Below are 57,671 nucleotides of genomic sequence, written 5' to 3' on the forward strand. Positions count from 1 at the left end.
CTTCATGCCCGCTATTGCAGCTTTGGCTATCCATCAAGTCAATGGGTACGCCGGATTCATCCGGCTCCCGGGGACGGGCGACTTCAGTCGCCCGAGCGCGCCTGCACGGCGGACTGAAGTCCGCCTCCCCCAAGTCGGTCTCCCCTGGTTGCCGACTAAAGTCGGCGTACCCGGGGTGTGCGGCCGGAGTTTTGTGTTGGGTTGTCAGGCATGGATATCAGCCGCTGCTGATATAGTGCTCGAGCTGCTCGATGATGAACTTGTGCTCCGAGATGATGGATTTGATCAGATCGCCGATCGAGATGAGGCCGATGACCTTGCCGTCGGCGATGACCGGGAGATGGCGAACGCGCTTGTCCGTCATCAGGGCCATGGCCTCTTCCAGGCTCTGGTCCGGTTGCGTGCAGACCACGCGCTTGGTCATGACGTCGCGCACGAGCGTTTCCTTGGATGTACGCCCCCTCAAGATGACGCTGCGCGCGTAGTCGCGCTCCGAGATCAGACCGATCATACCGCTGTCTTCCATGACCAGGAGCGCGCCGATCTGCTTCTCGGCCATGAGCACGAGTGCGTCGTAGACGCTTGCATCGGGGCCAATCGACCAAACCTGCGAGCCTTTATTGCCGAGCAGTTGTTGAATCGTCTTCATCGTCTCTTCGAGCTCCCTCGGTGGTGGGGAATCGACTCCTGCTGTGTTGTCGGCGTTCCCTGCCCGGACACGGTCGCAGACCGCGACTCGGTTCCTCCGAGGTTAGCAGAGGGCTACCCGATGGTCCTAGTCGGAATCGGTGGCCGAGGCCAAGCCGAACGCTCCGGTCGCACCTGCTCGGGTGCCGAAACCTTCGACATCGAGCGGAGATCCCCCGCTGTTGTCCCAACGAGATCAGACCTATGCGCGAGCAAGCCGTCACCTCGAACGACCGTCCCGGTACGCGTAACCTTGGAGCGCTGCGGCGGCTGCTTGGTTTCACCCGGCCCTACGGCTGGCAGCTCGCGGGGGCGCTGGTGGCGCTTTTTGTCGGGGCCGGCTCGGTACTCGCCTTTGGTCAGGTGATTCGCACCCTGGTGGATTCGGGCCTGACCAGCGGCTCGACCCAGGCGTTGGATCAGGCTTTGATGCTGTTTCTGACCGTCGTCTTGGCGACCGGCATCGCCGTGGGGGTGCGCAGCTATCTGCTCAATTGGATCGGCGAGCGGGTGGTCGCGGATATCCGCAAGAGCGTCTTCGATCGGGTGTTGTCGCTCGATGTCGGCTTCTTCGAGACGACCCGGGTCGGCGAGGTGATCTCGCGGCTCACCAGCGATACCGCCTTGCTGCAGGTCGTCGTCGGCTCGACCCTGGCAATGGTGCTGCGCACCGGCCTCCTGATGATCGGCGGCATCGTCATGCTCGCGATCACCAGCCCCGCCCTGACCGGCCTGGTGCTGCTCGGGGTGCCCTTCGTCATCCTCCCGGCCTGGCTCTTGGGGCATCGGGTGCGCCGTCTCTCGCGCGACAGCCAGGACCGGATCGCCGATGTCGGCGCCTATGTCGACGAGGTGATCCACGGGATTCGCACGGTGCAGGCCTGCTGTCACGAGCCGATCGACCGCGAGCGCTACGGCACGCAGGTGGAATCCGCCTTCGAGGTCGCGGCGCGGCGCTCGCAAACCAGCGCATTGTTGGCCGCGGTGTCGACCCTCCTGACGTTCGGCGCGATCGGGGTCGTGCTGTGGGTCGGCGGCCGGCAGGTCCTGGCGGGCACCATCAGCGGGGGCGAGCTCTCGGCCTTTCTCTTTTACGCCGTGGTCGTCGCGGGATCGGTCGGCTCTCTGAGCGAGCTGATGGGCCAGTTGTTGCGCGGCGCCGGAGCGAGCGAGCGCCTGATGGAGCTATTGGAGTCCGAGCCGAGTATTCGCACGCCGCCCGAGCCAAAGGCGTTGCCGGAGCCGACGCGCGGGCGTGTCGAATTCGATGCGGTGCGCTTCGTCTATCCGGCGCGCCCGGATACCGCCGCGCTCGATCGTCTCGATCTGGTCATCGAGCCCGGCGAGCGCGTGGCGCTGGTCGGCCCCTCCGGCGCCGGCAAATCAACCCTCTTTCAACTGCTGTTGCGCTTCTACGATCCGGTCGCCGGTGCGGTGCGGTTCGACGGCGTGGATCTGCGTGATCTGGCGCCCGCCGAACTGCGCCGGCACATGTCGCTGGTCCCGCAGGATCCCGTCATTTTCGGCGCGAATGCGTGGGAGAACATCCGTTACGGTCTCGTCGAGGCGAGCGATGCGGATGTGCGCCGCGCCGCCGAGGCCGCCCATGCGGCCGAGTTTCTCGACCGTCTGCCGCAGGGTTTCGATACCTTTCTGGGCGAGCGCGGGGTGAGGCTCTCGGGCGGGGAGCGTCAGCGCATCGCCATCGCCCGCACCGTGCTGCGCAATCCCGTCCTCCTTTTGCTTGACGAGGCGACCAGCGCCCTGGATGCCGAGAGCGAGCGGCTGGTGCAGGAGGCATTGGAGCATCTGATGCAGGGCCGCACCAGTATTGTCATCGCCCATCGGCTGGCGACCGTGCGCACGGCCGACCGCATCCTGGTCCTGGATCAGGGTCGGATCGTCGCAAGCGGGCGCCATGAGGAGCTGATGGCCGAGGACGGGCTCTATGCACGGTTGGCCTCGTTGCAGTTCCAGGATGCGGCAGCGGTTCCGGCTCAGGCTCCGCCCGCGTTGCGGCTTGCGCTGCCTTGATGGGGTGGTCGCGTCCCGGTTGATTTTGTCGGGGGCGAGATACCCCACGAGATATTGCTGGAAACAGTACTCAGGCTCGAGCTCGCGCATGCTCTGTTTGTCGGTGGCGCCGACCTCATGGAGGGCCGCCAAGGTTTCGTTCGCCGGCTGCGGTCCGCAGTCGAGTGGACCTCAACACGCCCTGACCATGAGTGCGTGTCCCGTTCCGGCAACGCCCGGTAATTTCCCGACGTAGTCTGCGGCAATAACGCGTAGAAATGCGCGGCGAGTTATCTCAGGTTGACTAGACTAGACCCCACCCGGTCGAGAGATGACGTCGACGAGGTCATCGTGGCTATCAGCACCTGGGTCCATTGTTTCGGCCCGACTCCGGACGGGCCCGAGCAGGACATCAAGCGCACGCTCGCCGAGCGCGGCGTCGAGGTGCGGAGTTTTGACCCATACGCACAGGGCCACTACGGCGTGGTTCTGTTCGGCGAGTTCGATCAGGCAATCTGCGATCTGTTGCGCGACGCGAGCGGCGGCTGCCGGGAGCGAGTGCTCGCCGGCTGTTGCGCCAAGCTCTCGTCGGAACAGACCCGGCGGTTGATGCAGTCCGGTGCCGCGGATGTCTTGAGTTGCCGAGAATGCACCCGCTCTGTGGATGAGATCCTCGCACGGCTGGCGCGCTGGGAAGCGATCGACGGCCTGCTCGCCTCGCCGGAGGTGGAGGCGCAGCTGGTGGGCGCGAGCCCCGCTTGGCGCAGGGTGCTGCGTCAGGTCGTGGAGGTCGCGTATTTCACCGATGCCTCGGTGTTGATCCTGGGCGAGAGCGGCACCGGCAAGGAGGGCGTGGCGCGACTGATCCACGCCCTGGATGCGCACCAAGGCAAGCGAGACCTTGTGGTCTTGGATTGCAGCACCATCGTGCCGGAGCTCTCCGGCAGCGAATTCTTCGGTCATGAGCGCGGTGCCTTCACCGGCGCCGTGGCCGCGCGCGACGGCGCTTTCGCCCAGGCCGACCACGGCACCCTGTTTCTTGACGAGGTCGGCGAGCTGCCGCTGCAACTGCAAAGCCAGTTGCTGCGCGTGATTCAGGAGCAGACCTTCAAGCGCGTCGGCGGCAATGCCTGGCAGCACACCGCTTTTCGCCTGGTCTCGGCGACCAATCGTGACCTCTGGGACCATGTGCAACGGGGTGAATTCCGCGCCGACCTGTATTTTCGCTTAGCCAGCTTCGTCTGCCGGCTGCCGCCGTTGCGAGAGCGACCGGAAGATATTCTGCCGCTGGTCCGGCACTTTCTGCGTATCCAGCGGCCCGGCGGAGAACCCCCGGAGCTCGATCCCAGCGTGCAGGAGTATCTGCTCGGCCGCGACTATCCCGGAAACGTCCGCGACCTGCGTCAGCTGGTCGCCGGGCTGCTCTGTCGCTATCCGGGAAAGGGCCCCATCACCGTCGGCTGCATCCCGTCCGAGGACAGACTCGCGTGGTGCGCGGACGAGGCGCTGTGGTATGAGGGGGTGTTCGAGCTGTCCATCCGCCGCGCCTTGATGCAGGGCGTCGGGCTCAAGGGCATCAGCCGCTCGGCGGAGGAGACCGCCATTCGTCTCGCCGTCGCCGAGGCCGACGGCAACCTGCAGCAAGCGGCCCAACGCCTCGGCGTCACCGACCGCACGCTGCAGATGCGGCGCGCGGCGCGGCGGCAAGAGCCGTGATGAGGACATCAGGCCGCCGCGAACCGCTCGAACCCAGCCCCGATGAGGCGCAGGAAGTTGCCGCCCAGAACCAGGGCCTCATCCGCCGGCGACAGCCCCAGCGCCTTGATCTTGGTCAGCTCGACGCCGGGGTGGAGCCAGGGGCCATCGCTGCCGAACAAGAGCTTGCGCGGCCCGCAATGCTCCACGACCCGCGCCAGCAGATCGAAGAAGCGTACCCCCGAGCTGTCGGTGTACAGGTTGTCGTGGGCCTGGAGCCGATCCAGAAAGGCGGTTTGAGAACGCCAGTTCTCGGCGAAGCTGGAGAGATGGGGGACGATGAACGGCAGGTCGGGAAAGTCCCGCGTCAAGGTGTCGAGGACCCCAAGCTCGGTCTCGACGTCGTAGAGTACCGGCAACGCGAAGGCGCGCGCCGCCTCGCACAGCTCTCGACTGATGCGGGCGTCGTGCCGATGCACCTTTATGCCGACGAATCCATAGCACTCCACCGCGATGCGGATCATGTCAAAGACGCGGCCGCGATCGCGCTCGGTGTGGATATAGGCCAGCCCGAAGAAGCGCCGTCGGTTACTGGCGACCAGGCGCGCAACGGCCCGATTCGCCTGCGCATAGTCGTCGTTGAAGTTTGCGAACAGCGCGCTGTGGGTGATGCCGGCGGCACTGGCGCGTCGCAGATAACGCTCGAATAGCGGCTGCCCCGTCCATGGGTCCCGCAGGCCGAAGCCGGCACCGGCGTGGCAGTGGGAGTCGATGATCATCGTCGGGTGCTCAGAGCCCAAGCACCGCAATGGCGTTGCCGCGGCGCAGCCAGCGTCCGGTTGGCGCCGGCATGCCCATCGTCTCGCCGAACCCCGACAAGTTATGTATGCCCGCAGCTGCAACACGGCATTTTGGGCAATGGCATCCCGGCGCGTGGGGTCGACTGACCTCGCTCCAACTCGAGAGCTCCGAAGCCGGCAAGGTCTCCCATTGGGGATAGGCCGTTTTGGTGAGAGTGAGTGTGGCATCACTGCCGACAGCGGGCGCGGTCTGCGCATGCATACGCACACGATCGAGCAACTGGCGAGGCAGGATGTTCTTGATCCGGACGTTTCCCAGCACCGGTGTGGGGACGAATTTCAGTTGGTCCGCCGGCAATTTCAGATTCGCTCGCCGCAGCAGGCGCGATATGGCCTTCTCGATCTGGATGTCTTTGAACAGGTACCTGGTAATGCGAGCGAGATAGACGCGAAGGTCCTCAAACTCGTCGCTGACGCGTTCTCTGCTTCTAGGCGGCTTGGGTAGAGTGCGAGGTCGGTATACCGAATCTTTACCGAAGCGTTTTGCAAATGCGTGGGTCCTTCCGACCTTTAGGATTGAGCGCCTGCCACCCCGTTGCTTTCCCATCAGGATATAGACCCCGCCCCCCTTCTGCTTTGCCGCTTCATCGACGCTGAAGAGCTTTGCGTTCCCCGAATTGGGCGGTTCGTCGATCCATTTCAGCGTGGCGGTCAACGGCCCCAGCTCCTGCTCGGTTCCGTCGTCGGCATTCGGAGGTCGTTGGGCGCAGGCGACCCTCAATGCCTGCTCCGTATCCGGCCCCAAGATCCCACTCGGCCGCAATGCCTGCTGCCCCTGAAAGCGGCGCAGCGCGCTCCGGGTTTCGGCTGCCATCAGGCCAGTCAGCGGAAGCGACAGGCCGAGGGCCCGGTTGAGGCAGTCCTGCGCCCAGCGCACGCGCTCCGAGCCGACAGGCGGCATCGGATACGGGTCGGTGACCAGCACCCGCGGCGCTCTGTTGATCAACCTGCCCGGACCGCGCCGGGGTGGCTTTGCAGCGGGTCGCGGGCGAGCGCTGCCGGGTCTGAGTTGCCGGCCCGAGGCGTGGGGTCTCGGGCTCGGACGCGGGCGCGGGCGCGGGCGCCGAGTGGGTCGGGTGTTGCGCCGGCCCAACTCATCCTCTGCCCTGCCAAACTCCGGCGCGTTCTCGAACGCGGATTCCTCGAAGCCGAATTCGTCGGACATGGCTTACCTCCACAGGGATTTGGCCGGAGACTGGTCCGGTCGTTGATGGGACATCCTCTCCGTTGGTTGGCGCCTGGTCGGACCGAGCGCCGCCGCCAGCGCGGCCAGGCACGCATCGATCTGCTCGGGCTCGTGACGCGCCGTGATCAGAAAGCCGAGCCGAGGCTCCCCGCGGCCGTGGCCACGCATCGGCACGCTGCGGATGCCCTGATGCCGCAACAGGCGATGCAGCCGCAGGGCATCCATGCCTCGACTGGGCTTAAGCACCTGGACCGGGAAGAGTCCGCCGTCGGCGGCAAGCCCGAGCGCGTCGAGGCCCTGTCGGAACTGCGCGACCCGCTGTGCGAGCCGAAGCCGCAGGGCATCGCCGGCCTCGCCGTTGACGGCCAGCGCGTGCCCGGCGGCACGGATCACGGCCGCCGACGGAGGACTGCAATGCAAGCGGCTGGGGCTGTGCTCACGAAAACGTCGGATCAGCGACGCGCCACCGGACAAGACTGCAACCGGAACGCCGAAGCCCTTGGCCAGGGAGGACCCCAACAGCAGGTCCGACCCGGTCAGAGCCGCCAACCGTGCCGAGCCTCCCCCGCCGTGACCATAGGGTGCCCCCGGACCCGGGGTGGTGCCGAGAACGCCCAAGGCCTGGGTGTCGTCGATGACCAGCAGCCCGCCGTAATGTCTTACCAAGGCAAGATAGTCGGCCAACGGGGCGCTGCGCCCGCAGACCGTGCACAACCCATCCGTCACCACCACCGGGGAGCGCTTCGAGGCCGATGTCCGCTCCAACACTTGGCGCAGGGCGTCGGCGTTGTGGTGCGCAAAGGTATGCAGCGGAATGCCCCTCAAGGCCGCGCGTTCGGCACCCCAGCGGGCGATCGGATAGCTACCGGCATCGCAATAGATGGCCCGGAGCCCCTCTGCCAGCAACTCCCCCAGGTCGAGGAACAGATGCAGCGTGGACGGCAGCAGCACCGCCGCCGCACAGCCCTGCAACCCGGCGAGTTCTGCCGCCACCGCTGCGGCACCGGGTGGTTCTTCCAGGGCCGCCGGCCGGCCCTGGCTGAGACGCTCCCATGGCCGCAGAGCCCCGCTCGGGTGCTGCAGCCCCAGGTAGAGCGCGGAGGTGAAGTCGGCCACCGGGCAGGCCGCTCAGCGCGCTCGTTGCTGCATCGCCAGACGCTTGCGCAGATGCACCGATGGCATGATGTAGTCAACCCGATCCATGCTGCTGAGATCGACGCCGGTCACCGCCCGATAGGCATGGATGTAGGTCTGGATCTGCGCCCGCAGTAGGTCCGCCCAGCCCTTCGCCTCCTCCTCGCTGGTCACGTCGTACCAGTTGTACCAGCGAATGGTGAGCAGGATCTGCTCGCCGAATACGCCGAGGTCGCGGAAGTGGGTGACCACCACATCAGACCAACCCTGCAGGGTCTTCATGGTGTCCACCTGGGGCATCCAGGGCTCCTTGTAGGGGACCATGGCCCGGCTTTGCAGGAAGTCACGCATCTCCGGCCTGGCCATGATCCATTCCTGCATGAGCATCTCGACGCGGGAGGTCCAGGCTAGGTCGCCGAACTGATTGTGGGCGCCCTGGGCCAAGATCAGATTGAGCTCCTGAATCGCATGCAGGATCGGATAGCCGTCGGGGTCCACCGTGGTGTCCTGCTTGGACCGGTAGTAATCCGCGCAGCGGTTGAGCAGATTATGGAAGGCTTCGATGAATTTGGACCGGTTGTCTGCTGGTCGTAGGTCCGCCACTGCCTTCCCGTAGAGGTTGAGCCCATACTGATGCTGGTACTCGTACCCGCGGCGCTTGATGGACAGGCGCCCGCGCTCGTCCTCCACATAACCCCACAGGATGTTGTTCAGCGGCCGCAGCGGGTCGATCTCCATGTGCGCGAGGGGATCGCGCCGACCGGGGGAGTGCAGGTTCTGGAAGCGCCGGCTCACCGCATTCATGGACTGCACCAACATGGCTTCTTCGTGCCAATAGTTCCAGATCAGCTCCATGAAGCAGGGATTCTCGACTCGCGAGCGCAGCAGAACATCGGCGCAAAAGCGCTGGTCCAATAGCTTCTCGGTAATCCCGTACTGCGGAAATGCGGTGGCGATCACGCGCTGAATATAGGGGAGCTTCGGGGTCCCGAGCTGATCCTTGAGATAGTCTTCGAAATACGTCCGCCAATCATCCGAGGAATAGGCCTTGTAATCGCCAAGCTGGGGATTCGTTTGGTAACCCAGTGGCCAATCATTGGATCGGCTGATGGACTGCGCACAGCAGCGGAACAACAGGAACGACTCGGTGGCGGTCTTCAGGAGCTCATAGGCGCCGACACCGTGGTCGGTGAGTTCCTTTGTCAGTCGGGTGAACTTGTTGCCGATCGCGTTTGCGCGACACTCGTCCGTGAGGCCGTTCGGTTGATTGGCGGGCACCGTGCATTCGAATACGCTATCGATGAAGTCCGCGTAGCGGCCGAACTCGATGGATCGGCTGGCATCCAGGAGCCGGACAAAGAAGCTCATCGTGCCGTCGGGCTCGGCGATCCTGCGCTGGTGGGAGACCGTCAACTTTCCGGACAGCGGCAGGGTGGCCTCTTCATCGGCATCTATCGTCATGTTCGACCTCAGGCGGCCCGGACCGCTTGGACCCCCGGCCCGAGACACTGCTGGCGAATCGGCCGGCGCCGACGCCTCAAACGCCGTCGGCGCTCCGGTGACGACAGCGGAGGACGGCTGCATCGGGTCCAATCCCAGCTCCTCGGCAACATCGTGGAACGGCAGCAGGAACTCCATGACCAGTTCCTGGAGGCCGGCTCGGCGCAGTACCCCTTCCGAGACGGTCGGGCGATCGGGCTGGGTGCGGAAGTTCCGATCGAGAACACGGATGGCGAACCCGGCGTCGGTGCGTTCGGCGAAGTCCGCCGTAATCTGGACCCGGTCGTTGACGCGCGGACGGCCACAGTCGCGCTCCTTGCAATCGGTCGTCAGCACGCGAATGCAGTACTCGACATGGAGTCCGAGATCGATACAGGCGTCCGCGGTGCAGCCCGGTTCCACGCGCACGCACGTGCGATTGGTCCGGGAGGGGACATTGGCGAGGATCAGGTAGGCTGCGGCCGGGACCCGGTCGAACTGGATTCGGCCATCGTCGCCAGTCGTCCCCGTCGCCACGGGCGTCCATTGACCGGCATCGAGCGCGGAGCCGTTTTCGAGGCCGTCGGTGCATACACAGTCTTGCTTACCTTGATAGACGCCGACCGGAACATTGAACGCGGGCGTGTCGCCGTCGCGAACCGAGACGACGATGCGGCCCGGCCGCGTGCGATCCGATGTCATTGTGGAAGATTGATGGTCAACCATGATGTCCTCGTGAGCGGATGCTGGTTAGTGGTTGTGGTGGCGATGCCTGGAATGAACGCCGCGCGCAGACCGCGGCGACATCCAGCGTGCTGCGCAGGGCCCAGTGGTTGAGCAGCTTGCCGATCAAGCGGCTCTCGTCCTCGGGGCTGAGTCGGCCGTCATGGCGGGCCTGTCCGAGCACCGCGAAGACCAGGGATGGCGGCGCCCGATACATCCGTGCCGGATGCCTGCGCCAGTGCATGAACAAGCTCTGCAGCCGCGCGGGCTGGCGCTTTTCGATATCCAGGACCTCGATCAGCGAGCGCCCGTGCAGGCAGCGCGGCCGGTGATTGATCAGCAGTGCGACGAAGCCCGGCACATGGTCTTGCAGCCGGACGAGAAGCCCGCGTTGGGCCGGGTCCAGGCCGGTCAGCGGGTAATAGGCATTCCAAAGCGCTTCGACCCGGTCCCATTGCGGATGGGGATAAAGCGCCCGGCCGATGGCGCAGCTCACCTTCACCCTGATCCAAGGCGGCGGATGGGGGTCATTGCCATTGATCCGGAACACGAAGGGCCGCGGGAGTCCCACCACCCCCACCAGCCCTAAGGTCGACGCGATTCCCACCCGGGCCACGGACCAAAAGTCGGCCACGATCTCCGAGATCCAACGCTCCCAGAATTGCCAGGCCACGCGTGTGGGCCCGGCCGCGGCCTGCAATCCCTGCAGGAGCGGGCGTAGCGAGTTGACCAGGTCCAGCAGTGCTGCCGCCTGGTGGCCGACCTCGTGGATCAACGATGAGGCGATGCCGTGACCGATCATCCGCTCGCGCGGCACCCGAATGACCGCCACGGGATTCTCCGCGCCACCCGGTAGCCGGGTGCGGGCGCGTCGAATGGCTGCGCCCATGCCGCGATCCAGATAGCAGATCACCGGCGGCGCCCGGTAATAACCGCCAGGCAGCGCAAGGGCATCGGCGGAGACCACGTCCAGGCCCGAGAGCCAGACCCCGATCTCGTTCTCGCTGCGCTGGGTGATCACGTCGTTGAACAGATCAAACTTATTCAATACGGCGTTGAATCGCAGCCGCAGAAAGACGAACCGGCGATGGGCCTCTTCGGCATCGGCCGCCAGGGCCGCCGGGCTGCGTAGCCAGCGCAAATAGACCTCGGTGCGGGAACGCAACTCGCGGCGGCCCTTTGCCAGCACCAGTTCGATCGCGGTCTGGGTCTCGGGCAGGAGGCTGGCGGCCGGCAGCATGGGCTCCTGCATGGCGAAGGGCTTGACCCGCGCCAGGCGCGTCAGCAGCGCGCGGGCCTCCTGCGCGAGCATCCAGGATGCGTAAGCCGGAATTGCCATGGCCGCCTAGACCCCGTAGAGGATGATGCGGTTGCCGCGCCGCACCCAGCGTCCGGTGCGACCTCCGGCGGGGCCTGATGTCGGGCTTGCGGCCTTGCCTCGGCCCTCCAACGCCGGGCCTTTCAGCAGGCCAGGTGCCAGGCGCCGTGCCGCCTTCTTGGCGGCCATTCGGGCTACGGCCCGGGGATCGCCGGGCGGTGCCTTGGCGGCGTTCTTGGCGGCGTCGGCGGCGAAGCGAACATACTGCTTGGCGATCTCGAAGGCCTCGTCTTCATCGCTCAAGCCCTCGGTCTCCAGCCCGAAGGCGCTCCCGCCCCGGGCGGCGAGGCGGCCGCCAAGCTTGGCGCCGCTGGTGCCGCCGAAATGTCCCCCGACGGCACTGCCGATCACCGGCAGAGCCTTCTTTGCCGCGTCCTTGAGGATGCCGCCGAGGGCCTGCCCAACCGGCGACTTGATCGCCGAGCCGACCGCTTTTGCGGCCTTGCCGAGAAGGTTACCGAGGAAGTAGTCGAGTTCCTCCTCGTCCCTGACCTCCAGGAATTCCGCAGCCAGTTCCATCAACTGCGCCTCGTCGAAGGTCTCGTCGGACTCCTCGGACCATTCCGATTCGGCGAAGTCGAGCTCCTCTTCGGACTCGCCGATGTCCGGCGTGTATTCCAGGTAGTTGCGGTCGATGTCGTGCATGGGGGGCTCCGAGCGCTCAGGCGTTCAACAGCAGGATGTTGCGACCGCGGCGGACCCAGCGTCCGGCCATCGCGCTCGGCGCACCGCGTCGCATCGCGGGACTGCCCCGCGAACCCGTCAGCAACCCCGGCGCGAGTGCCTTGGCGGCCTTGACCGCCGCGTTCTGCGCGGCCACCTTGGGATCCGCGCTGGCCGGTGCGGTGAGGGCCTTCTTCGTGGTGCTGCCGGCGAACTTGACGAACTGCTTCGCGCCTTCGAACTCCATTTCCTCTTGGTCGAGCATCTCCGCCTCGAGCCCGAGGGCCTTACCTGCCGCGCTGGCGACGCCGCTGCCGATCTTGGCCCCGAGCGGCCCGCCCACCCAGGCGCCCAGGGCACCGCCGGCGATGGGCAACGCCTTCTTCGCTGCCGACTTCAGCACGCCGCCGATGGCTTTGCCGACGGGGGAGCGCGCAACCTTGCCGACCGCCTTCGCGGCACGCTTGACCAGGCTGCCGAGGAAGTAATCCAGCTCTTCTTCGCTATCGATACCCATTAGCTCCGCGGTGAGCTGCATCAACTCGTCCTCACTGAAGACGTCCCCGCCTTCGGCTTCCCATTCACTCTCCTCGAACTCGAAGGTCTCGTCTTCGTACTCGTAATCACTTGCCTCGGAGTCGAATTCGAACGCGCTTTCTGGCTGGTACATTCCGGTTTCCTCCAGGTCGATGTGGTCGTGAGAGATGTCGGCGCGCCTTGGCCTGCCGGTCGCGTCACGACGGTTGCGATTGGTCCGCGCCGGAGAACGGCTAGCCGCCACTACCAACGCAATCGATGGGCCGATCTGCACGGACCGCCTTCGTTTCCGCAGATGTTTCGTAACCAACTGATCGTAAAATGGAAATGACGCGATGTTGCAAATGCGGGACACCGGCGGGGGAAACGTCGGCCGAAGCGATCTTCGTCAGCTGCGGACAAATGGCCGAGGAATGCCGAAACCTGCTTCGGCGGGGGAGGGGAAGACCCCTCGCGGGCGGACAGCGGCTGCGCGGTCGATCAGCTTGGCGTCGTCGCAGCCGATCCAGCGCGCGGTTATGACGCTGGCCGGCTCGAAGGTGGCTTCAACGCCGTATTCCTCTCGCAGCCGAAAAGCGGCGGCGTCGAACTGCAGGGCGCCGACTGCGCCAGGAATCAGATCGTTGTTCTTCAGTGGACGGAAGACCACGGGATGTCGTCGTTCGAGCACTTCCCGTTTCCGCCGGCATCCCCCACCGTCAAGACGCGCCATCCTCCTCGTCCGTCTCGACCGTCTTTGCCATCCGCTTGGCAAAATAGTAGATCCGCTTGAGCTTCTCGATGATGTCGATCTCGATCGTGTAGGCGGGGATCCGATTCGGCTCTTCCGCGACGAGGCGTTGTGCTTGATGAATGGCCGCCGAGTCGGCGATATGTTGGATCTCTTGCTTCATGGATGTCACGGTTCGCGCAGCCATTTCGTTGTTCTGCGCAACGGCCTGGACTGCGGCGGCGACCGAGCGCGTCACGACTTGGTGAAAGCCCATGAGGACCTGGCGGGTCGGCACGCTGATGGAGACGCCGGCGTCGATGCGCTCGCGGCCGAGCACGATCAGGTTGGTTTCGACGACGTCGCCGATGTTCTCCAAGTCGTTCACCGCCGCCATGAGGTGCATGAGGGTCGCGGTCTGCTTCTCGGTGAGCGACAGACGACTGATCTTGCCCAAATAGGTGATGATCTGGGCGTGCAGGGTGTCGACGTCGTTGTCCATCAGCTCGATCTCGCGCAGCGTGCGGCGATTGCCGCCGAGGATGGCCGGCATGATGCGCGACATCATCTTGTCAACGAGCTCGCCCATATGCAGGACCTCGAGGCGCACGCGATCGAGCGCCAACGACGGCGTGGAGATCAACTCCTCGTCCAGGTACTTTGCGCGCACCACGAGCGCCTCTGCGCCCGGGGGTTTGTCCGGAACCAGCCACTGTACGAGCCGCGCGAACTGCGTGGTCAGGCCGATAAAGAGGAGCGTATTGGCGATATTGAATAGGGTATGCGCGTTGGCGATCTGCCGGGGGACCTCGGCGGCGAGTCGCGCGGTTCCCGACAGGTCAGGGTGGGCCGGCGAAATCAGCTGCGTAAAGGCCGAAAGTTGTCCGATGAACCCGACCCAGATCAAGACGCCGCAGACGTTGAAGATGACGTGCACCAAGGCGGCGCGCAGCGCATCGCGCGGTTTGCCGATGGCCGCGAGCAGGGCGGTGACGCAGGTCCCGATATTGGCCCCGAGGGCAAGCGCGATCCCGGTGGGGAGATTGATCAGACCTTGGCTCGCCATGACGATCGCGATGCCCATGGTGGCGGCGGAGGATTGAATCAGCCCGGTGAAGACGGCGGCAACGAGGATGCCGATTACCGGATTTTCGAGCCTCCGGACAAAGTCCAGGAAGGGCTCGTAGGTCCGCAACGGCCCCATTGCATCGCTCATGATGCTCATGCCGAAGAACACCAGGCCCAGACCCATGAGGATTCCGCCGTATTGGCGAATCGCCTCCTGTGTGGATGCGAACTGCATCAGGAAGCCGATACCGATCATCAACAGGGCCGCCTCGGTGATCTGAAAGGCGATCAGCTGCGCGGTGACGGTGGAGCCGATGTTGGCGCCCATGATGACGCCCACGGATTGACTCAGGGTCATGAGTCCGGCGCTGATGAAGCCCACCACCAGGACCGTCGTCACGGACGAGGAGTTGATGACGGCCGTGACGAAGGCCCCGGTCAGGGCGCCCATGACGCGGTTGGCGGTCAGCTTGGCCAGGATGTCCTTCATCCGCTCTCCGGCGACCGCCTTGAGCGCCTCGGCCATCTGGTCCATGCCGTAGAGAAAGAGTGCAAGACCGCCGAACAGGCTCATCGCCATCGCCCACCAGTGGATCGCCGGCGTTATCGCCTCGGTGAGCTCGGCGGTCATCGCGGCACCTCGTCGGGAGCGTCCGTCGGCGTGGGCCAGGTTGGCTCACCGGGGCTTGCGAGCGCTCGACTCGGGCTGATTCCGCCACCTGCGGTGCACACGAGCCGGTTGTACACCTCCAGCAGCGGCTCGGCTGGATAGCACAGCGGCAGCAACCGCTTGTGGGCGCGGGTGAGGGTGCCGACCCAGTGCGGATCGGCGCTGAAAACCCGCCGATGCTGCCCGATCTCCTCGGTGTCTCGCGCGCGCTGCCCGGCCGCAGACGCCGGGCGACCGCCGAGCACGCAGACGGCGCTCTCCGCCAGACCGAGGCGTCGGAACATCCGGCTCACCTCGCGTCGGCCGTAGGCGCCGTTCGGGGCATGTTCCGAGGGATGCCGGACCCGAGCGAGGCGGTCGGCCAGCTCCGGATGCCGGTCGATATCCACGAGCGTCTGCCATCCATCGGCCTCGATCGGAGGTGCGGCGTGCGCGGCGAGATAGCGCGAGGTGACGGCCACCAAGGGCAGGCGGGCATAGAATCGCCGCATTGCGTCCCGATAGTGCGGGCCGCGTGTCTGGTGAAGCGCATCCTCCCACAGCGAACCCTGCGGCAACCCGGCATAACTGATGGCTTCTGAGAAGCTGTCGTGATGGCCCCGCAGATAGAAGACCCGCTCGGGAAACCGCAGCTTGAGTCGAAAGACCAGATCCATCATCAGGATGGAGCTGTCCATCTCGGCGGCTTGCTCGGGTCGATCCGGATGCACGGCACTGCCCAGGATGATCAGGATCGCGCTGCCCTCTTCGAGTGCCTGAAGAAAGGCGTTCTGCGTCAGGATGACGAGCAGGTTGTCGATCCGGGCGCGCAGATCGCCGACGAAGATGGGAGTCGCGCGATCGGGAAGGATCAAGAGACCGCCGGGTTGGCCGAGATGATTGAGCGCGCGATAGGGCTCCTGATCCATCAGCGCAATGATCTGCTCGATCAGCTCCAGCGCGGGCGCGCGGGCCAAGGGTTCGATCGGTCCGCCGAGCACCCGAGCCAGGCGCGCGAGCGCAAGGCGGCGCCACCGCGACATGCGCTCCATGAGATCGGTCGCGGCAAGTGGGGCGATGCAGACGCCCGCCGCCGTGGACTTGTTCTTGATGGCCAGCCCGTCGGCCGAGAGCTTGAGCCGAAGATGCCGCGGCTCAACAGTGCGCGGGTAGCGCAGCAGCAGTCGCTGCGTCGGGTCGTCGCGTCCCAGGGTTAGGGTCTCGCCCTCGCTGAGTCGGACGAATCCGCTGATGTCGGAGAAATAGGTCATGGGATCGACGAGCAGATAGCTGCCGCGGTGCTCGAAGCGTCCTTCTGCATCGAGCACCGGCTCCGGATAGAGATGGAGCCGATAACCCTGTTCGCCGCCGAGGAGGATCTGCAGGGGCAGCGCGGGAGGCGGGAGCCTCACCGTTGACTTGCCCAAACGCAGCGAGCCGCGAAGGTCGAGGTCGGCGCACGGGTCGGCCTCGCGGACCAGACCGCGAAAGTGTCTGAGAAAGCCTTTGCGCTTGGCGTGACTCGGGTCCGACATGGGCTGTTTCGTTGCTCCTCCGGGGTCGAGTCGCATTGGCGCTCCGCTGGATGGCCCAAGCGTCGCATTCCGGCCGATGTCCATCAACCTCGATACGGCAGCTGATCGCTTCGTGCTTCATGCACGGGCGTTGACGATCGTGTTCATCGGCACGGTCGCTCGCGCAACCGTCGGCAGGTGTCGTCGATTACGGTAAGCTGGCGTCCGATAGGCTGAGACACGGGGGATCGACAGGCCGTTTCAGGCCCGGGAGGCAGGGTGAGCAGGCTCGCGAGCAGATTGCGTATCGGGGAGAAGATCGGGCTGGGATTCGGTCTGGTGATCCTGATCTTTCTCGGGGTCATCGTGCACGATCAGCTCGCATTGGCGCGTCTGAGCGCGGATTACGAGCGTCTTCACGCGCTCTACGGCGCACGTCAGTCCTATGCCTTCGGCATCGAGCGGCGTCTCGGCGCCATGCGTGCGGCTCAGTCCGAGTTTCTTGCGACACGAAACCTCGATGCGGTTGCCGAGGTGGCCCGTGCAGCAGCTGCTTTGGATGCCGAGGCCGCCGGACTCGCGCGTCTCGACGAGACCTCGCAGCACGCGGCAGCCGAAATCCGAACGCTGATCGCCGATTATCGAACAAGCTTCGACGCGGTCGTCGAGGCATGGCGGATCAACGGACTCGACGAGAACAGCGGACTGCAGGGTGCGTTTCGCCGGACCGCGCATGAGCTGGAGGCGATGGCCGGATCGTTGGCCGGATCGGTCGAGCACGAGGCGGGCCTCGAGGTCGCGATTCTCCAGCTGCGGCGGCGCGAGAAGGACTATCTGCTGCGCGGCGACGCGACCTATGTCGCGATGGTGGACGAGATCCTGACCCACACTGCCGAGCGCGTTGCACAGGCTTCGATCGCCGAATCCGCGCGAGAGGCGTTGACCGAGCGTCTCGCGGCCTACGGGCGCGATTTTCACGCACTGGTCGAGCAGGATCGCCGGATCGAGGGGCTCGAGGGCGCCATGGACGTTGCCGCCGGACGTATCACGCCGCTGGTCGAGGCAAATCTTGTCGAAGCCAGTCGGCTGATGACGTCGATGACCGCTGCGATCGCGGAGAACGCGGCCGCAAGGGCGAGGATCAACCTATTGATCGCGCTCGGGGCGACCCTGCTCGGGGCGGTCTTCGCCGTCATGATCACCTCGAGGATCGTGCGTCCGGTGCGCAGGATTGCAGGGCTGCTCGACCGTATGACCACCGAGACGCCGCGCGAGCGCATCCCGACGGTGCCCGGTGCGCGCGACGAGATCGACGCCATGGCCGCTTCGCTCAATGTGCTGGCCGATCATAAATCGACCTTCGTCAACTGGTGGCGCAGTGCGATGCGCGAGGCGGTGGCTCTTCGCGATCTTCATGCCGCGAGCGAGACGAGCGAATGTGCGCGTGCTGCCGGAGAGCTGCGTTTGGCCGTCGACGCGCGACTCGAGCGCATCTTGGCCATTCGCGACGGGATCGCGCTCAACAGCGCGATTGTCCAGAAACTTGTCGCGCATCTTCCGCAATCCGGAGCAGCCGTTTCCGCGGCAGACGTGAAGCGGCTCAAGGAGGCGGCGGCCGGCTTGTCGGCTCTTGCGAAGATCCTCCAAGCGGAGTCCGGGGATCCATCGGATCGGCAACAGGTGACCTCATCCGACCCGGCGCGTTGAGGTTCGCACGCCGGCTCGGGGCAGCGAAAGGGACGCTCCCCATCGACTCGCGCGAGTCAATTCACGGGAGTGCCTCGATTGCCCGAATCTTTTCATCGTAACGTGCTCGAAGCTCTGCAGGGAGCTCCGAGTCCTTCACCCCGGCACACCCCCCGTTTGCGTTGAGTGTGGCCAGAAATTCACGCTGGAGGCGTTCCTGGACCTTTCGATAATTGCGCTCGGGAAAGACGTCGTCCTGGACCCTGAGCACGGTCATGCGCATGCGACTGGCGAGCAGCTTGTTGAGGTTTTCCGTGCGACGATTCGAGCCGTCGCTGCGGCAGCGGGCGTGATAGAGGTCCACGGCGTAGGCGGCCTCGACCGCTTCGATCAAAAGCGCTCCGGTCGCCTCGTCCAACTCCAAGGCGACGGCGCTATGGAAGCCGAACCCCATGATGAGGCACATCGACGCCGCCCAGCGGTGAAACGGACGCCTCCGGTTACTCAGTCGCTTCGATCCGTCGCCCGATCGGGCCCGGCGGAACCAGCGTCGACCTTTTGATTGAGGGTACACGACGTGTCCTAACTCCGGCCGTAGACAGGTACCGCTGCGCCGGTCACGCAGCGTGCGGCATCCGAGGCCAAAAAGAGGATCACGTCGGCGAGTGCGTCCAGGGGGACCCAGGTGTCGTGATCCGCATCGGGCATCGCTGAACGGTTTTCAGGGGTGTCGAGGGTCCCGGGCAAGACGCAGTTGACGTTGATTCCCCGGTGTTTCAGCTCCTCGGCGAGGCTCTCGGTCAGGGTGATGACCGCGGCTTTGGAGGCGCAGTAGGGGCCCATGTGACCGGCTCCCCGGGTGGCGGCCCTGGCTGAAATGTTGACGATGCGCCCGCCTTTCCCGTTCGGGATCTCGGGTATGGCCGCTCGGCAGCAGTTGAAGACGGTGCGCAGGTTCAAATCCATCAAAGAATCCCACTGCTCATCAGTCGTCTCGTGGATGGCGGGACCCATGGCAAAGCCGCCGGCGATATTCGCGAGGACATGAATGGCGCCGAAGCGGTCTTTGACGCCGGCGATCGTGTCCGCCACCGCGGTCGGATCCAACAGGTCAGTTGCAAAGGCCGCCGACTCGCATCCCTCGGGCAGCGCTTTCTGCGCCGCGTGCAATCCGTCGAGGTTCAGGTCGATCAGGGCGAGTCGCGCGCCTCGGTGGGCGAAGGCGCGTGCCACGGCACGGCCCAGATTCCCCGCGGCGCCGGTGACGGCAACGGTTTTCCCGGTGAATTCCTGCACGCTCGTGACTCCTGGTTGCTGTGCCGACTGTTCAGGGCGCCCGTCGGCTATGCGCTCGTACCCGGAGGTTGGGGCCCGGAACGGGATGCCCAACCCGGGCGCGCTTGGTCGGTCGCCGATCGGCTCGGCTCGGCTTCCTCATGCGGGCCGGGCGGGTTGTCTGTATCATCCAAGGCGTGAGCAGTTTACCCGAACCAGCATATCAGAGCGGTTGCCGTTGCGTCCTTGCCGGCGGCCGGCCCGTCCTCCTGCGTTGGCGGTGGAGCCCGTGATCGAGCTGCTGTTTCTGCTTTTGCCCGTCGCTGCAGCCTCCGGGTGGTGGGTCGCGCGTCGCGGCACGCCGGTACGACGCGGCCGCGGATCGCCGCCTCACCCCGCATTCCTGCGGGGTCTGAATTATCTTGTCGAAGAACAGCCGGACAAAGCCATCGACATGTTCCTGGAGCTTGTCGAGGTCGACGGGGAGACCGTCGAGACCCATCTCGCGCTAGGCAGTCTCTTCCGCCGTCGCGGTGAGGTCGACCGCGCGATTCGCATCCATCAGAATTTGATCGCCCGCAAGACTCTCGCGGCGGAGCAGCGCGGGGATGCCCTTTTCGAGCTCGGCCAGGACTACATGCGCGCAGGTTTGTTGGATCGCGCCGAATGCCTGTTTCAGGAGCTTGTCGGTCTCGGGTTGCACCGCCAGCGTGCGCTCCAGAGTCTGCGCGAGCTCTACGAGCAGGAGCGCGACTGGGCACGCTGCCTGGAGGTCGCCGAGCTGCTCGAGCCGGCGAACGACGCGTCCGTCAAGGTCGCGATCGGCCACTACCACTGCGAGCTCGCCGAAGATGCAAGACGCGGCGGCGACGCCGCGCGCGCGATGACCCACTTGAGCCTCGCTCGGGAGGCCGATCCGGAGTGCGTCCGCGCCACCATGCTCGAGGGTCGTGCCGCGCTGGAAGACGGTGATCCGCAGCGAGCGCTTGCGCTCTTCATGCACGTGGCGGAGCAGCGCGCATCTTACGTCCCGGAGATCCTGCCCGAGCTGATCGACGCCTTGCGCCGGCTCGGACGCGATGATGTGCCGGCGGTCCTCGAGGATCTGGCGCAGCGCCATTCGAGTCCGGCACTCACACTCGGTCTCAGCGATGTCGTCGCTCAGAGCCGCGGGAAGGAGGCGGCTATGGATCTGTTGACGCGTTATCTCTCCGGGCATGCGGATCTGGCCGCACTCGAGCGGCTCCTCGAGCTCCAAGTGGAGGGGCCGTTGCAGGGGCAGGACTGCACGCTTGAGCGTACACGGGTCGCCTTGGAAGTGACCCGGTACCTGCTGGCGCGTCAGGCGGTTTACCGCTGCGATCAATGCGGGTTCGAGGCTCGCTCGTTGCACTGGCAGTGTCCGAGTTGTCGGTGCTGGGGGTGTGTGGTTCCCGTTCAGCCCGAGCCGATCATCGGCGAGGAGGTGCTGCATGAGCGACGACTGGCCTGACCTTGCCGGGGGACGGCGCGCAGCCGTGTCTGTCTCGCCTCGGGAGCGCGGCGCTGCTTGCACCGACCGAGTGTCGCCGAACGACGCGCCGCTTGCAGCTCCGGGAAAGCCCGCCCGAAGCGCCGATCATGCACATGAGGACCGGTCGTGACGTCAGCCAAACGCATCATCGTCGCGCTCGATTTCGCGACCGAAGCCCAAGCCCTTTCCCTGGTCGAGCGCCTCGATCCGACGCGCTGCCGGCTGAAGGTCGGCAAGGAATTGTTCACGCGATGCGGGCCGGCGTTCGTCGAGGTGTTGCAGTCTCGCGGATTCGAGGTCTTTCTCGATTTGAAGTTTCACGATATTCCCAACACGGTGGCAGGGGCCTGTGCCGCGGCGGCGGATCTCGGGGTCTGGATGGTGAACCTGCACATCTCGGGCGGGGCTCGGATGATCGAGGCTGCGCGAACGCGTCTCGACGGCATGCCGAGTCGGCCTTTGCTGATCGGCGTGACCCTGCTCACCAGTCTGAGCCGGGAGGATCTGAGCGCTGTCGGCTGTCCGGGCGAGCCCGGCGAGCGGGTCCTCCGGCTCGCCGCGCTCGGGCATGCTGCGGGTCTCGACGGGGTGGTCTGCTCGCCCTTGGAGGCGGCTGCGGTACGCGCGTCGCAGGGACCTGATTTTCGGTTGGTTACGCCGGGCGTCAGACCCGCCGGTGCGTCGCTCGGTGACCAGGTGCGTGTGATGACGCCGCGCGATGCACTCGCAGCCGGTGCGGACGACCTCGTCATCGGGCGTCCGATCACCGCGGCGAAGGATCCCTTGGCCGCGCTGCAGGCCATCGAGGATTCGCTTATGGCCTGACGTGCTCCCGACCTCGGCATGGCCTGTTTCAACCGCGCATCTCGGCGCTCGTCCGAGCTACGCGCTCACATTGAACGATCTTGAAGGAGAAGACGCGATGGCGAAGATTCGAAAGGCAGTGTTCCCGGTCGCCGGACTCGGGACCCGGTTTCTTCCGGCCACCAAGGCGAGCCCCAAGGAGATGATGTCGGTCGTCGACAAGCCGCTGATACAGTATGCAGCGGAGGAGGCGGAGGACGCCGGCGCCACTCAACTGGTCTTTATCACCGGACGCAACAAGCGTTCCATCGAAGATCATTTCGACAAGGCCTACGAGCTCGAGGCCGAGCTCAAGAGCTCAGGTAAACTGGAGCTCCTCGACATCGTTCAGAATGTGATACCGCAGAGCGTGACCTGCATCTATGTGCGCCAAGCCGAGGCGTTGGGTCTGGGTCACGCGGTACTCTGCGCCAAGGCGGTCGTCGGCGACGAGCCTTTCGCGGTGATCCTCGCCGACGACCTGATCCGCAGCCAAGGCAAGGGTGTGGTGGAGCAGATGTCCGACGTCTACGAGCGCTACGGTTGCAGTGTGCTCAGCGTTCAGGAGGTCCCGCGCGAGGAGACCAATAAGTACGGCATCGTGAAGGTCGAGCCCGGCCCGGACGGGGAGCTGCGCGTGGTCTCGATCGTGGAGAAGCCGGCGCCGGCCGATGCGCCCTCGAATCTGGCGGTCGTGGGACGGTATCTGCTGACGCCCAAGATCTTCGAGAAGCTCGAGCAGACGCGCGAAGGTGCGGGCGGGGAGATTCAGTTGACCGATGCCATCGCCGCGCTCCTCGAGGACGAGCCCGTGATCGCCTATCCGTTCCAGGGCAAGCGCTACGATTGCGGCAGCAAGCTCGGCTTTCTCCAGGCCAACGTCGAGTTCGGCTTGGCGCACCCGGAGGTCGGCGAACGTTTTTCGGCCTATTTGCGGGCCTACGGGCAGCAGTAACATCGCGACGGGCCGGCAGCCGAGCTGTCGGCTCCGAGCCATCGGGGTGACGCCCGGTCCTGGCCTGCCCCGACCGGCGTAGGTCTCTCCGGTGCTTAATTGCACGCCGTCAAGCCGGGCATGTCGCCGAGGTTCGGGACGGGATTCGCGCAATCCGCCACGCGGGGATCGCCCACGTCCAAAAGGCATCGATGTGGAGATCCGCGGGCGGTGGGGTTTGCCCCAACAACGTCCAAGCTGCGCGCAGGGCGGGCAGAGGATCGCGCGCGTCGACCGGTGCGGCAGCCAGTGACTTGCTGAGCTTTCGGCCTTGCGTGTCCAAGACCAAGGGGACATGCGCGTAGCCGGGTTGGGCCAATCCCAACGCACGTTGCAGCAGGATCTGGCGGGGCGTCGAGAGCAGCAGGTCCGCGCCGCGAACCACCTGAGTGATTCCTTGGCGGGCATCGTCGACGACGACGGCGAGCTGGTAGGCGTGGATGCCGTCGGCGCGCCGCAGTACGAAGTCGCCGACCGCTTCATCGACCATCTGCTCCTGTTTCCCCTGGATTCGGTCCTCGAAGGCGAGCCTGCCCGGCGGGGTGCGGAAGCGCTCGGTGCGTGGACGCCGTCCGGGCGCGAGACCGGCGCGGCAGGTTCCGGGGTAGAGGGGGCCCTCGGGTCCCGAACGGCCGGCTCGGGCTACCTCGGCGCGGCTGCACCCGCACGGATAGGTCAACTCCAGAGCCTTGAGTGTGTCGAGTGCATCTCGATAGGCGTCGGTGCGACGGCTTTGATGGATCACGCCCTCGTCCCATTCGAAACCGAATGCGCTCAGGGTGCGTAGGATCAGGTCGGCCGCCCCGGGAATCTCGCGCGTACGGTCGAGGTCTTCCATCCGTACCAGCCAGATGCCTCGGTTGGCGCGGGCGTCCGCGTAGCTGGCCACGGCGGCGAGGAGCGAGCCGAGATGGAGTGGGCCGGTCGGAGACGGAGCAAAGCGGCCGCGATACGCGGTCCCTCCGGCGACGCCGGTCGGACCGGGGTCGGCGGGACCGCGCATCGGCCTCGCGACCGAGATCCGGGTCCCGCGCAACCGATCACCCGCGCTGCCGTTCGCGGATCTCGTCGAGTGTCTTGCAGTCGATGCAGAGTGTGGCGGTTGGCCGCGCCTCGAGACGGCGGATGCCGATCTCGACCCCGCACGCCTCGCAGAAGCCGTATTCGTGGTCGTCGATCCGACCGAGCGCCTCGTCGATCTTCTTGATCAGCTTACGCTCGCGATCGCGGGTGCGCAGCTCCAGGCTGAACTCGGACTCTTGCGTGGCGCGATCGTTGGGGTCGGGAAAGTTGGTGGCCTCATCCTGCATGTGGTGTACGGTTCGGTCGACCTCTTCCATGAGCGACTTCTTCCAGGCCAGGAGGATCTCGCGAAAATGAGCCTCCTGCTCGGGACTCATGTAGTCCTCGTCCGTGCCTTGGCGGTAGGGCTCGAACTCGGCTGTGCTGGCTTGAGTGGCGTTCGCTTCGGCCATGAATGTACTCCCGAAGGCTCTTGTCGTGGATGGCATGCGCCCGATACGGCTGGCCGGGCCTGCCGCGAAAAACACGCTTAAGTACCAGAACATCGGTCGCCGGGCAACTCAATTGCCGGTGACGGCCGCGTTCTTGTGTGTCGACCTCGGTTACCACGTCGGAATGCTGCCGGGTGGCGGAGGCGGCGGGGGTGGCGGAAGGAGCCCGCCGTCGGCGATCCACACGGCGGCAAAGGCAACGGCCAAGGCCGCGACGAAGGCGAGCCACCCACCGCCGGTCGCCGGTTTCGCCGCCGCGCCCGAGACCCGCTTGCGCCCGTGGATCATCGGCATGACCAGATCGTCCTTATGCACGAAGCGATAGAAGAGGATCGCTCCGACGTGAAGGGCGATCAGTGTGCCGATCAGCCACACGTTTTGCCGATGCAGACCGGTAATCCAGTTGCTCGTAGCCTTCGAGACCAGGTCGTAGAGGGGGCCTCTGAAGGCAATATCGTCGTTGGTCATGAGGCCGCTGATCGACTGAAACAGCAGCAGGCCGAGCAAGGCGAGCACGGATAGGGCTGCCAAAGGACTGTGTCCGAGCCCTTGCCACCGACCTCGCAGGTAGTCGATTACCGCGCCGGGTCCACGCACGAAATGTCCGAATCGCGCATAGGTCGAGCCCAGCACGCCCCAGGCGAGGCGGAAGACGAGCAAGCCCAGGATCACGAGACCGATGCGGCCGTGCCAAACCATTAGGTTCCCGCCTTGCAGACCGGTCACGAACGCGGCCGCGACGAGCAACGCGAGCAGCCAGTGAAAGAGGCGGGTCGGTAGGTCCCAGATCAGGATCGCTCGCTCGTTCAACGCAGGGTCTCCTTTTTCTCAAAATCGATTCGGTGTCGACCCGGTATCTTGAGGCCCCCGATGACGCGGGGCAACTCGATCCGCGCCGACACCCGAGTCGATTTGCGCAGCCTGACGCGCCCCGGGTCGAGGCAGGGGCAAATTATCGCTTGACGCCGAGTTTGCTTTCGATTAAAGAGCGCCGAATATTCCCTTACGAAAGTGTGACCCGAGGTAGCGGAGATGATGGACAACGAGAGCAGTTACGGCGAGGAAGCCAACGAGCGTGTGCCGTCGATGACGGGCCCGGATTCGCGCGCCCCCGCGGCGAACTTGGCGGTGCGTCGTCGGATCGAGCATATGCGCGAGATCAAACGGCTTCGCGAGCTTCTCGACGACCCCGAGTTCGACGAACTGGGCTGAGCCCGATGGCCCGCGGATGGTGCGGGCCTGCTCTTTCAACGAGCCGTCGAGTGCGGCTCTTTCCCCCGGACCGGGTCTTTTCGGAAAAGCGCTCGAGTCCTTACTCGCCTTGCGAAACCGACCCCGCGGGACGAACCGCGTCGCGAACGGCAGGATCCAAACGAATATCCAAGGGCGCGCGCAGCGACAGATGGACATCGCGTTGCGGGAACGCCATTCCGATCCCCTGCTCTTTGAAGCGATCGTAGATCGCTTGATGCAGCTCGGTGGCGACGCCGATCCGTCCGTCGAGCGAGTTGAGATAACAGCGCAGGACGATGGTCAAGGCGTTGTCGCCGAAGCCCTCGAAGCTGATCAAGGGGGCGGGATCATTGAGGACTCGCTCGTGCTGCTCGGCGACTTGAGCGAGGATGCTCAGTGCCTTGCGCGTGTCGCTTCCGTATTCGATCCCGATCGGGATCGTGATGCGGTTTTGCTGATCGGTCAGACTCCAGTTCAACAAACGTCCGGTGATGAACTCCTTATTCGGGACCAAGAGTTCCTGTCTGTCCCAGTTCCGGATGGTGGTTGCGCGGATCTGGATGTTGGTCACCACACCGGTCGTATCCCCGATGGTGACGATGTCGCCGACCCGCACCGGACGTTCGAACAGGATGATGATGCCGCTGATGAAGTTCGCCACGATCTCCTGAAGGCCGAAGCCGATACCGACGCCGAGCGCTGCCACGAGCCATTGCACCTGCCCCCAGTTCAGCCCGAGTGTACTGAATGCGACGAGGAAGGCGGCGACCGTGATGGCGTAGCTCACCAGGGTCTTGATGGCATAACGCCCGCCCGCCGAGACGGATTCGGTCTGCAGCAGCAGGATCTCCAGCAGGGCCGGGAGGTTCTTCGCGGCAGCGGTCGCAACGAAGAGGATCACCAGCACTAGGCCCAGGTTGGCCGCCGTCACCGGGACTGGCTGGACCACGCCGTCGACCATCCCGTCGTAATACCAAAGCGGGATGCGCTCGAGCATGGACAGGGCCGGCAAGACATCCGACCAGGTCAGCCACACCCCCAGCAATGCGGTGAAGAACACCGAGGCATTGATCAGGCGTCGGGTCTGCTCGTCGAGAGCGGCGAGATCCGGTTCGGGCTCGTCGACCTGCAGCTCCGAGGCGCTCGGGGCGGTCTCTTTACGTTCGGCCTCGTTTTGCGCGCGGCGGGCGCTTGCACGCTCCACGGCCGCCGTCAGCGCCAAGCGACGTCGTGTGACGATCAGCCAACGCACGATCACCTGATGCAGCACGATCAAGGCAAGCGCAAGCCAGGTTTGCTGCACCAGCGACTCAAACAGGACTCCGGCCGTGTAGACGTAGCCCAGCAACGCGAGCACCGCCAGGCCCAGCGGCGCACCGACGATCACCGGAAACCAGATGTGACGCAAGCGGTTGAACCAACTGTTCGGGGATTCCGCGAGGACCTTCTGCACGACACCCTTCGCAGGATTCAACAGGCGCGCCAAAAAGACGGAAAAACCGACCATGGTCGCCACCATCGCCAGGCGTCCGAGGCTCCCGCTGAAGGCGGGGTCGCTGTCGTTGTAGAGAACGATGGTGATTAAGGCGATCGGGACGATATAGACGCTGAACCAATCAAACTCCCGTCTGAGCCGCTGGAGGGTTCCTTGGCTCCAGCGAAAGTGTCGGTCGGCCACCCCTCCGGTGATGCAAAGTGTTCGGAAGGCGCGCAGATAGTACAGACCGACGGAGGTGCCGATAAGGGCCGACCCAAGCGCGCGCGTGAAGCCGGTGGCCTCGATGGATGTCGACAGCTGCAGTCCGATCAACCACAGCAAGAGCGGGATGGGCAGTGCGGCCAAGAGGCTGAGGCCGATGGCCTTGGCGGTGTGGCTCAGGCGATCGGTGCGAATCTTGCGCAGCGGCTCGGCCGTAGCGCGGATCGCGCGTCGCAGCGCCGAGAGCTTCCAGAAGAGGGCGACGATGACGAGCGTTAAGCCCCAGGTCAGTGGCGAGTGCCTTCCCGAGTGTGCAAGCACCCGTGCGACCTCGATCCAATGCTCGTGCGCGATGAGCCAGCCGATGGCCGATGGAAGGGTGACGAGGGTCTCGAGGCCGACCGGAAGGGTGCTGCGCACCCAAAGCAGCCTTTCGGCGAGATAGCCGTCGTAGCCCTTGGCCGTATGAATCAGCTGGTCGGCGGCGTAGTTGAGCTCGCCGAGCTGGCGGATGTAGTCGTCCTCGACGACGAGCGCCTGCGTGATCAAACGACGTCTTTGCTCGAGTGTCGCCTCGAGTTGCTCGCGCACCTCCGGGGCCTGCGCCGTCGGATCACGTGTGGTGAGCTCGTCGAGGTAGGCGTCGAGATCGCGGAGTTGACGTTGCTCCTCGCGATAGAGGATCTGTCTAAGCGTGGCCTCGGCGATCTCGTCTTCGCGCTCCTCGATCGCCCCGCGCAGTCGGCGCAGGTCGGGGATCTCGTCGCGCCGCTCGACTAAGACTTGACCGAGTGCCTTACTGAGTCCGGCGGCCTCGATGCGTTGCTGTGCCGCTTTGAAATCCTGCTCCACCCGTTTGCGTTCGGCCTCGAGGGTCTCGATCTCGAAGTCGAGATCCTCGAGATTGCGCGCCAGATCGCCCATGGATGTCGTGATCTCGGCGTTCTCCTGCGTCGCCTCCTGCACCAGGGCATGCTTGTCGGCGGCCTCGATCCGTGCGCGCTCGGATTCACGCTGCGCCGCCTCCGCCTCGTTGCGACGCCGCTGATTCTGCATCTCCTCGAGCTGGCGCTGCCTGGCTCGGAGGCTCTCCCACTTCAGGGTCGCCTCCTCGCGTTGTGCGCGTTGCAGTGCCTCGCGTACCGACAGACCCAGCAGCTCCTGCTCCAGCATCCGGCTCTCGGCCCAGAGCGATGCCCGACGCGTCTCAAGCGCCCATCGGCGCGCTTCGCTCGCCGCGGCATCCGCGCTTTCACTCTTGGCTTGGCTTAGGTCGGCTTCAAGCTCGCCGAGAGCGGTCTTGACCTCGGACAAGCGTGCGCGAATCGCGGCGGGGCGACCCGTGCTGCGCTCGATGGCCTTGTCGAGCTCGCCGATGCGTGTCTCCTCCACGGCGGCCTCGGCGAGGACGACGCTCAGGCGTTGCGTAATCTCCTCGGTCGACAGATCGGTCGGGATCTCGACGACGCCGCCCGTCCGCGGCTCGCGTTGCGCCAGCCGTTGCTGGATTGCCGCGGTTTCGGCAGGTGCCGTCGTCAGCGCTTCGGCAAGCTCTTTGGCCTGGGTGTCGAAGGTCCGAGTCGCCTCGAGGTTGGCCAGTGCCCGCCGATAGAACTCCGTCAATGCAGCCTTGCCGGCTTCGTCGAGCGCCGTATCGGCCGCGACCTCCGCGATCCTGGCCTCGACCTGATCGACCGACGGAAGACCGTCGCTGCTGCTCGCCGGTGTGGCCAGGGTCGAGCCGGCCGGTGCCGGCTCGGCCGCGAGCGCGTTGCTCGCGAGGAGCATCGAGAACACGAGCAGAAGCGGAGGCAACGTCAATGCCGTCCGGAACCGCCGTTGCTCCGAATCGCCGGAGGGTCCTGTTGGTGTGGTCATCATCGGGATCGACATCATTATGATCGGGTCGCAAAAAGAACGGCTCGGCCATCGCCTGATCAGACGACGGCTTTGCCGTTTGAGTCAAAAAAATTGATGATCTTCAGAATCTTAAATCGCGTTCGCTCAAGCGTATCAAGACGCGCTCGACGCCGAGCCAATACCGAACCCGCGCATGTGGCGGTGAACGCGATTTAAAGCACCTTGATGTAGACCTGCGAGTTGCGCTGGAAGTTGTAAAGGGCTTGCCGTTCCATCGGCAAGGCACCGAGCGACCCGGGCTCGAATCCGCGCTCTCGAAACCAATGTGCGGTTTGGGTGGTGAGGACGAACAGGCGCTCGATACCGCCCGCGCGGGCGATGTCTTCCATGTGGGCGAGGAGTCGATCGCCACGTCCGCTCGCCCGATACTCCTGGTGCACCGCGACGCAGGCCAACTCCGCCATCGCCGCGCTCGGGTAAGGGTAAAGTGCCGCGCACGCCGTGATCAAGCCGTCGCGCTCGGTCAGGAAGAAACGGTCGATCTCGGTCTCCAAGCGTTCGCGCGAGCGCCGCACCAGCACCCCGCGATCCTCGAGCGGTCGGAGCAGCTCGAGGATGCCCGTGACGTCGTCGATGCGTGCCGGGCGCAGCTCCTCATAGGGTTCGGCGGAGATCAGCGTGCCGCTGCCGTCGGGGGTGAGGAGCTCGCGCAACAGCGCGCCCCCGCGCCGGCGCTGCACCAAGTGCACACGTCGGATCCCGTTACGGCAAGCCTCGGCACCGGCGCGCAGGCACTGTGCGACATCTTCGGGAATCCCGCTCGAGGCGGCGAGCAGGGCGTCGATGTCGCGGGCCAAGAGGTTCGGCCCCAGCAGATCCTGGGGCAGATCGCGGGTCTCGCTGTTCGGGGACGCATCCCCGGCGGGATCCTTGGCGACGGGGTCCTCGGTGAGAAAGATCAGCTTGTCGGCGCCGAGCGCGACCGCCGCGCCGCGCGCCACGTCGGCCGCGCTCAGATTGAAGACCTCGCCGGTCGGGGAATAGCCGAGCGGCGGCATCAAGGCGACCGCACCCTGATCGAGCACCGCCCGCAGTGTCTGACGGTCGATCCGCCGCACCGCCCCGGTGTGGGCGTAGTCGACCCCGTCGATCACGCCCAGGGGGCGCGCCGTTACGAAATTGCCCGAGACAACCGGGATGCGCACGCCGGCCATCGGCGAGTTGGCGAGCCCGAGCGAGAGCAGGGCCTCGATCTCGACTCGGACCACCCCGGCGGCCTCCTTCACACAGGCGAGCGCCGTCTGGTCGGTGATCCGCAGCCCGTTGACATAGCGCAGCTGTGCACCGCGACCGGCGAGCCGGGCCTCGATCTGGGGGCGCGCGCCGTGTACCAGCACGATCCGGATACCGAGCCCGTGCAGCAGGGCGATATCGTGGACCAAATCCGGAAAGCGCGGATCCGCGACTGCCTCGCCGCCGAAGACAATCACGAACGTGCGTCCGCGGTGCGCGTGGATGTAGGGTGTGGCCTGGCGCACCCAGTCGACGAAGGGATCGCGGGATGGAGCTGGGTCTTGCAGGTCGGAATTCGATGGTGTCATGTTCGGTCCGGTCGCGGCATGCGATCGGCTATTCGATGCCGAGCTTGGCGAGACGATAGCGCAGCGATCTCAGGGTCATCCCCAGCTTCTTTGCCGCGGCGGTGCGGTTCCAACGCGTCTCGTCGAGCGCATCGAGGATCGCCTTCTTCTCGATCTCGCCGAGATAGTCCTCCAACGGGACACTGTCGTCGATCTGTGCCGGTGCGGCGAGCGCCGGGCCGTCGGTCTGAGGGAGATAGAGGTCCCCGACCTCGATGACCGACCCTTCGCAAAGTGCGGTCGCGCGCTCGAGGATGTTTTCGAGCTCGCGCACGTTGCCCGGAAAACCGTAGTCAATCAATGCCTCCAGGGCATCCGCCGAGAGGGCCATAGCGGGCTGGCCCTTATGATGCCGAGCAATACGCAGCAGCATCCGCTCCGCCAGGGCGGGGATGTCGCGGGGGCGCTCGCGCAGCGCGGGCATGCGCAGCTCGATGACGTTGATGCGATAAAAGAGATCTTGCCTGAAGTGTCCCTTGTCGACCTCCAGGTTCAAATCGCGATGACTGGCGCTGATGATCCGTGCATCGACCGCGACCTCCTGTTGGGCGCCGACCGGGCGCACGCTCTTCTCCTGGACGGCGCGCAGCAGCTTCACCTGCGCCGGCAACGGCAGATCGGCGACCTCGTCGAGAAACAGGGTGCCGCCCGAGGCGGCTTGGAAAAGCCCCTCCTTGTCGCTCACGGCGCCGGTGAAACTGCCTTTCTTGTGACCGAACAGCTCGCTTTCGACCAAGTCCTGTGGAATCGCCCCGCAGTTCACGGCAACGAACGGCCCGGCGGCACGCGGGCCTTGGCCGTGGATGAGTCGAGCCGCGAGCTCCTTGCCCGTGCCGCTCTCGCCGGTGATGAAGACCGGGGCTTGGTTGCGCGCGAGCTTGCCGATCATCTGGCGGATCTGCTCCATTGCGCGCGAGTCCCCGATCAGGCTTGCCTCGGTAGCGCTGCGGCTGCCTTCCCCGGCGGCCGCGGTCTCGCGCAGTCGCAGCGCCGAGCCGACGAGCTGGCGTAGGAGCTGCAAATCCACGGGTTTGGGGACAAAGTCGAAAGCCCCGGCCTTCATGGCTGCGACTGCCGATTCCATGTTGCCGTGAGCGGTGATCATGGCGACCGGGAGGTCGGGATAGTGCTCGGAGATATGACGGATCAGGTCGATGCCGTTCCCGTCCGGGAGGCTCATGTCGGTCAGACAGAGGTCGAAGCGGTTGCGTTCGAGCTGATGCTTGGCATCGATGACCGTCATGGCGGTCAATGCCCGAATATCCATTCGGCCGAGGGTGATCTTCAAGAGGTCGAGGATATCGGACTCGTCGTCGACGACCAGCGCTTGAGCCTTCGTCATTAGGCCAGCTCCCTCGGTGTGGTCAGGGTGGTTGGGTTCGGAGCGTGCTGCCCCGATGCAATCCATCGGTGCTCAGGACATCGTTGTCTCGTTTTTTCCGGCTTGCGTCTGCTCTCCAAGCATAACGCGTGGCAGAGCCCGACAGAAGCCATGCGACCCCCTTGACAGGAGCCCGTCAGCGGGCGAAATGGAGCCTGAATCGGCTGCCGTGCGGCTCGGCGGGCTCATAAGTGAGATGGATGCCGTTGGTCTCGGCCAATTCTCGGGCGATATAGAGACCGAGGCCCGTGCCGCTGGTCTTCGTGGTGAAGAATGGATTGAAGATGTCGCGCGCGGTCTTGGCGTCGATTCCGGGCCCCTCGTCGGCAATCTCGATCAGGGGCCGAGCGGAAGTCTCGTCGGTGGGAAGCAGCCGGATCTTGATGCGCGGCGGCTCGTTGCCGTAACCACCGTGAATCAGGGCGTTCTCGCACAGGTTGGAGATGATCTGGTGCAGATGACGCGGATCCACCTCGACCGGATCGGGCGAGTAGGTGATCTCGAGCGCGAGACGTTCCCACGCCAGTCGGTGGGTCTCGCGAAACTCCTCGGCGAACTCCTCGATCCAGCGTGCCGGATCGAGCAACACCGGATCCATCCGATCTCGGCGTGAAAGCTGGAGCACGCTTCGCACCGTCTCGTCGATGCGTGCACTGTTGCGCCGGATGATGTCGAGCAGGTGGCGGTCGTCTTCCGGCAAATCCTTGCCGTCGGCGAAGAGTTGGCTCGCGTGGGTGATGGCGCTCAAGGGGTTGCGGATGTTGTGGGCGATGCTGGCGGTGAGAGTGCCGAGTGCGGCCAGCTTGATCTGTTGGGCCTCGCGGGTAAGCTCCTGGTTGTCGCGTAGATAGATCAAGGCGCCGGAGGCCCGATAATCGCCGAGTAGCTTGAGGGTCGCACGCAGCTCGCGCTCGCCGACGCGCACGAGGGTGCCCTCGGGCGCCGGATTGTGGACCTGAGTCTCGAGCCACTCGACGATCTCCGGGGAGAAATCGCCGAGGGAGCTGCCGGGCTTGACCAGATCGACGTCGAGAAGCTCGAGGGCGGCCTTGTTCTTCAGGCGAAGATGCCGCTCGCCGTCGACCGCGAGGATGCCGGTCTCGAGGTTGGCGATGATGAAGGCGTTGAGCTTGGTCAGATTGGCGATATCGACCGTGCGTCGCGCCGCCATGGTCTCGGCCTCGCGCACCCTGCGATAGAGCACGTGCGCGAGGAGTGCCACGGCGAAGAAGATGCCGCCGAGCAGACCGGCCTGGGTATAGCTCGAGGTCGCAACGCCCCCGTAGAGGTCCGAATAAATCTGCTCGGTGAGCACGGCAAGGGCGGCGAAGGACGCAAACAGAAGCGCCAGGCGCCCTTCCATGAGAAGTGCTCCGGCCGCCACGGTCACGCCGATCAGGATCCCGATACCGCTTGCAGCGCCGCCAGCGGCGTGCATCAAGAGGGTAAAGGCGATGATGTCGATATAGGTGGCGAGGTGGACCTGACTCCCGCGGCTCGGCCAATGCGCGTAAAGGGTCAGGCCGCTCAGCAGCACCAGGATGGCGTAGACGATGAGGACATTCCAGGCCAGCGAGGCGTTGGCGGGCGTGATGAGCGGGTCCAGCGCCGAGGGCGAGAACAGTAGGATGAGTCCGATCAGCACTACGAGCCGAAACAGAAACAGCCAGCGCAGCGCGAGCCAGGTTGGATACGGGTGACCGGGCTGCCCGGGTTGTTGAATGCTTTCGGGGCGCGCTGCCGAGCTCAGGAGCCCCGCCGTGGATTCGGGATGATTCATCGTTGATGGTCTCATGCTCGGTTACGCCCTCGGTCGGCGTATCGCGTGCGGAGGATGAATGCGCCTTTGCCAATCTGCCGCCGATTAGACCAGAATGGCGGGGGCGCGGCCATGAGGTCGCGACGCTTCGGGATTCGGCACACCGCGACGGCGAGCACACCATGAATCTACACGAATACCAGGCGAAACGGCTGTTCGACGAGTACCGGATCCGCATCCCCGACGGCGTGACGGCGAGCACGGTCGAGGAGGCCGGGGCGGCGTGCAGCGCGCTCGGCGGGGAGCGCTGGGTCGTGAAGGCGCAGGTCCATGCGGGCGGGCGCGGCAAGGCCGGGGGCGTGATCATGGCCGAGAGTCCGTCCGCCGTCGAGACTGCCGCACGGCGTCTGCTCGGTACGCGTCTGGTCACGGGTCAGAGCGCGCCGGACGGCTTGCCGGTCGACAGGCTCCTGATCGAGCGGCCGATGGCGATCGCGCGCGAGCTGTATCTCGGGTTGCTGCTGGAGCGCGAGACCGAGCGTGTCCTCTTTGTCGCCTCGGAGGCCGGCGGGATGGACATCGAGCGCGTCGCGGCCGAGACGCCGGAGCGTTTGCTGCGGGTGCGGGTGCATCCGGCGGTCGGTCTGCAACCCTATCAGGTGCGCCGCTTGGGTTTCGGGCTCTGCCTGGACGCGAGCCAGATCAAATCGCTCGGGCTGCTGATGGACGGACTGTATCGACTCTTCGTCGAGAAGGACGCGAGTCTGGTGGAGGTCAACCCGCTGGTGGTCGACGATCGCGGTGAGCTGATCGCGTTGGACGCCAAGATCAACCTGGACGACAACGCACTCTATCGCCACCCGGACCTGGATGCGCTGCGCGACCCGGGCCAAGAGGATCCGCGCGAGCTGGCCGCGAAGCGCCATGAGCTGAGCTATATCAGTCTCAGCGGCAACATCGGGTGCATGGTCAACGGGGCCGGGCTCGCCATGGCGACCATGGATCTGGTGCAGCTGCATGGCGGCGCACCGGCAAACTTTCTCGATGTCGGCGGCGGTGCAACCGCGGCGCGCGTCGCCGAGGCGTTCAAGTTGATTCTCTCCGATACCAACGTCCGCGCGGTGCTGGTGAACATCTTCGGCGGCATCGTGCGTTGCGACCTGATCGCCGAGGGCATCATCGAGGCGGTACGGGAGGTTCAGGTCTCGGTCCCGGTGGTGGTGCGCCTGGAAGGCACCAATGCCGCGCAGGGGCTTGAGATGCTGGCCCACAGCGGGTTGGCGGTCGAGACGATGGCGGGTCTCGGCGAGGCGGCCCGGCGGGTCGTGGATGCGGCCGCCGGTCGACCGGCCGTCGCCGGAGGGGTCTGAGATGAGCGTTCTCGTCGACAGCAGCACACGGGTCATCTGCCAGGGCTTCACGGGCAAGCAGGGCACCTTCCACAGCGAGCAGGCGATCGCCTACGGCACCGACCTGGTCGGCGGCGTGACCCCGGGCAAGGGCGGGCAGCGTCATCTCGATCGGCCGGTCTTCGATACCGTGCACCAAGCGGTTCGCGACACGGGCGCGGATGCGACCATGATCTACGTGCCCGCGGCCTATGCCGCGGATGCGATTCTGGAGGCCGCGGACGCCGGGATTCGGGTCATTGTCTGCATCACCGAGGGGATCCCGGTTCTGGACATGGTACGGGTCAAGGCCGCGCTAGCGGGTAGCCCGGCGGTCGTGATCGGTCCCAACTGTCCGGGCATCATCACACCGGGCGCCTGCAAGATCGGCATCATGCCGGGGAACATCCACGCGCCCGGTCGGGTCGGCATCGTGTCGCGTTCGGGAACCCTGACCTACGAGGCGGTCTGGCAGACCACCCAAGCGGGTCTGGGGCAGAGCACCTGCATCGGGATCGGCGGGGATCCGATCCAGGGTCTCGATTTCGTCGCCTGTCTGGATCTGTTCGAGCAGGACCCTCAGACCGAGGCGATCATCATGGTCGGCGAGATCGGCGGCAGCGGCGAGGAGGAGGCCGCGGAGGTCATCCGCGAGCGGATCTCCAAACCGCTGGTCGCGTACATCGCCGGGGTAACGGCGCCTGCCGGTAAGCGCATGGGTCATGCGGGAGCGATCGTTACCGGCGGACGCGGGACGGCCGAAGGCAAGTACGCGGCCTTGGAGCAGGCCGGCGCCGTTACCGTGCGCTCGCCGGCGGAGATGGGGAGTCGACTGGCGGAGCTTCTCGGCGGTAGCTGGTCACATGAGGTGAGGATTCAGAAACAAGGTCAACATCTTGGTTAACGCGTTTCGGTTATTTTTGAATCGTTGCTGAGCTTCTGATCACTACTAGAGGATCCCGCCGTGGGATGTCGTATCCGGGTCGCGCAGTTGAATCTCGTTGTCGGGGATGTCGTGGGCAACGCCGATCGGGTGATCGCCGAGGCGGCGTCTGCGCGTGCGGACGGGGTCGATCTGTTGGTCTTTCCCGAGTTGACCCTCACCGGTTATCCGCCGGAGGATCTCTTGTTGCGCCCGGAGCTGATGCAGCGCGTCGAGTCCGCCTTGGCGCGGATCCGTGCCGAGTGTCGAGGGATCACCCTGGTGTTGGGCTATCCGCTTCGGGCCGTCGGCGGACTGTTCAACGTGGCGGGAGTGGTACGCGACGGTGAGGTGATCGGCGAGTACGCGAAGCAGCATTTGCCAAACTACAGCGTCTTCGACGAGAAGCGTTACTTTCAGGCCGGCGCAACCCCTTTGGTGCTCGAGCATTTGGGCTTGAGGATCGGCCTGAGCGTTTGCGAGGACATCTGGCAGGAAGACCCGACACGGCAGGCGGTCGAAACCGGTGCGCAGATCCTGATCAACATCAATGCCTCGCCCTTTCATGTCGGCAAACGTGCCGAGCGCGAGGCACTGGTCGCGCGTCGGGCGAGCGAGCACGCCATCCCGGTCGTCTATGCAAACCTCGTCGGGGGGCAGGATGAATTGGTTTTCGACGGTGCCTCGTTTGTCGCGGACGGCACCGGTCGGATCCTGCATCGCGCGGCGGTCTTCGAGGAGGACCTGCTCACGTTCGACCTCGATGACGAGGGGAGCCCGGTCGGTTCGACGCCCGAGCGCAGCACGCAGGCGATCGACGACGATGAGATGCAGGAGGAGGCGAGCGTCTACGGCGCCCTGGTGTTGGGTGTGCGCGACTATGTTCGCAAGAACGGTTTCAGCGGTGCGGTGCTCGGGCTCTCGGGCGGTGTCGACTCCGCGCTGACGCTCGCCATCGCCGTGGATGCGTTGGGTGCCGATGCGGTCGAGGGCGTCTTGATGCCGTCGCGCTATACCTCCCGAATGAGCAACGCGGATGCCTTCGAGGAGGCCGAGTCACTCGGCGTGAAGGCTCAGCTGATCTCGATCGAGCCGGCGTTCCGGTCGTTCCTGTCGATGCTCGAGCCGGCATTCGAGGGTCTGGCCGCGGACGTCACCGAGGAGAATATTCAGGCGCGCTGCCGCGGTATCATCCTGATGGCGATCAGCAACAAGACCGGGCGCATCCTGCTGACCACCGGAAACAAGAGCGAGATGGCAGTGGGCTACGCCACCCTCTACGGCGACATGGCGGGCGGTTTCGCGCCCATCAAGGACGTGCCGAAGCTCTTGGTGTACAGGCTGGCGCGCTATCGCAACCGTCGCTCCCCGGTCATTCCGGATCGTGTACTCACGCGTGCGCCGTCCGCCGAGCTAAGGCCCGATCAGACCGATCAGGATAGCCTTCCTCCCTACGAGGTTTTGGATCCGATCCTGCGGCTCTATATCGAAGAGGACGAGGGTGTCGACGGCATCGTCGCGAGTGGGTATCCGGCCGAGATCGTGCGTCGGATCACCCGGTTGGTCGATCGCAACGAATACAAGCGCCGCCAAGCCCCGCCCGGCGTGCGAATCTCCACCCGGGCGTTCGGTCGCGATCGCCGGTATCCAATCACGAGCAGATTCTAATCCACTGTTTTAGAGGGGTTTCGTGTTCTGGTTCAGCGTGCATTGCCCGGTCGGCGATCGTCGTCGCAGCCGCGGTTCAACCCGTTCGCTGTTCAACGGCATGCACGGAACTTATACTTAGCGGCTTCGGTAGCCGGTTCCCACAATGGAGAGCGTCATGAAGAAGGTTGAAGCCATCATTAAGCCATTTAAGCTGGACGACGTCCGCGAGGCGCTCTCCGCCGCGGGCATCACCGGCATGACCGCGATCGAGGTCAAGGGTTTCGGACGTCAAAAGGGGCATACCGAGCTGTATCGGGGCGCCGAGTACGTCGTGGATTTCCTGCCCAAGGTCAAGATCGAGCTTGTGCTCACCGATGATCTGGTGGAGACCTGTATCAGCGCCATCACGACCGCCGCTCGCACCGGCAAGATCGGCGACGGCAAGATTTTCGTCTCGGATGTGACGCATGTGGTGCGTATCCGCACCGGGGAAGAGAACGAGGCCGCAGTCTGAGCCGCGGTCATTCTAGGTCCGGGTTGCATTCAAGCCCTTGCAGCCCGGGTTAAGTCATCCCGGCGCAGCGCCCTGTCACGGCGCCGGAATGTCGTGTCCGGGCGTCAATTCTCGTCGAGGCTGAGATAGTCCCAGACCTTGCGCGCGAGACTGACTTCGCCGGGTTCCGGCTCGTCGGAGATGAAACGACCCGCCTCCCGATTCAAGTCGAGAACCCGCCTCGCGTCGGCCGCCAGCTCGCGTTTTCCAAGTGCGGTGTAGGCGTCGATCAGCACCTCGAGGGCACTTTCCACGGCACTTGTTCGCTGAAACCGTTCGATCACGTAGTTCGCACGGTTCGCTGCAGCGAGGTAGGCGCCGCGGCGCATGTAATAGCGTGCGACATTGACCTCGTGCTTTGCGAGATTGTTGCGCAGGTAGAGCATGCGCTGCCGGGCGTCCTCGGCATAGCGGCTGTCGGGAAAGCGTTCGACCAAGACCGAGAAGTCCACGAAGGCATCGAGCGCCGATCCCGGATCCCGCTGCGAGGCGTCGATCGGAATGTAACGATCCAAAAACCCGACGCTGCGATTGTAGTTGACCAGACCTTTCAGATAATAGGCATAGTCCACGTACGGGTTTTGGGGATACAGCTTGATGAAGCGATCCGCCGCGGCGATCGCGGCCTCCGGCTCGTCCGCGCGATAATGCGTGTAGGCAATGTCGAGCTGCGACTGCATCGCGTAACGCCCGAACGGATACCGTGCCTCCAGCTTCTCGTAATACTCGATCGCCTTGGCATAGTTGCTCGAATCCAGCTCGGAGGATGCCTCGGCGTAGAGTCTCGCTGCGCTCCAGTTTTCGGTGAGATCGATCTCTTTGCCGAAGACGCCGCATCCGGCGAGTGCGACGGCGAGCACGAGCGCCGGCAGTCGTGTTAACGTTCTTCGCATGAATCAGAGATACCTGTTGATTTCCTCACGCAGTATACCCGAAGGAAAAAGTCCTCGCGCGCGAGGATATGCCCGCAGCGAATCGGTGAATCGGTCATGACGCAAGTCACGCCGGACGTCCCGCAGCCCGTCGCTTCGGTGATGCGCATGCGACGCCAGATCCGGGTCGAGCCGCAGCTTGCGGCCCGCCGGCTCGATCACGTGTTGGCGGCCTTGATCCCCGAGCTCTCGCGCAGCCGGCTGCAGCTTTGGATCGAGTCCGGACAGGTTCGGGTCGACGGGGTGGCGCGGCGCTCGCGCGACAAGGTCTGGGGCGGCGAGCTGATCGAGTTGGACGCGCCGATCGAGCCGGTCGGCGATTGTCTCCCGCAAGCGATCCCGCTGAATCGGGTCTTCGAGGACGAGCAGATCCTCGTGCTCGACAAACCGGCCGGTCTGGTGGTGCATCCGGCGGCGGGGCATCGCGACGGGACCTTGCAGAATGCCCTGCTCAACTATGCTCCTGGGCTGGCGCGCGTGCCGCGGGCCGGCATCGTGCACCGCTTGGATAAGGACACAACCGGGCTTCTCGTGGTGGCCAAGACGCTCGAGGCGCATCGCTCCTTGGTCGAGCAGCTGCAGGCTCGGCAGGTCCACCGTGAGTATCGTGCCCTGGTCATCGGCGAGGTGGTCGCCGGCGGCCGGATCGAGGCTCCGGTCGGGCGTCATCCGACACAGCGAACCCGCATGGCCGTGGTCGCGAACGGGCGACCTGCGATCACCCGCTACCGGGTCTTGGAGCGATTTGCCGGTCACAGCCTGCTTGCCGTCGAGCTCGAGACCGGGCGGACGCATCAGATTCGCGTGCACATGGCACACACGCAGCATCCACTGGTCGGGGATCGTGCCTACGGCGGTCGACCGCGGCCGCCCAAGGGAGCATCCACGGGTCTTGTCGAGGCGCTTCAGAGCTTCCCGCGTCAGGCGCTGCACGCCTTGCGCCTGGGTTTGGCGCATCCGACACTCGGCACGGCGATGAGCTGGGAGATCCCGTTGCCGGCCGATCTCGCCGAGTTGCTGGAGCGGTTTCGGGGCGAGGCGTCGGCGTGAAGGCGACGTCGCCAGAGCGGCTCCAGTCGGAGAGGATCATGCCGGAGATGATTGAACCCGACTGGCCTGCGCCGGCCCGCGTCAGGGCCTATTCGACCACGCGCGACGGCGGTGTCGGGAGCGGTGTCTATGCGAGCCTCAACCTGGCGGATCATGTCGGGGATACGCCCGAACGGGTCGCGCGCAATCGCGCCATCCTGGGCGAGTGCTTGCAGCTCCCGAGCGAGCCACTTTGGCTCCGACAGGTGCATGGCTGCCGACTCGTCGGCGACGATGCGGCCATCTCGAGCAGTGCATGTAAGCGCGAAGGATGCGAGGCGGACGGGGCCGTGACCAGCGAGGCCGGTGTGGTCTGTGTCGTCATGACGGCCGATTGTCTGCCGGTCCTCATGTGCGATGACCAGGGTACCCGCGTGGCGGCAGTACACGCCGGCTGGCGCGGTCTGGCATCCGGCATCCTGGAGCGAGCGATCGCGGCCATGGGTGTTTCGTCCGCCCGGATCGCCTCCCAGCATCGCCCGTTCGACCGCATCCCGTCCGAGCGTCTCTTGGTCTGGCTTGGTCCGGCCATCGGTCCGGATGCCTTCGAGGTCGGTCCAGAGGTACGCGAGCGATTCCTCGAGGCGGATCCTGAGTCGATCGATGCCTTCCGTGCATCGCGCGACGGGCGTTTCCTCGCCGACCTGGCCGGTCTGGCACGCCGCCGGCTTGCCAGGCTCGGGGTGACAGCGGTCTACGGAGGCGGTTACTGTACCCATTCGGATTCACGACGTTTTTTTTCGTATCGGCGCGACGGCGTTACCGGGCGAATGGCGAGCCTGATCTGGCTCGATCGCGTCGGCCACGGCGCTGCCGTTGCGGGAGACACATACGATGCCTGATTGGAACATGCTGACATTGGTCGGAGCCGACCGCCCGGGGATCGTCTCGCGCGTGACGCGAGCGCTCTACACCTGCGGATGCAACCTCGGCGAGGCGTCCATGATCCGCCTCGGCGGCAACTTCACCATTATGCTGATGGTAAGCGGCGAGCGACCCTGCGAGGAGCTGATGGCTGCCGTGCGCCCGGTGGCCGAGGAGCTGGGTCTGCGCGTTCACTTGGATCCGGTGCCGGGCGGTCTGCACCGGCACCTGGTACCGAATCTCCAGGTTCGGGTCTTCGGGGCCGATCGTGCGGGCATCGTTGCGGATGTCACCGAGATCCTCGCCGAGCATGGGTTCAATATCCTGGAGCTGGAGTCCGATGTCGCCGGGGATGCGCAACACCCGGTCTACATCATGAATATCCAGGGTTACTGCGAGCGCACCATCGAAGAGATGGAGACGGCGCTGTCGGCACTGAGCACCCGCGGCGTTTCTGTCGATGTCGCGCCTGTCGATGTTCTGATCGGCTGAGCCATGGCGATTCTGGATATCCTCAAGCTTCCCGACCCGCGTCTGAAGCAGGTCTCCGTGCCGGTCGAGCGTTTCGACGACGACTTGCGCGGTTTTGTGGCGGACCTCGAAGAAACCCGTCTGGCCGGTCCGGCCGCGGTGGGTATTGCCGCGCCGCAAGTCGGGCGCGTTCAGCGCATCGTCATCGTCGATGTTTCGGGTCGTCCGAAGACCCCCAATCACGGCCATCTCATCCTGGTAAACCCCGAGATCGTCCATTGGGAAGGCTACGCGATCGGTCGCGAAGGTTGCCTCTCGGTTCCGGACTACACCGGCAACGTCATCCGCGCCACGGGCATCCGGTTGAAGGCCCAGGATCTCGACGGCCAAGAGAACGAATACCTGATGGAGGGCTACGAGGCGCGCGCGGTCCAACATGAAATGGACCACCTCGACGGTCTGCTGTTCGTCGATCGGGTCGTGAGTCGCCGCACAGATTTGTACCGGCGCAAGGTCTACAAGACCTAAACCGCGTCCAGCGCGATACGCGTCGTTTTCATTGTGCGTTTGGCTTCGTAGATATCCTTGATCCCAGTGAAACGCGGTTTGGAATTTAATATTTTTGAATATGTTAAACCGCGCAGGCTCCGACTTTCGTCGGAGCCTGCGCGGCCAAGCCACTCCAAAAAAATGACGCATACCGTACCGGGCGCGGTTTGAGCACACATGAAGAGAGGCGGTTGCGGACCCATATCACCGCTTCGGGCAATCGTCCGTTCGGCGTTGGATGCAGGTGCGTGCGGCACCGACCAGAAACCCCGTCCGAGCAACGTTGTCTCTCTTCAAAGAGATGGATTACGAGAAATGCCTATGAGATCGCGCCTGTCCCGCCTTGTCTTCTTCGTCGCGGCCTTCCTGGCGGCGACGCTAGTTCTTGCCGCTCCTCGTCAGGTTCCCTTGTCGGAGCTGTTTCCGAGCCCCGCCCAGACCAAGTCGGCGGTCGTAATCAACAAGGTCTTGGAACGCTTTCACTATAAGAAGGTCGATCTCGACTCTGCGTTCGCGCAAAACGTCCTCGACAACTACCTCAAGGCACTCGATCCGAGCCGTGCGTTCTTTCTGGCACGCGATGTCGAGCGCTTCAAGGGCGGTGCAAAACGCTTGGATGAGGGGCTGCGTCGCGGCGAGCTCGATCTGGCCTTCGACGTCTTTCGGGTCTATCGGATGCGCGTGGACGAGCGTGTCGTCTATGCCGAGAGTCTCTTGAAGGGGCCTTTCGATTTCGATCGCGACGAGACCTTCAGGCTCGACTCGCCCGATGTGGCGTGGGCCAAGGACAGCGCCGAGCTGGACGAGATCTGGCGCAGGCGCGTGAAGAACGACTTCCTGACGCTGCGTTTGGCCGACAAGACGGACGAGGAGATTCGCGACCGGCTCAGCGAGCGTTACCAAGGGTTGGTTCGTCGTACCCATCAGTTCGACGGCAACGACGTCTTCCAGACGTTCATGAACGCCTATACCCAGACGCTCGAGCCGCATACGAGCTACATGTCGCCCAGTACATCCGAGAACTTCGACATCAGCATGAAGCTCTCGCTCGAAGGGATCGGCGCAGTGCTGCGTGCAGACAACGAGTATACGGTTATCCAAAGCACGGTTCCCGGTGGTCCGGCCCGGGAGTCCGGTCAGGTCCAGACCGGTGACCGTATCGTCGGGGTTGCACAAGGGCTCGAAGGAGCCATCGAGGATGTCGTGGGTTGGCGGCTCCAAGACGTTGTCGACAAGATTCGCGGACCCAAGGGCTCGGTCGTAAGACTGCAGCTGCTGCCGAAATCCGCCGCGACCAACGGCGGCGTGCGCGAGGTCGCGATCGTACGCAACGAGATCAAGCTCGAGGATCAGGCCGCGAAAGCGCTTGTCCTGGATGACCTCGGCAATGCGCCGGGAGTAAGGATCGGCGTGATCGAGATCCCGGCCTTTTATCGGGACTTTCAGGCCGAGGGCTCGGGCGATCGGAACTTCCGCAGCACGACCCGGGATGTGCGCCAGCTCATCGACGACCTGGTCCTGAAGGGCGTCGAAGGCATCGTGATCGACCTTCGCGGCAACGGCGGTGGCTCGTTGGCCGAGGCGACCTCGCTCACCGGTCTCTTCATCGACACCGGGCCGGTCGTGCAGGTGAAGGATGCCTTCGGAAAGATCGAGGTGGAGACGGATCCGGAGCCCGGTCTCGCCTACCGCGGGCCCTTGGCCGTGCTGGTCGACCGCGACAGCGCATCGGCTTCGGAGATCTTCGCCGGTGCCATCCAGGACTACGGGCGGGGTCTGGTGATCGGCGAACCGACCTTCGGCAAGGGTACCGTTCAGACCCTGATCGATCTGAATCGTTATGTCCCGGGCGAGCAGAACAACCTCGGGCGCTTGCGCCTGACGATGGCCGAGTTCTTCCGCATCAGCGGCGGGAGTACGCAACTGCGCGGTGTCGAGCCGGATATTCGGTTCCCGACCGCAGAGCTCATGGTCGAGCACGGCGAGCGATCTCTCGACAACGCCCTGCCTTGGACGCGAATTCGACCCGCAGATTACAAGAAGGCGGGTTCGGTCAGCGTCGATCTCCTTGCCCTGCAGTCCGCCGAACGTGTGTCGAAAGACCCCGGTTTCACGATGTTGGTCGAGCGCAGCAAGCTGATGCGCGACGTCGAGGCCCAAACCCATGTCTCGCTCCAGGAGAAGGCCCGTCGCGAGGACGACAAGCGGCGCGGAAGTGTCTTTAAGGAGCAGCAGAATGCGTACTTGCGTGCTCGCGGGATTGCGCCGGTCGACGAGGAGGACGAGCAGGTCGACGAGGATCTGCTCGACGCCCAACGCGAGGCCATTGCGCGCATCCAGGTGGAAGAAGCGGCCCGTATTCTCGCCGATGCCGTGTTGCTCGATCGCACCGAACGGCCGCGTGCCGTGATGCGTGACTGAATCGCGTCCCTCGATGACATGCGCTGTTTTCGCGTTGAATCGATATCGCATGGACTCACGGGCGTTGCCGCCGACGCGATTCAGGTTTTCGAATCTCGAGTATGTTCGTCCGGACGGGGCGCGGGAACTCTGCCGAATCCTTTCGCCATGGTTTAGCCGTTCATCGGCCATCGCCAGGGTTGGGCGCAGCACACTGCCGATCTTAAGGGTTATTCATTGAATCAGTCTCGAAAGGATCTTGAAGCGCGGATCGAACGACTGCGTTCCGCCGGTGCGACCGAACCGCTTCGCGGCAATCGCATCGGCCTGGAGAAGGAGGGCTTGCGTGCGTCGGCGGCCGGCCACCTTGCCATGTCGCCGCATCCGCAAGCGCTTGGCTCCGCATTGACGCATCCCTATATCACGACCGACTTCTCCGAGGCGCTGCTCGAGCTGATTACGCCCCCGGCGTCCAGCGTCGCCGAGGTCCTGGGTTTCCTCACCGATCTCCATGCCTATGTCTACCGTCATCTCGGCGACGAGCTGATCTGGGCGACCAGTATGCCCTGCGTGCTCGAGGGCGGTGCGGGTATCCCACTGGCGCGATACGGGATCTCGAACGCCGCGACTATGAAGACCGTCTATCGGCGTGGGTTGGGCAACCGATACGGTCGCACCATGCAGGTGATTGCGGGCCTGCATTTCAACTTCTCGTTTGCCGACAACTTTTTGGATCTGTACCAAGAGATTCAGGGTGTAGAGGGGGATGTCGTGGCCTTCCGCTCCGAGGTGCAGATGGGGATGGTGCGCAACCTACAGCGTGTCGGCTGGATCGTGCCCTACCTCTTCGGTGCATCGCCCGCGGTCTGTGCCAGCTTCGTCCAGGGCCGCGAGACCGATCTGCAGATCTTTGATCCCCACACGCTTTATTACCCCTATGCGACCTCGCTGCGTATGGGTGATATCGGGTATCAAAACCAACAGGAGCAAGGCACCGGGATGAAGGCGAGCTACGACAGCCTCGATTCATACGTGCGCAGTCTGACCTGGGCGATCGAGACCCCCTGTCCGCAGTACGAGAAGATCGGCGTGAAGGTCGGAGATCGTTACGAGCAGCTCAACGCCAACGTGCTGCAGATCGAGAACGAGTATTACAGCACGGTGCGTCCCAAGCAGATCACGGAGTGGATGGAGCGCCCGACGCTCGCTCTGCGGCGCCGAGGTGTGCGTTACGTCGAGCTGCGGTCGCCCGACATCAATATCTTCGAGCCGGCCGGGATCACGGCCGAGCAGATCCGCGTGCTCGAAACCCTGATGCTCTATTGCCTGGTCCTCGACAGCCCGCGCATCGGGGCGCGGGAGCGGCGCGAGATCGACGAGAATCAGGTCCTCACTGCCCATCGTGGACGTGAGCCGGGACTTGCGCTCTCGCGTCAACGCACGGCGGTGCCCTTGCGGGTTTGGGCGACCGAGATCCTGGACGATATGATCGCTGTGGCGGAGCTCCTCGACGGGGCGTCTGATGGTCCGCACGTGCAGAGTGTCGAGCGGCAGCGCGAGAAGGTTAAGGATCCTCATGCGACCCCGTCGGCCCGTATCCTCGAGACGATGCATGAGCGTCGGGAAGGCTTCTTCGCCTTCGCTCGTCGCCTGACTGAGGACCACCGGGAGACCTTCAAACGCCACCGGCTTGATCCCGAGCGCGAAGCATTGCTCGAGCGGCTTGCGCGCGAGTCGATTGTGCAGCAGCAAGGTATCGAGGCCGCCGACGATTGCGGATTCGATGAATTTCTCGCGGACTATTTCAACCAGGGCCGAGCCACCGATATCGCCGTGGATACAGCCGTCGATCGCGGCGCGCTTCAGGCAAGGGTTTAACCTAGGCGAACTCCGGAAACCTTCATACCAAGAGCGTAGTTGTGCCGAGTCGTGGTGAGGCACAACCAACCGTCGGCGCAAGTTGTGCCTCCTATCGTCAGCACAACGGGTATGGGATTTTGCGGGAGTCGCCCTAAACCGCGTCCAGAGCGAGATGCTCAGTTTCGAGTGAGCTCGACGTTTGGTGTGTCAACAGCCCTTAGTGACGATTCAGAAACAAGGTGAACACCTTGATGAACGCGTAGGATGGGTAGAGCGTCAGCGAAACCCATCCTCCAAACCGCCGCGTTACCGGGCTTCGGTCCGAGGCGCTTGGCGCGGGCTGGATGGGTTTCGCTTCGCTCTACCCATCCTACGTGTTTCGGTTGTTTTTGAACCGTTCCTTAGCGGGGACGCGGTTTAGATCCGGCCCGAAGCGCTCGGTATATTCATCGCAACGACGAAGACCCCGTTGCCGGGGTCTTCGAATGATGTGCGAGGCGTGTTTAGGGGTGATCGCCTCGGCGTACCGGACCTTTACTGCGCAGTTGCGGCGGGTGCCGGTGCGTCGGCCTCCTGCTCGGGGACTTGAACCTTGGGCTGGCAGTCTTGGCTCGAGATGTTGCTCGGGCGCATGTGCGGCGCATAACCGGCCATGTGGGTGCGCTCGATAGCTCGCGGATGTTGTGCGCGACGTTGCTCGCTTTCCGCCTTGAAGGCGTCGCGGCGCTCCTGAATTTCCTGCTGAACCTTGGCGCGACGGGCGTCCATCTCATCCATACGCGTCTTCACGAATTCAGGCATAGCCGGGATCTGACCGAATTCGGGCATGGCCGGGGTCTCGGGCATGGCCGGGATCTGACCGAATTCAGGCATCGCCGGCATCTCTGGCATTGCAGGGTACTGGGCGAATTCCGGCACCGGCGGCATCTCCGGGAAGCCCGATTCGATGCCGGAGGGCATCCGAGCGAAATCGGCCGCGCGCTGCTCCATCAACTGCCGATGAGCCTCCATCGCCTGCTCGATGGCCTTGTTCTGCTGCTCGGCCATGGCCTCATGCCGTGCGGAAATGGCCTGCATCTGCTGCTCTGCCATCTCGGGGGTCATGACCGGCGCGACGGGGGCGTTGTACCAGGCACCGGCGGAGGACGCGGCGGCGGCAAGGGCGATGATCGAGGCTGCTTGGACAAGCTTGAACATGGAACACACCTTTAAGATTAGAAAATGATGGGTCTTGGTCGTCTTGCGAGCCCTCCCCGTGGTTCGGGGAGCCTCTGCCGCTCGACGCATCGGTCGAGCGGGACTCGCGTATCGTCATCAGGGACGGATGCAGGCAACATCGTCGGGGTCGCGCCGTCCATGGGCGTCATGGATTCCGGGTACCCGCGCCATGAAGCGGTCGCGGCAGCAAGCTGATTATTGTCGTTGCCCTTCGATCGCGCCCTGATTAGGGCATCAGTATATAATGATTCTCTAACATATCAACCCAAAGTTAATCCTGCGACGCAACACGCCCGTCATCGCAACTTAAATCAATGATTCTCTTATTGTCCTGAACCGCGTCGACCGCGAGGGCGCTTGATCGTCAGGATGCCGAATGTAGATGCGAGCTTGCATGTCATTCCGGACGCGGTTCAGCTTTAGAAGAGCCGATTCAACCCGTTGAGCGCCGCGACCCGATAGGCTTCCGCCATCGTGGGATAGTTGAAGGTGGTCTCGGTAAAGTATCGGATGCTGTTCGCCTCGCCGCGCTGAGACATGATTGCCTGGCCGATATGCACGATCTCGGCGGCTTGCTCGCCGAAGCAGTGAATTCCCAAGATCTCCAAGGTCTCGCGGTGGAAGAGGAGCTTGAGCATGCCGACCGTATGCCCGGTGATCTGGGCGCGGGCGATACTCTTGAAGTCGGCTTGAGCCACCTCGTAGGGGATCTGCAGTGCGGTGAGCTCGCGCTCGGTCCGTCCCACGGAGCTGATCTCCGGGACCGTATAGATCCCGGTCGGGAATTCCTCGATCAGAGACCAGTCGCAGGCGCCGTCGGCGATATGTGCACCGACGAATCGCCCTTGATCATAGCTGGCACTGGCCAGCGCGGGCTGACCGACCACGTCGCCGACGGCGTAGATGTGCGGCAAGGCGGTCTGGTAGCTCTTGTTGACCTCGAGCTGACCACGCTGATTGGGCGTCACCCCGATGGTCTCGAGCCCCAAGTCGTGGGTGTTCCCGGTCCGCCCGTTGGCCCAGAGCAGGATGTCCGTCTTGAACTTCTTGCCTGACTTGCAGTGCAGCACCACCCCGTCGTCGCCGGTCTCGACACGCTCGTAGGTCTCGTTGTGTCTGATCACCACGCCCTGCTGGCGCAGATGATAGCCGAGCGCGTCCGTGATCTCGTCGTCGAGGAAAGACAGGAGTCGGTCGCGTGTATCGACCAGATTCACCTTCACGTCGAGCGCGCCCATGATCGAGGCGTACTCGCAACCGATGACGCCTGCACCATAGATGGTCATGGATCGCGGGGTGTGCTTCAGTCCGAGCACCGTGTCGCTGTCGCGGATGCGCGGGTGGGTGAAATCCACATCCGGCGGATGGTAGGGACGCGATCCGGTCGCGATGACGATGTGCTTCGCACGCAGTTCTTCCGTGACGCTGCCAGCGCGTTGGACCTCGATCCGATCATCGCCAAGGAAGCGCGCACGTCCGAACACGACCTCGACCCGATTGCGCTGATAATAGCGATACCGGGTGCGGACCTGGTCGTTGATGACGCCGTCCGCGGCACGCAGCAGATCCGGAAACGCCGCTTCGATCTGATGTTGGGTGTGCTGAAACAGCGGGTTGCGACGATAGTCCGCAAGCATCTGGATCGAGTGGCGCAGCGCTTTGCTGGGGATGGTGCCCCAATGGGTGCAGCCTCCGCCGACCGCGTTGTGGGCCTCGATCACGGCGATCCGATGCCCGGCCTTCGCGAGCTTCATCGCCGCGCCTTCCCCGGCGGGCCCGGTCCCGATGACGATGCTGTCGAATTCTCTGGTGGTCATCGAGACGGACTCCGGTTGAGGTTCAAAAGGGCACTCAGGTCAAAGACGCACGGAATGGGCCATCTTGATATACGGATGGCTGCGCCCGGGCTGATTGCAGCTGTAGGGTCACCGGTCGAGACGGTTTTCGAGTGCACCCGAAAGGATGAGTCCGGCGAGGACAAATCCGAGGAAGAGATAAAAGCCGGGCTCCAACGAGGTGCCGTTGGTGGTCAAGACGGCGACCGCGTCGCTCGCGCCCCGAAGGCTGCCGAGCTGGTTGCCGACCAGGGCATCGAAGCCGATGTAGGCCATAAAGATGGCCACTACCATGACATCGGCCATCGACCACTTGCCGGACTTCAACGCGAAGAATCGCACCGTCGCCGATCCGCGCGACCCGCTCCAATCGTAGTAAAAAGCATAGGTCGCCAGAAGCTTGAGCGCGGGAAAGACGATGCTGAAGAGGGTCAAAAGGACGGCCACCAGGAGCATGTCGGCCTGGCCGGACTCGAAGAGGATCCGCATCACGTCGAGGATGCTCTTGGTCTGGAAATAGAGCACCTGATCCGTAAAGACGACCGGCTCGCCGAGGAGCTGAAAGGCCAGCTCGCCGATGCGGGCATCGACCTCGATCATCGGTGTGGCGAGGCCGCCGACGAGCAGGAGAAAGGTCGCGCCGACAAGTGCGAAGAGCAGAACCGGGGCGAGCCGATCGTTCGACCCGGCCGACGTTTGCCCGCGCTGGGTACCGCCGAGAAGCGAGACCATGAACACTAAGGCCACCAGCCCGATCACGGCCCCGAGCCGTTGTGGAATCCGCGGCTGCAGCGCGCCGATCTCGGTCTCGATCAGGCGCGAGCAGGCATCGACATCCGCACAGCTATAGCGCACCAAGACGGCCTCCAACGGCCGGCGATCGGTCCCGGCACCGCTCGAGGCCACGGCATCGTTCAGCAGCACCCGCAACCTGGCCTTGATCTGCTCCTTTACACCGGGCACGGAGAGTTGCTCGACGAAGGCATCGGCGTACTCGGGCACGCGGTCGCGCAGACGTGCCACATCCAGCAGCAGATCCTGCAGACCCTGTTGCAGTGCGCCTTGGAGCTGGTCCAGCCAGCTTCCGCCGGGGTCCGGACGCCGCTGAGCGAGATTGCGCTCGATCTCGCGGATCAGGGTATCCAGCAATTGGGTCACGGCCTCCGTCACCTGCTCCCGACTGGCCTGCGTGAGATCCAGCTCGTCGACCCGCTTCTCCAGGATCTCCCCGATCCGCGCGACCCAGACGTCGGCATCCAGTAGCCCATAGCGGACATGGTGGACCTCGGCAAGATCCGTCTTCAGGACCTTCACGCGGTTCAGATCCGCGACCAGGCCGACCATCAACCAGCCGGCCCCGAGCAGCAGGGCGAGGGCGAGGACCTGTTGAACGAGGCGCCCGGTCTGCATCAGCCCACCGCCGCCAGACGCGGGGGTTGCGTCTCGGTGTGCGCCGTCGGCAGGGGCGAGCGCTCGTAGACGACACTCACAGCGTCGCTTCCGAGGAGCTGTCGCAGACGTTTCAACAGGGCATCGGCCGGCTCCACACGCCAGGCGTCGCCGAGCACCAGCTCGCCGGCGGCCCCGGGGCGACGATAGCGCAGGCGTACCGGGAGATCGCCGTCGCGAAAGGCGGCGAGTGCCGCACGCAAGGCCTCGAGCCGTGCGAGGCCCTCGGCGTGTGCGGCGGGGTCAGAAAGATCCAGGATCAGCCGCAGATGATCGGCCATGCTCGCCCGCGCCTGCTCGAAGGTCCGCACGTCGTCGGCACGCAAGGACCAGCTGTCGCGGTACTCGTCGAAATTGAGCGCTCCGGAGACCTGCAGGATCTGATCCGGCACCAGCAGATGACGCAACTGCTCGTAGAGCTCGGAGAAGACGGTGATCTCGATGCGTCCCGTGCGATCGTCGAGCACCACCGACCCCATGCGCCCGCGCGGTGTCTTGCCGTGACGCACCGAGACCACCAGGCCGGCGACGCTGCGCTTTTCGCGATCGCGCCGGTCGCGCCGACCCAGCTCGCGATCCGTCTCCAGGAGCTTGGCGATGCGGCTGACCGCCATCGCCTGGAGCTCGGACTCGTAGCGATCGATCGGATGTCCGGTCAGGTAGAGTCCGAGTGTCTCCTTCTCGCCTGCCAGACGCTGCTCGTCTTCCCAGTCGACACGGACCTCGCTCGCCAATTGGGGATCGGGTTCGGGGGAGGTGACCGGCTCCAGTGCACCGAAGAGATCGGCTTGGCCGGCTGCCCGAGTCGCATGGTGCTGCTCGGCGAGCTTGAGCGCCAAGGGCAGCTCGGCCATCAGGGTCGCGCGGTTCGGCCCCAGCTCGTCGAGTGCGCCGGCACGGACCAAGGCATCCAGGACGCGTCGGTTGGCCTTGTGCAGATCGATCCGTCGACAGAAGTCCCAGAGATCGCGGAATTGACCGTCGGCCGTGCGTGCCGTGATGATCGCCTCGATCGCACCCTCGCCGACCCCCTTGATGGCGCCCATGCCGTAAACGACGGTCCGCGGATCGGCGACCGTGAAGCGATAGGCGGAGCGGTTGACCGCGGGCGGCTCGACCCGCAGGCGCATCGCTCGACACTCCTCGATCAGGGTCACCACCTTGTCGGTGTTGTCCATGTCGGCACTCAGTACCGCCGCCATGAAGGCCGCCGTGTAGTGTGTCTTCAGCCAGAGGGTCTGATAGCTGACCAGGGCGTAGGCGGCCGAATGGGAGTTATGAACGATGATGTCGTTGGCGATAAAATTGTGGGTTTCCGCAACCTCGAGATCGTAGGTCATGGCAGCGCCATCCGGCTCGACCGAGACAACACGCTCCCAGTAGATCTCAGCGTCAGCGGCCTGCCTCAGTCCATCGGCATCGAAAAACTCGGCGAGCCGACGGATTGTCGCTCGACGGAAACCCTTCTTGTCCGGCCTGGGCTTGCTATAGAGTTCTCTGACGCAGACGCCGCTGCGAGCCTCAATCTGACGCCATGTCAGGCCACTGCGATCCTTCTCAAAGCCGACGGCGTGCTTGATCTCGGGTGGCAGAGTGTCGACGGATTCCAGATCGCTCGGGATTTCAGCGAGCGACCTGCACAGCGCTTCCAATTGTTTCCCTTTCCCGACCAAGTGTGGACCGATCGACTCGACAAATGCCGTAATGCTCCTCCGCCCAACCAGGTGCAAGGTATAGCCGATTCGCCCGTCCTTATACGGAAAGTGCTTTTCCGTCAGTCGGCTGACAATACCGAAACGCAACAAGAGATGCTGGGTCTCACTGATCAGACGCAGGGAGGCGCTCGCCAGATAGGGGATCTTATTGGTCGCGTTTTCGCCGGCGACATATCCGTCTCCCGACCAGATGCGCCCGAGAATCACCGCCAAGCATGGATTGTCGAGACGAAAGACGGATGGCGGAAAGTGTTTTTCCGGCGCCTTTTGGCCGATCATGTCTAGCCGCTCCAGCCACAATCGAGCACCGGAGCGTGGCGTGAAGCTGTGCCCGTTTCCGCAGCTGATCCGTGTATCACGACCGGTCCCGACGTAAACGCACCAGGTCTCGGCACGTTCCGGCCTCAGTCGCACCGTCGGCACGGTATCGGGAAAGCGGCTTGCGGCGGACACGAAATCATCCCTGGCATCGAGATCCTTGTTGTAAAAATAGAAGCCACTGGGATGACAGGTATTCCCTTCCGAGAGAACCCATCCCAAGGTCACCAACTCATGCTCGGGCCACTGCTCAGGGCCCTCGATCGGCAATCGCGCGGGCGATGCGATGCGCTCGCCGACACGCAATTCATCAAGCCGCTTCCAGCCCGTTGCGGTCAGCAAGGGATGATTGCCGGTGGCACGCAGGGCCTTTCCGAGCGAGGTGGTCAGTCTAAGAACCGGCTGGATGCCGTTCTCCATCACCTGAACAACGGGGCTCACGCCCATTTGGTGATCCGACAACAGACTCGCGACGCTGTTGATCCCCGACCGATAGATATCCTTGACGCAGCGCAGCTCACCGCTTGATGGATCCGTCACCAGCGTGTCCCCAACGACACACTTATTGAAGCCGTAACCGGCAAATTTGTCCATTAAGTCAAAGATGTAGGTCGCGACGTTGCCGTCGACCCCGCGCGCGACCGCCCCTTCCTCGAAGATGGCGCGCTGCTTGTCCATCTCGGACTGCTTCTTCTTGCCCATGGCCCGGCGCAGCAGGTCGGCGCCGCCGAGCGAATAGCCGGCGAGCACCTGGGCGATCTGCATCACCTGCTCTTGATAGAGGATGATGCCGTAGGTCGGCTTGAGGATGGGCTCCAGATCCGGGTGCGGATAGGCAACCTCCGCACGGCCGTGCTTGCGGTTGATGAAGTCGTCGACCATGCCCGATTGCAGCGGGCCGGGACGAAAGAGCGCGACCAGCGCGGTGATGTCGCCGAAGCTGTCGGGCTGGAGCTTCTTGATCAGCTCCTTCATGCCGCGCGACTCCAACTGGAAGACGGCGGTGGTCTCGCAGCGTTTCAGGAGCGCGAAGGCCTCGGCATCCTGCGGCTCGATCCGCTCGATGTCGATCGGCGCCTCGCCGGCCTCGCGACGCAGGGCGTTCACGGTCTTGAGCGCCCAATCGATGATGGTGAGCGTGCGCAGACCCAGGAAGTCGAACTTGACCAGTCCGACCTGCTCCACGTCGTCCTTGTCGAACTGGGTGACCAGGTTCTCCCCGCCCTGCTCGCAGTAGAGCGGGGCGAAGTCGGTCAGCTTGGTCGGCGCGATCACCACGCCGCCGGCATGCTTGCCGGCATTGCGGGTCAGGCCCTCGAGCTTGCGGGCCATGTCGATGAGCGCCCGGATCTCCTCGTCGTCCTCGTAGGCGGCCTTCAGATCGTCGCTCTCGGCGAGCGCCTTCTCCAGGGTCATGCCCAGCTCGAAGGGCACCATCTTGGCGACCCGGTCGACGAACCCATAGGGATGACCCATGACGCGCCCGACATCGCGTACCACCGCCTTGGCCGCCATCGTGCCGAAGGTGATGATCTGGGAGACGGCCTCGCGTCCGTACTTTCCCGCGACATAGTCGATGACCCGGTCGCGGCCTTCCATGCAGAAGTCGACGTCGAAGTCGGGCATGGAGACCCGCTCGGGATTGAGGAATCGCTCGAACAGCAGATCGTGCTCGATCGGGTCGAGATCCGTGATCTTGAGCGCATAGGCGACCAAGGAGCCGGCGCCGGAGCCGCGTCCCGGTCCGACCGGGATGCCTTGCGCCTTGGCCCACTGGATGAAGTCCGCGACGATGAGGAAGTAGCCGGTGAAGCCCATCTGGGTGATGACGGACAGCTCGAGATCGAGCCGTTCGATGTAGGGCTGGCGCCGCTCGGCAAGGTCCGGTGCTTCCGGGTCAAGAATCCGCTGCAGGCGCTCCTCGAGCCCGACCCGCGAGGCCTCGGCGAAATAGCTGTCCATCGTCATCCCCGCCGGCACCGGGAAATCCGGCAGGAAATTCTTGCCGAGGGTCAGCTCCAGGTTGCAGCGCTTGGCGATCTCGACCGAGTTCTCCAGCGCCTCGGGCAGATCGGCGAAGAGCTCGGCCATCTGGGCGGGGCTGCGCAGCGACTGCTCGGCGCTATAGCGGCGCGGACGACGCGGGTCATCCAAGGTGCGCCCTTCGTGGATACAGACCCGCACCTCATGGGCCTCGAAGTCATCGGGATGGATGAAGCGCACGTCGTTGGTCGCCACCACGGGCACGCCCAAGCGGATGGCCAGATCCACGCTGGCCTCGACGAGCTCTTCCTCCTGTTCGCGCCCGGTGCGCACCAGCTCGAAGTAATAGCGGTCGCCGAAGACCGCGAGCCACTCCGCGAGCCGATGCTCGGCGGCCTCGCGATGCCCGTTCAGGAGCAGTTGGGCCACGTCGCCTTGCGGCCCGCCCGAAAGCGCGATCAGACCCTCGGCGGCGGACGCGATCCAGTCACGCTCCACATACGGCACCCCGAGATGCTGGCCCTCGACATAGGCCCGCGAGATGAGCCGCGTGAGATTGCGGTAGCCGATCGCATCCTGGACGAGCAGCACCAGACGGTGCGGTTTGTTCGTGTCGTCCGGGTTCCGCACCAAGAGGTCGGCCCCGGCGATCGGCTTGAGTCCGGCCGCGACCGCGGCCTTGTAGAAGCGCACCAAGGCAAAGAAGTTGCACTGGTCCGTGATCGCGATCGCCGGCATCCCGAGCTCGGCGACACGCTTGACCAACGGCTTGATCCGCACCAGTCCGTCGACCAGCGAATACTCGGAATGCAGATGCAGATGGACGAAGCTGGGATCCACGGGTGTCCTGATCGGGATTCGACGATGGCGGCGGGGGATGCCGGGCGCATAGTCTACCGGTCTGCCGGCGTCACGCCGATTCGGAAAAACAGATCGGATCCGGGATCCGGGTCGGGATCCCCGACAGGGTCGATCGCCCTCGCGCCGGGCCGGTCCCGCGCCACAGGGGATCACGCACGCGGACGCGCTTCGGGCCGGTTTGATTTTACGGACTTTTTACGGGAGCCGATGCCGAGGACATGGAGAATGTCCACCGATCACCCATCGGTTCGGATTCTCCCTCGCATGCAGGCCGCGCTGGTCGCTCGAACGCTCGGAATCTTTCTCGTCCTCTTCAGTGCGGCTTTGTTGCCGCCGCTGGCGGTTGCGCTCATCTACGGCGACGGCGAGGCGGATCACTTCGCGTTGTCCTTGCTGGTGAGCCTCGCTGTCGGCCTGATGCTCTGGCTGCCGGCGCTGAAGTTTCGGCAAGCGATGCGTAACCACGACGGGTTCGTCATCGTGGCCATGCTCTGGGTCGCGATGAGCCTGCTCGGGAGCCTGCCCTTCGTGATCGGCTTAGGTTTGAGTCCGGCGGATGCGGTCTTCGAGTCGGTCTCCGCCTTCACCACCACCGGGGCGACCGTTATCGTCGGACTCGACGATCTCCCGCCGTCGATTCTCTTTTTTCGCCAGGAGATGCAGTGGCTCGGCGGGATCGGCTTCGTGGTCTCGGCGATCGCGCTCCTGCCCATCCTCGGCGTGGGCGGGATGCAGCTTATGCGGGCCGAGACACCGGGACCGATGAAGGACGACAAGCTCACGCCGCGGATCGCCCATACCGCGCGTGCACTCTGGATCCTCTATCTGTCGATCACGGTCGTCTGTGCGCTGCTCTATTGGATCGCGGGGATGACCCCCTTCGATGCGATCGCCCACAGTCTCACCACGGTCTCCACCGGAGGCTTCTCCACGCACGATGCGAGCCTGGCCTATTTCGACAGCGTCCTCATCGAGGGCATCGCCACGGTCTTCATGCTGATCGGCGGGATCAGCTTCAGTGTGCATTTTCTGGTTTGGCAGCGCGTTTCGCTTCGGCCGTATTGGGACAGCCCGGAGGTCAGGGCTTTTCTCGGTGTCGTCCTCGGGGTCGTGCTGATTGCGACCCTGGTGCTCTATCTGGAAGGCGCGAAAGCGTCGCCCGGCGAGGCCCTGCGCTACTCGGCCTTCACCGTCGCTTCGGTCATCACCAGCACCGGTTACGGCATCGACGACTTCTCGGTGTGGCCCACGCTGCTGCCGATGCTCCTGATCTTCATCAGCTTTGTCGGCGGATGCGCCGGCTCGACCGCCGGCGGCATGAAGGTCATCCGCTTCGTGGTCCTCGGCAAACAGGTCGGGATCGAGCTGCGCCGCCTGGTCCATCCCTCGCACGTCCAGCCGCTCCTGGTCGGACGACAGGTGATCAAGAACCGGACATTGGAGGCGGTTTGGGCCTTCTTCGGGCTTTATGTCGGGACCTTCGTCGTGTTCATGATGCTCTTGATGGCACTGGGAATGGACGCGATCACGGCCTTCGGGTCGGTGGCGACCTGCATGAACAACCTGGGGCCGGGGCTCGGCGAGACGGCAGGCAGCTTCGCCACCGTCTCCGACGCGCAGAAATGGATCTGCGCCGTGGCCATGCTGCTCGGGCGGCTGGAGATCTTTACCTTGTTGGTGTTGTTTACGCCGGGGTTTTGGCGGGATTGATCTCACCGCTCACCGATAAACCGATACCCCACGCCCGGCTCGGTCTCCAGATAGCCGGGTTCGCTCGGGTCGTCGGCCAGCTTCTGACGCAGCTTGCCGATCACGATCCGCAGATAGTGGGTGTCTTCGACATGGGTCGGCCCCCAGATCTCGCGCAGCAGCTGGGATTGGGTGACGACCCGGCCGGGTTGAGCGACGAGCGCCTGCAGGAC

General features: G+C 64.5%; 43 protein-coding genes and 2 pseudogenes (1 of these 45 running past the window's edge). 18 read left to right on the forward strand and 27 right to left on the reverse strand.

The genetic code is table 11. The features are described from left to right. Positions 1-217 precede the first annotated feature (217 nt). A complete protein-coding gene (locus tag GPT33_RS00005) occupies positions 218-649 on the reverse strand; it encodes a CBS domain-containing protein (RefSeq protein WP_296804606.1) in 432 nt (143 codons plus the stop codon). Between the two features lie 242 nt (positions 650-891). On the opposite strand from GPT33_RS00005, the gene GPT33_RS00010 reads away from it, so the two are divergent. Further along, positions 892-2,721, forward strand: a complete 1,830-nt coding sequence (locus GPT33_RS00010) for an ABC transporter transmembrane domain-containing protein (protein ID WP_296804608.1) — start codon at positions 892-894, stop codon at positions 2,719-2,721. Positions 2,722-3,051: 330 nt separating this feature from the next. Beyond that, on the forward strand, positions 3,052-4,416 hold the full coding sequence (locus GPT33_RS00015) for a sigma 54-interacting transcriptional regulator (RefSeq protein ID WP_296804610.1): 1,365 nt from the start codon (positions 3,052-3,054) through the stop codon (positions 4,414-4,416). 8 nt (positions 4,417-4,424) lie between these two features. Here the strand turns inward: GPT33_RS00015 and GPT33_RS00020 are convergent, their stop codons facing one another. The 10 genes and pseudogenes from GPT33_RS00020 to GPT33_RS00065 all read right to left on the reverse strand — a co-directional run bounded on the left by GPT33_RS00020 (position 4,425) and on the right by GPT33_RS00065 (position 16,316). Continuing rightward, entirely contained in the window at positions 4,425-5,174 is a 750-nt protein-coding gene (locus tag GPT33_RS00020) for an amidohydrolase family protein (protein ID WP_296804611.1), read from the reverse strand. Between the two features lie 10 nt (positions 5,175-5,184). Further along, positions 5,185-6,180, reverse strand: a complete 996-nt coding sequence (locus tag GPT33_RS00025) for a peptidoglycan-binding domain-containing protein (RefSeq protein WP_296804613.1) — start codon at positions 6,178-6,180, stop codon at positions 5,185-5,187. A gap of 243 nt (positions 6,181-6,423) precedes the next feature. Further along, positions 6,424-7,557: an aminotransferase class I/II-fold pyridoxal phosphate-dependent enzyme gene (locus GPT33_RS00030; RefSeq protein WP_296804615.1), complete on the reverse strand. Its 1,134-nt coding sequence runs from the start codon at positions 7,555-7,557 to the stop codon at positions 6,424-6,426. Between the two features lie 12 nt (positions 7,558-7,569). Next, positions 7,570-9,780 carry a hypothetical protein gene (locus GPT33_RS00035; protein ID WP_296804617.1) on the reverse strand — a complete coding sequence of 737 codons (2,211 nt, stop codon included), beginning with the start codon at positions 9,778-9,780 and terminating at the stop codon, positions 7,570-7,572. Further along, positions 9,773-11,116, reverse strand: a complete 1,344-nt coding sequence (locus tag GPT33_RS00040; RefSeq protein ID WP_296804619.1) for a hypothetical protein — start codon at positions 11,114-11,116, stop codon at positions 9,773-9,775. Before GPT33_RS00040 ends, GPT33_RS00035 begins: the two co-directional genes overlap by 8 nt. 6 nt (positions 11,117-11,122) lie before the next feature. Further along, positions 11,123-11,800 carry a hypothetical protein gene (locus GPT33_RS00045; RefSeq protein WP_296804622.1) on the reverse strand — a complete coding sequence of 226 codons (678 nt, stop codon included), beginning with the start codon at positions 11,798-11,800 and terminating at the stop codon, positions 11,123-11,125. A 16-nt stretch (positions 11,801-11,816) separates the two neighbouring features. Beyond that, positions 11,817-12,629 carry a hypothetical protein gene (locus tag GPT33_RS00050; RefSeq protein WP_296804624.1) on the reverse strand — a complete coding sequence of 271 codons (813 nt, stop codon included), beginning with the start codon at positions 12,627-12,629 and terminating at the stop codon, positions 11,817-11,819. A 198-nt stretch (positions 12,630-12,827) separates the two neighbouring features. Then, a pseudogene (gene prfC, locus GPT33_RS00055) lies at positions 12,828-13,001 on the reverse strand (peptide chain release factor 3); the annotation flags it as partial. A 52-nt stretch (positions 13,002-13,053) separates the two neighbouring features. Next, positions 13,054-14,763, reverse strand: coding sequence for a Na/Pi cotransporter family protein (locus GPT33_RS00060; protein ID WP_296804626.1), 1,710 nt, complete (start codon positions 14,761-14,763; stop codon positions 13,054-13,056). Continuing rightward, the gene (locus GPT33_RS00065; RefSeq protein ID WP_296804628.1) at positions 14,760-16,316 is read right to left on the reverse strand and encodes a metallophosphoesterase; all 1,557 of its coding nucleotides are present in this window, start codon (positions 16,314-16,316) and stop codon (positions 14,760-14,762) included. Before GPT33_RS00065 ends, GPT33_RS00060 begins: the two co-directional genes overlap by 4 nt. A gap of 258 nt (positions 16,317-16,574) precedes the next feature. On the opposite strand from GPT33_RS00065, the gene GPT33_RS00070 reads away from it, so the two are divergent. Continuing rightward, a complete protein-coding gene (locus GPT33_RS00070; RefSeq protein ID WP_296804630.1) occupies positions 16,575-18,002 on the forward strand; it encodes a HAMP domain-containing protein in 1,428 nt (475 codons plus the stop codon). A 61-nt stretch (positions 18,003-18,063) separates the two neighbouring features. Here GPT33_RS00070 and GPT33_RS00075 read toward each other — a convergent pair whose 3' ends face one another. After that, positions 18,064-18,447: a hypothetical protein gene (locus GPT33_RS00075; RefSeq protein WP_296804632.1), complete on the reverse strand. Its 384-nt coding sequence runs from the start codon at positions 18,445-18,447 to the stop codon at positions 18,064-18,066. A 116-nt stretch (positions 18,448-18,563) separates the two neighbouring features. Next, on the reverse strand, positions 18,564-19,277 hold the full coding sequence (locus GPT33_RS00080) for an SDR family NAD(P)-dependent oxidoreductase (RefSeq protein WP_296804634.1): 714 nt from the start codon (positions 19,275-19,277) through the stop codon (positions 18,564-18,566). Between the two features lie 268 nt (positions 19,278-19,545). On the opposite strand from GPT33_RS00080, the gene lapB reads away from it, so the two are divergent. From lapB to galU, 3 genes are all read left to right on the forward strand, one after another. Then, positions 19,546-20,748, forward strand: coding sequence for a lipopolysaccharide assembly protein LapB (gene lapB, locus GPT33_RS00085; RefSeq protein ID WP_296804636.1), 1,203 nt, complete (start codon positions 19,546-19,548; stop codon positions 20,746-20,748). Between the two features lie 147 nt (positions 20,749-20,895). Beyond that, entirely contained in the window at positions 20,896-21,594 is a 699-nt protein-coding gene (pyrF, locus tag GPT33_RS00090) for an orotidine-5'-phosphate decarboxylase (protein ID WP_296804638.1), read from the forward strand. Positions 21,595-21,691: 97 nt separating this feature from the next. Beyond that, on the forward strand, positions 21,692-22,567 hold the full coding sequence (gene galU / locus GPT33_RS00095; protein WP_296804641.1) for a UTP--glucose-1-phosphate uridylyltransferase GalU: 876 nt from the start codon (positions 21,692-21,694) through the stop codon (positions 22,565-22,567). A gap of 109 nt (positions 22,568-22,676) precedes the next feature. Here the strand turns inward: galU and gluQRS are convergent, their stop codons facing one another. From gluQRS to GPT33_RS00110, 3 genes are all read right to left on the reverse strand, one after another. Further along, positions 22,677-23,609 carry a tRNA glutamyl-Q(34) synthetase GluQRS gene (gluQRS, locus tag GPT33_RS00100; protein WP_296804644.1) on the reverse strand — a complete coding sequence of 311 codons (933 nt, stop codon included), beginning with the start codon at positions 23,607-23,609 and terminating at the stop codon, positions 22,677-22,679. Positions 23,610-23,646: 37 nt separating this feature from the next. Next, positions 23,647-24,081 (reverse strand): RNA polymerase-binding protein DksA, encoded by a 435-nt coding sequence (gene dksA, locus GPT33_RS00105; RefSeq protein WP_296804646.1) that lies wholly within the window; start codon positions 24,079-24,081, stop codon positions 23,647-23,649. A gap of 150 nt (positions 24,082-24,231) precedes the next feature. Beyond that, positions 24,232-24,930, reverse strand: coding sequence for a cytochrome b/b6 domain-containing protein (locus GPT33_RS00110; RefSeq protein WP_296804648.1), 699 nt, complete (start codon positions 24,928-24,930; stop codon positions 24,232-24,234). A gap of 222 nt (positions 24,931-25,152) precedes the next feature. Here GPT33_RS00110 and GPT33_RS00115 point away from each other — a divergent pair, with 222 nt between their 5' ends. Next, the gene (locus tag GPT33_RS00115) at positions 25,153-25,332 is read left to right on the forward strand and encodes a PA3496 family putative envelope integrity protein (protein WP_007192069.1); all 180 of its coding nucleotides are present in this window, start codon (positions 25,153-25,155) and stop codon (positions 25,330-25,332) included. A gap of 100 nt (positions 25,333-25,432) precedes the next feature. On the opposite strand, the gene GPT33_RS00120 is transcribed toward GPT33_RS00115, so the two are convergent. The 4 genes from GPT33_RS00120 to GPT33_RS00135 form a co-directional block, all read right to left on the reverse strand. Beyond that, positions 25,433-28,930: a mechanosensitive ion channel domain-containing protein gene (locus GPT33_RS00120; protein ID WP_296804652.1), complete on the reverse strand. Its 3,498-nt coding sequence runs from the start codon at positions 28,928-28,930 to the stop codon at positions 25,433-25,435. Positions 28,931-29,124: 194 nt separating this feature from the next. Further along, the gene (gene argA / locus GPT33_RS00125) at positions 29,125-30,513 is read right to left on the reverse strand and encodes an amino-acid N-acetyltransferase (RefSeq protein WP_296804654.1); all 1,389 of its coding nucleotides are present in this window, start codon (positions 30,511-30,513) and stop codon (positions 29,125-29,127) included. Between the two features lie 28 nt (positions 30,514-30,541). Continuing rightward, the gene (locus GPT33_RS00130) at positions 30,542-31,894 is read right to left on the reverse strand and encodes a sigma-54 dependent transcriptional regulator (RefSeq protein ID WP_296804656.1); all 1,353 of its coding nucleotides are present in this window, start codon (positions 31,892-31,894) and stop codon (positions 30,542-30,544) included. Positions 31,895-32,069: 175 nt separating this feature from the next. Then, the gene (locus GPT33_RS00135; RefSeq protein ID WP_296804659.1) at positions 32,070-33,713 is read right to left on the reverse strand and encodes an ATP-binding protein; all 1,644 of its coding nucleotides are present in this window, start codon (positions 33,711-33,713) and stop codon (positions 32,070-32,072) included. A gap of 161 nt (positions 33,714-33,874) precedes the next feature. On the opposite strand from GPT33_RS00135, the gene sucC reads away from it, so the two are divergent. From sucC to GPT33_RS00155, 4 genes are all read left to right on the forward strand, one after another. Next, positions 33,875-35,062 carry an ADP-forming succinate--CoA ligase subunit beta gene (gene sucC / locus GPT33_RS00140; protein WP_296804661.1) on the forward strand — a complete coding sequence of 396 codons (1,188 nt, stop codon included), beginning with the start codon at positions 33,875-33,877 and terminating at the stop codon, positions 35,060-35,062. 1 nt (position 35,063) lies between these two features. Then, entirely contained in the window at positions 35,064-35,984 is a 921-nt protein-coding gene (gene sucD / locus GPT33_RS00145; protein ID WP_296804662.1) for a succinate--CoA ligase subunit alpha, read from the forward strand. Positions 35,985-36,044: 60 nt separating this feature from the next. Further along, positions 36,045-37,670 (forward strand): NAD+ synthase, encoded by a 1,626-nt coding sequence (locus tag GPT33_RS00150; protein WP_296804664.1) that lies wholly within the window; start codon positions 36,045-36,047, stop codon positions 37,668-37,670. 157 nt (positions 37,671-37,827) lie between these two features. Further along, positions 37,828-38,166: a P-II family nitrogen regulator gene (locus GPT33_RS00155; RefSeq protein WP_093032757.1), complete on the forward strand. Its 339-nt coding sequence runs from the start codon at positions 37,828-37,830 to the stop codon at positions 38,164-38,166. A 104-nt stretch (positions 38,167-38,270) separates the two neighbouring features. Here the strand turns inward: GPT33_RS00155 and GPT33_RS00160 are convergent, their stop codons facing one another. Then, positions 38,271-39,098 carry an outer membrane protein assembly factor BamD gene (locus GPT33_RS00160; protein WP_296804668.1) on the reverse strand — a complete coding sequence of 276 codons (828 nt, stop codon included), beginning with the start codon at positions 39,096-39,098 and terminating at the stop codon, positions 38,271-38,273. Positions 39,099-39,239: 141 nt separating this feature from the next. On the opposite strand from GPT33_RS00160, the gene rluD reads away from it, so the two are divergent. From rluD to gshA, 6 genes are all read left to right on the forward strand, one after another. Next, complete coding sequence (gene rluD / locus GPT33_RS00165) at positions 39,240-40,187, forward strand: 23S rRNA pseudouridine(1911/1915/1917) synthase RluD (RefSeq protein ID WP_296804701.1); 948 nt, start codon at positions 39,240-39,242, stop codon at positions 40,185-40,187. A 38-nt stretch (positions 40,188-40,225) separates the two neighbouring features. Further along, on the forward strand, positions 40,226-41,068 hold the full coding sequence (gene pgeF, locus GPT33_RS00170; RefSeq protein ID WP_363928876.1) for a peptidoglycan editing factor PgeF: 843 nt from the start codon (positions 40,226-40,228) through the stop codon (positions 41,066-41,068). Continuing rightward, positions 41,061-41,582 carry an ACT domain-containing protein gene (locus tag GPT33_RS00175; RefSeq protein WP_296804671.1) on the forward strand — a complete coding sequence of 174 codons (522 nt, stop codon included), beginning with the start codon at positions 41,061-41,063 and terminating at the stop codon, positions 41,580-41,582. Before pgeF ends, GPT33_RS00175 begins: the two co-directional genes overlap by 8 nt. Positions 41,583-41,585: 3 nt before the next feature. Next, positions 41,586-42,089: a peptide deformylase gene (gene def, locus GPT33_RS00180; RefSeq protein WP_296804673.1), complete on the forward strand. Its 504-nt coding sequence runs from the start codon at positions 41,586-41,588 to the stop codon at positions 42,087-42,089. Positions 42,090-42,431: 342 nt separating this feature from the next. Beyond that, positions 42,432-44,531 carry a carboxy terminal-processing peptidase gene (locus GPT33_RS00185; RefSeq protein WP_296804676.1) on the forward strand — a complete coding sequence of 700 codons (2,100 nt, stop codon included), beginning with the start codon at positions 42,432-42,434 and terminating at the stop codon, positions 44,529-44,531. A 216-nt stretch (positions 44,532-44,747) separates the two neighbouring features. After that, complete coding sequence (gshA, locus tag GPT33_RS00190) at positions 44,748-46,388, forward strand: glutamate--cysteine ligase (RefSeq protein WP_296804678.1); 1,641 nt, start codon at positions 44,748-44,750, stop codon at positions 46,386-46,388. Between the two features lie 516 nt (positions 46,389-46,904). On the opposite strand, the gene GPT33_RS00195 is transcribed toward gshA, so the two are convergent. From GPT33_RS00195 to dnaE, 5 genes and pseudogenes are all read right to left on the reverse strand, one after another. Next, positions 46,905-47,567 (reverse strand): hypothetical protein, encoded by a 663-nt coding sequence (locus GPT33_RS00195; protein ID WP_296804680.1) that lies wholly within the window; start codon positions 47,565-47,567, stop codon positions 46,905-46,907. 440 nt (positions 47,568-48,007) lie between these two features. Continuing rightward, on the reverse strand, positions 48,008-49,405 hold the full coding sequence (gene sthA, locus GPT33_RS00200; RefSeq protein WP_296804682.1) for a Si-specific NAD(P)(+) transhydrogenase: 1,398 nt from the start codon (positions 49,403-49,405) through the stop codon (positions 48,008-48,010). A 108-nt stretch (positions 49,406-49,513) separates the two neighbouring features. Further along, positions 49,514-50,833: a paraquat-inducible protein A gene (locus GPT33_RS00205; RefSeq protein ID WP_296804684.1), complete on the reverse strand. Its 1,320-nt coding sequence runs from the start codon at positions 50,831-50,833 to the stop codon at positions 49,514-49,516. After that, positions 50,833-52,074, reverse strand: coding sequence for an OB-fold nucleic acid binding domain-containing protein (locus GPT33_RS18835; protein ID WP_363928880.1), 1,242 nt, complete (start codon positions 52,072-52,074; stop codon positions 50,833-50,835). Before GPT33_RS18835 ends, GPT33_RS00205 begins: the two co-directional genes overlap by 1 nt. Positions 52,075-52,149: 75 nt before the next feature. Next, a pseudogene (gene dnaE / locus GPT33_RS00210) lies at positions 52,150-55,728 on the reverse strand (DNA polymerase III subunit alpha); the annotation flags it as partial. A 246-nt stretch (positions 55,729-55,974) separates the two neighbouring features. On the opposite strand from dnaE, the gene GPT33_RS00215 reads away from it, so the two are divergent. Continuing rightward, positions 55,975-57,459: a TrkH family potassium uptake protein gene (locus GPT33_RS00215; RefSeq protein WP_363928878.1), complete on the forward strand. Its 1,485-nt coding sequence runs from the start codon at positions 55,975-55,977 to the stop codon at positions 57,457-57,459. A 2-nt stretch (positions 57,460-57,461) separates the two neighbouring features. On the opposite strand, the gene GPT33_RS00220 is transcribed toward GPT33_RS00215, so the two are convergent. Continuing rightward, on the reverse strand, positions 57,462-57,671 hold the final stretch of the coding sequence (locus GPT33_RS00220) for a response regulator (protein ID WP_296804689.1). It continues 480 nt past the right edge of the window; 210 of the gene's 690 nt are visible here — the last part of the coding sequence; its start codon lies off the right edge, out of view — the gene reads right to left on this strand; it ends in the stop codon at positions 57,462-57,464.

Origin of the sequence: Thiocapsa sp. (genome assembly GCF_011390875.1) — a bacterium.
Classification (GTDB): Bacteria; Pseudomonadota; Gammaproteobacteria; order Chromatiales; family Chromatiaceae; genus Thiocapsa.

What these genes read in the sequence shown, in the direction of transcription:
- GPT33_RS00005 (WP_296804606.1), bottom strand. Translation starts at nt 649, where the DNA reads ATGAAGACGATTCAACAACTGCTCGGCAATAAAGGCTCGCAGGTTTGG.
- GPT33_RS00010 (WP_296804608.1), top strand. Translation starts at nt 892, where the DNA reads ATGCGCGAGCAAGCCGTCACCTCGAACGACCGTCCCGGTACGCGTAAC.
- GPT33_RS00020 (WP_296804611.1), bottom strand. Translation starts at nt 5,174, where the DNA reads ATGATCATCGACTCCCACTGCCACGCCGGTGCCGGCTTCGGCCTGCGG.
- GPT33_RS00035 (WP_296804617.1), bottom strand. Translation starts at nt 9,780, where the DNA reads ATGGTTGACCATCAATCTTCCACAATGACATCGGATCGCACGCGGCCG.
- GPT33_RS00040 (WP_296804619.1), bottom strand. Translation starts at nt 11,116, where the DNA reads ATGGCAATTCCGGCTTACGCATCCTGGATGCTCGCGCAGGAGGCCCGC.
- GPT33_RS00045 (WP_296804622.1), bottom strand. Translation starts at nt 11,800, where the DNA reads ATGCACGACATCGACCGCAACTACCTGGAATACACGCCGGACATCGGC.
- GPT33_RS00060 (WP_296804626.1), bottom strand. Translation starts at nt 14,763, where the DNA reads ATGACCGCCGAGCTCACCGAGGCGATAACGCCGGCGATCCACTGGTGG.
- GPT33_RS00065 (WP_296804628.1), bottom strand. Translation starts at nt 16,316, where the DNA reads ATGTCGGACCCGAGTCACGCCAAGCGCAAAGGCTTTCTCAGACACTTT.
- GPT33_RS00075 (WP_296804632.1), bottom strand. Translation starts at nt 18,447, where the DNA reads ATGTGCCTCATCATGGGGTTCGGCTTCCATAGCGCCGTCGCCTTGGAG.
- galU (WP_296804641.1), top strand. Translation starts at nt 21,692, where the DNA reads ATGGCGAAGATTCGAAAGGCAGTGTTCCCGGTCGCCGGACTCGGGACC.
- gluQRS (WP_296804644.1), bottom strand. Translation starts at nt 23,609, where the DNA reads ATGCGCGGTCCCGCCGACCCCGGTCCGACCGGCGTCGCCGGAGGGACC.
- dksA (WP_296804646.1), bottom strand. Translation starts at nt 24,081, where the DNA reads ATGGCCGAAGCGAACGCCACTCAAGCCAGCACAGCCGAGTTCGAGCCC.
- GPT33_RS00115 (WP_007192069.1), top strand. Translation starts at nt 25,153, where the DNA reads ATGATGGACAACGAGAGCAGTTACGGCGAGGAAGCCAACGAGCGTGTG.
- GPT33_RS00120 (WP_296804652.1), bottom strand. Translation starts at nt 28,930, where the DNA reads ATGACCACACCAACAGGACCCTCCGGCGATTCGGAGCAACGGCGGTTC.
- argA (WP_296804654.1), bottom strand. Translation starts at nt 30,513, where the DNA reads ATGACACCATCGAATTCCGACCTGCAAGACCCAGCTCCATCCCGCGAT.
- GPT33_RS00130 (WP_296804656.1), bottom strand. Translation starts at nt 31,894, where the DNA reads ATGACGAAGGCTCAAGCGCTGGTCGTCGACGACGAGTCCGATATCCTC.
- GPT33_RS00135 (WP_296804659.1), bottom strand. Translation starts at nt 33,713, where the DNA reads ATGAATCATCCCGAATCCACGGCGGGGCTCCTGAGCTCGGCAGCGCGC.
- sucC (WP_296804661.1), top strand. Translation starts at nt 33,875, where the DNA reads ATGAATCTACACGAATACCAGGCGAAACGGCTGTTCGACGAGTACCGG.
- sucD (WP_296804662.1), top strand. Translation starts at nt 35,064, where the DNA reads ATGAGCGTTCTCGTCGACAGCAGCACACGGGTCATCTGCCAGGGCTTC.
- GPT33_RS00155 (WP_093032757.1), top strand. Translation starts at nt 37,828, where the DNA reads ATGAAGAAGGTTGAAGCCATCATTAAGCCATTTAAGCTGGACGACGTC.
- GPT33_RS00160 (WP_296804668.1), bottom strand. Translation starts at nt 39,098, where the DNA reads ATGCGAAGAACGTTAACACGACTGCCGGCGCTCGTGCTCGCCGTCGCA.
- rluD (WP_296804701.1), top strand. Translation starts at nt 39,240, where the DNA reads ATGCGCATGCGACGCCAGATCCGGGTCGAGCCGCAGCTTGCGGCCCGC.
- pgeF (WP_363928876.1), top strand. Translation starts at nt 40,226, where the DNA reads ATGCCGGAGATGATTGAACCCGACTGGCCTGCGCCGGCCCGCGTCAGG.
- GPT33_RS00175 (WP_296804671.1), top strand. Translation starts at nt 41,061, where the DNA reads ATGCCTGATTGGAACATGCTGACATTGGTCGGAGCCGACCGCCCGGGG.
- def (WP_296804673.1), top strand. Translation starts at nt 41,586, where the DNA reads ATGGCGATTCTGGATATCCTCAAGCTTCCCGACCCGCGTCTGAAGCAG.
- GPT33_RS00185 (WP_296804676.1), top strand. Translation starts at nt 42,432, where the DNA reads ATGAGATCGCGCCTGTCCCGCCTTGTCTTCTTCGTCGCGGCCTTCCTG.
- GPT33_RS00195 (WP_296804680.1), bottom strand. Translation starts at nt 47,567, where the DNA reads ATGTTCAAGCTTGTCCAAGCAGCCTCGATCATCGCCCTTGCCGCCGCC.
- sthA (WP_296804682.1), bottom strand. Translation starts at nt 49,405, where the DNA reads ATGACCACCAGAGAATTCGACAGCATCGTCATCGGGACCGGGCCCGCC.
- GPT33_RS00205 (WP_296804684.1), bottom strand. Translation starts at nt 50,833, where the DNA reads ATGCAGACCGGGCGCCTCGTTCAACAGGTCCTCGCCCTCGCCCTGCTG.
- GPT33_RS18835 (WP_363928880.1), bottom strand. Translation starts at nt 52,074, where the DNA reads ATGGCGGCGGTACTGAGTGCCGACATGGACAACACCGACAAGGTGGTG.
- GPT33_RS00215 (WP_363928878.1), top strand. Translation starts at nt 55,975, where the DNA reads ATGTCCACCGATCACCCATCGGTTCGGATTCTCCCTCGCATGCAGGCC.